The 56,257-nt window shown below is 70.2% G+C and carries 52 protein-coding genes, 1 tRNA gene and 1 pseudogene (2 of these 54 cut by a window edge); 35 read left to right on the top strand and 19 right to left on the bottom strand.

Going from position 1 to position 56,257, the window contains the following annotated elements; genetic code table 11:
* The 9 genes from EL266_RS13325 to EL266_RS13285 form a co-directional block, all read left to right on the top strand.
* Positions 1-6 (top strand) — tRNA-Trp (locus EL266_RS13325); it begins 67 nt to the left of the window's first position.
* 97 nt (positions 7-103) lie between these two features.
* On the top strand, positions 104-337 hold the full coding sequence (secE, locus tag EL266_RS13320) for a preprotein translocase subunit SecE (RefSeq protein ID WP_026427008.1): 234 nt from the start codon (positions 104-106) through the stop codon (positions 335-337).
* Positions 338-463: 126 nt separating this feature from the next.
* Positions 464-1,171: a transcription termination/antitermination protein NusG gene (nusG, locus tag EL266_RS13315; protein ID WP_408608502.1), complete on the top strand. Its 708-nt coding sequence runs from the start codon at positions 464-466 to the stop codon at positions 1,169-1,171.
* A gap of 186 nt (positions 1,172-1,357) precedes the next feature.
* A complete protein-coding gene (gene rplK / locus EL266_RS13310; RefSeq protein WP_026427006.1) occupies positions 1,358-1,789 on the top strand; it encodes a 50S ribosomal protein L11 in 432 nt (143 codons plus the stop codon).
* Positions 1,790-1,904: 115 nt separating this feature from the next.
* On the top strand, positions 1,905-2,594 hold the full coding sequence (gene rplA, locus EL266_RS13305; protein ID WP_026427005.1) for a 50S ribosomal protein L1: 690 nt from the start codon (positions 1,905-1,907) through the stop codon (positions 2,592-2,594).
* 239 nt (positions 2,595-2,833) lie between these two features.
* The gene (locus tag EL266_RS13300) at positions 2,834-3,499 is read left to right on the top strand and encodes a hypothetical protein (RefSeq protein ID WP_051281166.1); all 666 of its coding nucleotides are present in this window, start codon (positions 2,834-2,836) and stop codon (positions 3,497-3,499) included.
* On the top strand, positions 3,496-4,242 hold the full coding sequence (locus EL266_RS13940) for an OmpA family protein (RefSeq protein ID WP_197719251.1): 747 nt from the start codon (positions 3,496-3,498) through the stop codon (positions 4,240-4,242). The genes EL266_RS13300 and EL266_RS13940 overlap by 4 nt, the downstream gene beginning before the upstream one ends.
* A 109-nt stretch (positions 4,243-4,351) precedes the next feature.
* A complete protein-coding gene (locus tag EL266_RS13290; RefSeq protein WP_051281164.1) occupies positions 4,352-5,833 on the top strand; it encodes an OmpA family protein in 1,482 nt (493 codons plus the stop codon).
* Between the two features lie 77 nt (positions 5,834-5,910).
* Positions 5,911-6,612, top strand: coding sequence for a prepilin peptidase (locus EL266_RS13285; protein ID WP_026427001.1), 702 nt, complete (start codon positions 5,911-5,913; stop codon positions 6,610-6,612).
* A 135-nt stretch (positions 6,613-6,747) separates the two neighbouring features.
* Here the strand turns inward: EL266_RS13285 and glpK are convergent, their stop codons facing one another.
* From glpK to EL266_RS13270, 3 genes are all read right to left on the bottom strand, one after another.
* Positions 6,748-8,271, bottom strand: coding sequence for a glycerol kinase GlpK (gene glpK, locus EL266_RS13280; protein ID WP_026427000.1), 1,524 nt, complete (start codon positions 8,269-8,271; stop codon positions 6,748-6,750).
* A gap of 68 nt (positions 8,272-8,339) precedes the next feature.
* Positions 8,340-9,080 (bottom strand): MIP/aquaporin family protein, encoded by a 741-nt coding sequence (locus EL266_RS13275; protein WP_026426999.1) that lies wholly within the window; start codon positions 9,078-9,080, stop codon positions 8,340-8,342.
* Positions 9,081-9,226: 146 nt separating this feature from the next.
* Positions 9,227-10,981 carry a glycerol-3-phosphate dehydrogenase/oxidase gene (locus tag EL266_RS13270; RefSeq protein WP_026426998.1) on the bottom strand — a complete coding sequence of 585 codons (1,755 nt, stop codon included), beginning with the start codon at positions 10,979-10,981 and terminating at the stop codon, positions 9,227-9,229.
* Between the two features lie 111 nt (positions 10,982-11,092).
* Here EL266_RS13270 and EL266_RS13265 point away from each other — a divergent pair, with 111 nt between their 5' ends.
* Both EL266_RS13265 and EL266_RS13260 read left to right on the top strand, forming a co-directional pair.
* On the top strand, positions 11,093-12,151 hold the full coding sequence (locus EL266_RS13265; RefSeq protein ID WP_051281162.1) for a sugar-binding transcriptional regulator: 1,059 nt from the start codon (positions 11,093-11,095) through the stop codon (positions 12,149-12,151).
* A 168-nt stretch (positions 12,152-12,319) separates the two neighbouring features.
* On the top strand, positions 12,320-12,856 hold the full coding sequence (locus tag EL266_RS13260; protein WP_084500737.1) for an amino-acid N-acetyltransferase: 537 nt from the start codon (positions 12,320-12,322) through the stop codon (positions 12,854-12,856).
* Between the two features lie 18 nt (positions 12,857-12,874).
* Here the strand turns inward: EL266_RS13260 and EL266_RS13255 are convergent, their stop codons facing one another.
* Both EL266_RS13255 and EL266_RS13250 read right to left on the bottom strand, forming a co-directional pair.
* A complete protein-coding gene (locus EL266_RS13255) occupies positions 12,875-13,525 on the bottom strand; it encodes a response regulator (protein WP_026426995.1) in 651 nt (216 codons plus the stop codon).
* Positions 13,513-14,865, bottom strand: a complete 1,353-nt coding sequence (locus tag EL266_RS13250) for a sensor histidine kinase (RefSeq protein ID WP_084500736.1) — start codon at positions 14,863-14,865, stop codon at positions 13,513-13,515. Before EL266_RS13250 ends, EL266_RS13255 begins: the two co-directional genes overlap by 13 nt.
* 279 nt (positions 14,866-15,144) lie before the next feature.
* On the opposite strand from EL266_RS13250, the gene EL266_RS13245 reads away from it, so the two are divergent.
* Positions 15,145-16,044, top strand: coding sequence for an HhH-GPD family protein (locus tag EL266_RS13245; protein ID WP_026426993.1), 900 nt, complete (start codon positions 15,145-15,147; stop codon positions 16,042-16,044).
* A gap of 103 nt (positions 16,045-16,147) precedes the next feature.
* On the opposite strand, the gene EL266_RS13935 is transcribed toward EL266_RS13245, so the two are convergent.
* Positions 16,148-16,282: a hypothetical protein gene (locus tag EL266_RS13935; RefSeq protein WP_269471442.1), complete on the bottom strand. Its 135-nt coding sequence runs from the start codon at positions 16,280-16,282 to the stop codon at positions 16,148-16,150.
* 137 nt (positions 16,283-16,419) lie between these two features.
* Between EL266_RS13935 and EL266_RS13240 the strand changes: the two genes are divergently transcribed.
* From EL266_RS13240 to EL266_RS13230, 3 genes are all read left to right on the top strand, one after another.
* Positions 16,420-19,521: a glycoside hydrolase family 2 TIM barrel-domain containing protein gene (locus EL266_RS13240; RefSeq protein ID WP_084500732.1), complete on the top strand. Its 3,102-nt coding sequence runs from the start codon at positions 16,420-16,422 to the stop codon at positions 19,519-19,521.
* A 261-nt stretch (positions 19,522-19,782) separates the two neighbouring features.
* Positions 19,783-21,213: a citrate synthase gene (locus tag EL266_RS13235; RefSeq protein ID WP_084500729.1), complete on the top strand. Its 1,431-nt coding sequence runs from the start codon at positions 19,783-19,785 to the stop codon at positions 21,211-21,213.
* A 121-nt stretch (positions 21,214-21,334) separates the two neighbouring features.
* Positions 21,335-22,138 (top strand): class I SAM-dependent methyltransferase, encoded by an 804-nt coding sequence (locus EL266_RS13230; protein ID WP_026426991.1) that lies wholly within the window; start codon positions 21,335-21,337, stop codon positions 22,136-22,138.
* 113 nt (positions 22,139-22,251) lie between these two features.
* Here EL266_RS13230 and EL266_RS13225 read toward each other — a convergent pair whose 3' ends face one another.
* Positions 22,252-23,124 (bottom strand): LysR family transcriptional regulator, encoded by an 873-nt coding sequence (locus tag EL266_RS13225; protein WP_026426990.1) that lies wholly within the window; start codon positions 23,122-23,124, stop codon positions 22,252-22,254.
* Between the two features lie 78 nt (positions 23,125-23,202).
* Here EL266_RS13225 and EL266_RS13220 point away from each other — a divergent pair, with 78 nt between their 5' ends.
* Both EL266_RS13220 and EL266_RS13215 read left to right on the top strand, forming a co-directional pair.
* Positions 23,203-24,129, top strand: coding sequence for an EamA family transporter (locus EL266_RS13220; RefSeq protein WP_034514896.1), 927 nt, complete (start codon positions 23,203-23,205; stop codon positions 24,127-24,129).
* A complete protein-coding gene (locus EL266_RS13215) occupies positions 24,126-24,776 on the top strand; it encodes an NAD(P)-dependent oxidoreductase (protein ID WP_026426989.1) in 651 nt (216 codons plus the stop codon). The genes EL266_RS13220 and EL266_RS13215 overlap by 4 nt, the downstream gene beginning before the upstream one ends.
* Positions 24,777-24,824: 48 nt before the next feature.
* On the opposite strand, the gene EL266_RS13210 is transcribed toward EL266_RS13215, so the two are convergent.
* The 4 genes from EL266_RS13210 to dapD form a co-directional block, all read right to left on the bottom strand.
* Entirely contained in the window at positions 24,825-25,580 is a 756-nt protein-coding gene (locus EL266_RS13210) for a succinate dehydrogenase/fumarate reductase iron-sulfur subunit (protein WP_026426988.1), read from the bottom strand.
* A complete protein-coding gene (locus tag EL266_RS13205; RefSeq protein WP_084500727.1) occupies positions 25,577-27,583 on the bottom strand; it encodes a fumarate reductase/succinate dehydrogenase flavoprotein subunit in 2,007 nt (668 codons plus the stop codon). Before EL266_RS13205 ends, EL266_RS13210 begins: the two co-directional genes overlap by 4 nt.
* Positions 27,580-28,368, bottom strand: a complete 789-nt coding sequence (locus EL266_RS13200; protein ID WP_084500724.1) for a succinate dehydrogenase cytochrome b subunit — start codon at positions 28,366-28,368, stop codon at positions 27,580-27,582. The genes EL266_RS13205 and EL266_RS13200 overlap by 4 nt, the downstream gene beginning before the upstream one ends.
* A gap of 218 nt (positions 28,369-28,586) precedes the next feature.
* Positions 28,587-29,549, bottom strand: coding sequence for a 2,3,4,5-tetrahydropyridine-2,6-dicarboxylate N-succinyltransferase (dapD, locus tag EL266_RS13195; protein WP_026426985.1), 963 nt, complete (start codon positions 29,547-29,549; stop codon positions 28,587-28,589).
* A gap of 414 nt (positions 29,550-29,963) precedes the next feature.
* Between dapD and EL266_RS13190 the strand changes: the two are divergent.
* Positions 29,964-31,260, top strand: a pseudogene (locus tag EL266_RS13190) (integrase core domain-containing protein).
* A gap of 403 nt (positions 31,261-31,663) precedes the next feature.
* On the opposite strand, the gene EL266_RS13185 reads toward EL266_RS13190, so the two are convergent.
* Entirely contained in the window at positions 31,664-32,218 is a 555-nt protein-coding gene (locus tag EL266_RS13185) for a hypothetical protein (RefSeq protein WP_051280987.1), read from the bottom strand.
* Between the two features lie 114 nt (positions 32,219-32,332).
* Between EL266_RS13185 and EL266_RS13180 the strand changes: the two genes are divergently transcribed.
* Together EL266_RS13180 and EL266_RS13175 are read left to right on the top strand one after the other, a co-directional pair.
* Positions 32,333-33,082 carry a histidine phosphatase family protein gene (locus tag EL266_RS13180; RefSeq protein ID WP_026426447.1) on the top strand — a complete coding sequence of 250 codons (750 nt, stop codon included), beginning with the start codon at positions 32,333-32,335 and terminating at the stop codon, positions 33,080-33,082.
* The gene (locus EL266_RS13175; RefSeq protein ID WP_026426448.1) at positions 33,079-33,840 is read left to right on the top strand and encodes a hypothetical protein; all 762 of its coding nucleotides are present in this window, start codon (positions 33,079-33,081) and stop codon (positions 33,838-33,840) included. The genes EL266_RS13180 and EL266_RS13175 overlap by 4 nt, the downstream gene beginning before the upstream one ends.
* Before the next feature lie 75 nt (positions 33,841-33,915).
* On the opposite strand, the gene EL266_RS13170 is transcribed toward EL266_RS13175, so the two are convergent.
* A complete protein-coding gene (locus EL266_RS13170) occupies positions 33,916-34,350 on the bottom strand; it encodes a PLD nuclease N-terminal domain-containing protein (protein WP_026426449.1) in 435 nt (144 codons plus the stop codon).
* A gap of 190 nt (positions 34,351-34,540) precedes the next feature.
* Between EL266_RS13170 and EL266_RS13165 the strand changes: the two genes are divergently transcribed.
* Positions 34,541-35,860 (top strand): AMP-binding protein, encoded by a 1,320-nt coding sequence (locus EL266_RS13165; protein WP_026426450.1) that lies wholly within the window; start codon positions 34,541-34,543, stop codon positions 35,858-35,860.
* 100 nt (positions 35,861-35,960) lie between these two features.
* Entirely contained in the window at positions 35,961-36,911 is a 951-nt protein-coding gene (locus tag EL266_RS13160; protein WP_026426451.1) for a 1,4-dihydroxy-2-naphthoate polyprenyltransferase, read from the top strand.
* A 19-nt stretch (positions 36,912-36,930) separates the two neighbouring features.
* On the opposite strand, the gene EL266_RS13155 is transcribed toward EL266_RS13160, so the two are convergent.
* Together EL266_RS13155 and EL266_RS13150 are read right to left on the bottom strand one after the other, a co-directional pair.
* Positions 36,931-37,512 (bottom strand): YagU family protein, encoded by a 582-nt coding sequence (locus EL266_RS13155; protein WP_026426452.1) that lies wholly within the window; start codon positions 37,510-37,512, stop codon positions 36,931-36,933.
* A gap of 185 nt (positions 37,513-37,697) precedes the next feature.
* On the bottom strand, positions 37,698-38,738 hold the full coding sequence (locus EL266_RS13150) for a 1,4-dihydroxy-2-naphthoyl-CoA synthase (protein WP_034514696.1): 1,041 nt from the start codon (positions 38,736-38,738) through the stop codon (positions 37,698-37,700).
* 324 nt (positions 38,739-39,062) lie between these two features.
* On the opposite strand from EL266_RS13150, the gene EL266_RS13145 reads away from it, so the two are divergent.
* The 3 genes from EL266_RS13145 to EL266_RS13135 all read left to right on the top strand — a co-directional run bounded on the left by EL266_RS13145 (position 39,063) and on the right by EL266_RS13135 (position 44,011).
* Positions 39,063-40,151, top strand: coding sequence for an o-succinylbenzoate synthase (locus EL266_RS13145; RefSeq protein ID WP_026426454.1), 1,089 nt, complete (start codon positions 39,063-39,065; stop codon positions 40,149-40,151).
* 266 nt (positions 40,152-40,417) lie between these two features.
* The gene (gene menD / locus EL266_RS13140) at positions 40,418-42,289 is read left to right on the top strand and encodes a 2-succinyl-5-enolpyruvyl-6-hydroxy-3-cyclohexene-1-carboxylate synthase (RefSeq protein ID WP_232012047.1); all 1,872 of its coding nucleotides are present in this window, start codon (positions 40,418-40,420) and stop codon (positions 42,287-42,289) included.
* A 177-nt stretch (positions 42,290-42,466) separates the two neighbouring features.
* Entirely contained in the window at positions 42,467-44,011 is a 1,545-nt protein-coding gene (locus EL266_RS13135; RefSeq protein WP_084500521.1) for a S1C family serine protease, read from the top strand.
* A gap of 96 nt (positions 44,012-44,107) precedes the next feature.
* Here the strand turns inward: EL266_RS13135 and EL266_RS13130 are convergent, their stop codons facing one another.
* Positions 44,108-45,511: an isochorismate synthase gene (locus EL266_RS13130; protein WP_331852930.1), complete on the bottom strand. Its 1,404-nt coding sequence runs from the start codon at positions 45,509-45,511 to the stop codon at positions 44,108-44,110.
* The gene (locus EL266_RS13125; protein WP_026426455.1) at positions 45,508-46,212 is read right to left on the bottom strand and encodes a demethylmenaquinone methyltransferase; all 705 of its coding nucleotides are present in this window, start codon (positions 46,210-46,212) and stop codon (positions 45,508-45,510) included. The genes EL266_RS13130 and EL266_RS13125 overlap by 4 nt, the downstream gene beginning before the upstream one ends.
* Before the next feature lie 156 nt (positions 46,213-46,368).
* Here EL266_RS13125 and EL266_RS13120 point away from each other — a divergent pair, with 156 nt between their 5' ends.
* The 5 genes from EL266_RS13120 (at position 46,369) to EL266_RS13100 (ending at position 51,158) form a co-directional block, all read left to right on the top strand.
* The gene (locus EL266_RS13120) at positions 46,369-46,734 is read left to right on the top strand and encodes a hypothetical protein (protein ID WP_026426456.1); all 366 of its coding nucleotides are present in this window, start codon (positions 46,369-46,371) and stop codon (positions 46,732-46,734) included.
* Positions 46,735-46,744: 10 nt separating this feature from the next.
* Positions 46,745-48,907 carry a DUF6571 family protein gene (locus tag EL266_RS13115; protein WP_126412408.1) on the top strand — a complete coding sequence of 721 codons (2,163 nt, stop codon included), beginning with the start codon at positions 46,745-46,747 and terminating at the stop codon, positions 48,905-48,907.
* Positions 48,908-48,936: 29 nt separating this feature from the next.
* Complete coding sequence (locus EL266_RS13110; protein ID WP_126412406.1) at positions 48,937-49,635, top strand: hypothetical protein; 699 nt, start codon at positions 48,937-48,939, stop codon at positions 49,633-49,635.
* 199 nt (positions 49,636-49,834) lie between these two features.
* Positions 49,835-50,377 carry a hypothetical protein gene (locus EL266_RS13105; protein ID WP_126412404.1) on the top strand — a complete coding sequence of 181 codons (543 nt, stop codon included), beginning with the start codon at positions 49,835-49,837 and terminating at the stop codon, positions 50,375-50,377.
* 397 nt (positions 50,378-50,774) lie between these two features.
* Positions 50,775-51,158, top strand: coding sequence for a hypothetical protein (locus tag EL266_RS13100; RefSeq protein ID WP_126412402.1), 384 nt, complete (start codon positions 50,775-50,777; stop codon positions 51,156-51,158).
* A 372-nt stretch (positions 51,159-51,530) separates the two neighbouring features.
* On the opposite strand, the gene EL266_RS13095 is transcribed toward EL266_RS13100, so the two are convergent.
* Together EL266_RS13095 and EL266_RS13090 are read right to left on the bottom strand one after the other, a co-directional pair.
* Positions 51,531-51,854 (bottom strand): type II toxin-antitoxin system PemK/MazF family toxin, encoded by a 324-nt coding sequence (locus tag EL266_RS13095; RefSeq protein ID WP_026426458.1) that lies wholly within the window; start codon positions 51,852-51,854, stop codon positions 51,531-51,533.
* A complete protein-coding gene (locus tag EL266_RS13090) occupies positions 51,841-52,089 on the bottom strand; it encodes a type II toxin-antitoxin system RelB/DinJ family antitoxin (protein WP_026426459.1) in 249 nt (82 codons plus the stop codon). The genes EL266_RS13095 and EL266_RS13090 overlap by 14 nt, the downstream gene beginning before the upstream one ends.
* A 719-nt stretch (positions 52,090-52,808) precedes the next feature.
* Here EL266_RS13090 and EL266_RS13085 point away from each other — a divergent pair.
* The 5 genes in view from EL266_RS13085 to EL266_RS13065 are tightly spaced (at most 43 nt apart) and all read left to right on the top strand, a layout consistent with a single transcriptional unit that may run on beyond the window.
* The gene (locus EL266_RS13085) at positions 52,809-54,062 is read left to right on the top strand and encodes a geranylgeranyl reductase family protein (RefSeq protein ID WP_034514711.1); all 1,254 of its coding nucleotides are present in this window, start codon (positions 52,809-52,811) and stop codon (positions 54,060-54,062) included.
* Complete coding sequence (ndhC, locus tag EL266_RS13080) at positions 54,059-54,418, top strand: NADH-quinone oxidoreductase subunit A (RefSeq protein WP_026426460.1); 360 nt, start codon at positions 54,059-54,061, stop codon at positions 54,416-54,418. The genes EL266_RS13085 and ndhC overlap by 4 nt, the downstream gene beginning before the upstream one ends.
* Positions 54,419-54,461: 43 nt before the next feature.
* Entirely contained in the window at positions 54,462-55,076 is a 615-nt protein-coding gene (locus EL266_RS13075) for an NADH-quinone oxidoreductase subunit B (protein ID WP_408608471.1), read from the top strand.
* Positions 55,073-55,837: an NADH-quinone oxidoreductase subunit C gene (locus EL266_RS13070; protein WP_026426462.1), complete on the top strand. Its 765-nt coding sequence runs from the start codon at positions 55,073-55,075 to the stop codon at positions 55,835-55,837. Before EL266_RS13075 ends, EL266_RS13070 begins: the two co-directional genes overlap by 4 nt.
* Positions 55,837-56,257 carry the 5' end (the start) of an NADH-quinone oxidoreductase subunit D gene (locus EL266_RS13065; RefSeq protein WP_026426463.1) on the top strand. The gene runs 965 nt beyond the window's last position, so only the first 421 of its 1,386 coding nucleotides appear in the window; the start codon lies at positions 55,837-55,839; the stop codon falls past the right edge of the window. The genes EL266_RS13070 and EL266_RS13065 overlap by 1 nt, the downstream gene beginning before the upstream one ends.

Genomic DNA, 56,257 nt, shown 5'->3' with positions numbered 1-56,257 from the left:
GCCCTGCTGAGAACGGCGGATCTGTCGGGGGATCCCGTCGGTTCCGTCTTCTCGCCCCAGACGCGGGCACTGACCGAGCCGTATGACCCGAGGATCATCATTCATGAGCGAGAGCGCGAGCGCCGCGAGCCCTGCTGACAAGAAGCGCGGCTTCTTCGGGCGCATTGCCCTGTTCATCCGCCAGGTCATCGACGAGCTGCGCAAGGTCGTGTGGCCCACCGGCAACGAGCTGTGGACCTACTTCCTCGTGGTGGTCTTCTTCATCCTGGCCATCATGGTGTTCACCGGTGTGCTGGACTACGCCTTCAACCGCGCCGTCATGTGGATCTTCACCTGACCCCCGCCCAGCATCGCCCGCAGCAAGCCAACGGAAAGCAGGTACATCGTGTCCGAGGACATCTCCGCGCAGCCCCTCCCCGAGGATGACGGCTCCGTCGTCGAGCCGCCGGCGGGCGCCGCTGAGATCGAGGAGATCGAGGAGCCCGCGCCGGGCGAGCAGGCCGGCGCGCCCGAGCCCGCGGTGGACCCCCTGGAGGAGTTCCGCCAGCACATGTCCTCCCTGCCCGGCGAGTGGTACGTGCTGCACACCTACTCCGGCTACGAGCGCCGGGTGGCCACGGACATCATGACCCGCGCCGAGAACTTCGAGGTCGAGGACTACGTCTTCGATGCGGCCGTCCCCATGGAGACGGTGATCGAGATCAAGAACGGCAACAAGAAGAAAGAGGTCTCCCGGGTGCGCATCCCCGGCTATGTGTTCGTGCGCATGGACCTCGATGACCCGGAGACCTCCGACCGCGTGTGGCGCACCATCAAGGACACCCCCGCCGTCACCGGCTTCGTGGGCGACCGCTACAACCCGGTGCCCCTGACCTTCGAGGAGGCCGTCTCCCAGCTCGGCCCCACCCCCGAGGAGATCGCCGTCAAGCAGGCCGAGGCCGAGGCCGTCCCCGAGTCGGGCTCGGGCACCCAGATCACGGCCGGGGGTCAGGTCTTCGAGGTCGCCTTCGAGGTGGGGGAGTCCGTCATCGTCACCGACGGCCCCTTCGAGTCCCTGCCCGCCACCATCTCGGAGATCCACCCCGAGACCCAGAAGCTGCAGGTGCTCATCTCCCTGTTCGGCCGAGACACCCCGGCCGAGCTCTCCTTCACCCAGGTCGCCAAGATCTGAGGCCGGCCCCGCCCGATCCGCAGGGATGCGGGCGGGAGCCGAGTATCACAGGCCAGCCCTTGTGATACCGCGCACCGGGCGCCCTGAGGAGTCCCGTCGGGGGCTACGATGGGCGCTTGTGCGTGCGCATGCACCCACGCGCTGCACGGCAGGCGTGCAGCATCTCCGGACAAGAAGGACCCACCTATGGCCCCCAAGAAGAAGGTCGCCGGGCTGATCAAGCTCCAGATCCAGGCCGGCCAGGCCAACCCCGCTCCGCCGATCGGCCCCGCGCTCGGTGCGCAGGGCGTCAACATCATGGAGTTCTGCAAGGCGTACAACGCTGCCACCGAGTCGCAGCGCGGCAACGTCATCCCCGTGGAGATCACGGTCTACGAGGACCGCTCCTTCACCTTCATCACCAAGACCCCGCCGGCCGCCGAGCTGATCAAGAAGGCCGCGGGCATCTCCAAGGGCTCCCCCACCCCGCACAGCTCCAAGGTCGGCTCCCTGAGCCAGGCCCAGGTGCGCGAGATCGCCGAGACCAAGATGCCCGACCTCAACGCCAACGACATCGAGTCCGCCACCAAGATCATCGCCGGCACCGCCCACTCCATGGGCATCACCGTCGAGGCTTGATCGGCGCGACCCCGGCCCCATGGCCGCGCCGGTGCCCCGCACCGGCCCAGACAAGACGAACACCACGTGGCAGGGCCTCGCGCGGCCCGCACACCACGACTGCAAGGAGAAGCAGATGACCAAGCGCTCAAAGGCCTACCGCGCCGCCGCTGAGAAGATCCAGTCCGGAATCCTCTACACCCCGGCCGAGGCCGTCCGTCTGGCCAAGACCACCACCGTCACCTCATTCGACTCCACCGTGGACGTCGCCTTCCGCCTGGGAGTCGACCCCCGCAAGGCCGACCAGATGGTGCGTGGCACCGTGTCCCTGCCGCACGGTACCGGCAAGACCGCCCGAGTCCTCGTCTTCGCCCAGGGGGAGCGCGCCGAGCAGGCGCTGGCCGCCGGGGCCGACGAGGTCGGCGGCGACGAGCTCATCGCGAAGGTCGCCGGCGGCTACACGGACTTCGACGCCGCCGTGGCCACCCCCGACCTCATGGGCAAGGTCGGGCGCCTGGGCCGCGTCCTGGGCCCCCGCGGCCTCATGCCCAACCCCAAGACGGGCACCGTGACCATGGATGTGGCCAAGGCCGTGACCGACATCAAGGGCGGCCGCATCGAGTTCCGCGTGGACCGCGCTGCCAACCTGCACTTCATCATCGGCAAGGCCGGCTTCACCGAGGAGCAGCTGCTGGAGAACTTCCAGGCCGCCCTCGATGAGGTCCTGCGCCTCAAGCCCTCGGCCTCCAAGGGCCGCTACATCCTCAAGGCCGCCATGTCCACCACCATGGGCCCCAGCATCCCGCTGGACGTGGCCAAGGCCTGAGGCCCGCACCGCCTGACCGACGGCGCCGCCCACCGCGGGCGGCGCCGTCGTCGTGCCGGGGCGCTCGGGTCCCCGGGGCCTGCCCGGGGACCCGGGAAGGACCCCCGGGCCCCGGGAGAAAACCGTGTCCCACACGCTCGATCCCCGTATATGCCTGCCCATTACGCGGTGGCCGAGGCGTTTCTAAGGTGAATCCATGAGCCAGGCCGCAAGGGCCTGCACAACGATGGAGGATCATCATGTCTCGCACCGCCCGGCAAGCACTCGCCTCAACGGCTGTCGCGGTCCTTGCCCTGGGGACACTGACAGCCTGCCTTCCCGGAGGCTCGGACAAGGCCGAGGATGCGGCCACCGAGCAGGCCTCCCTGCCCGAGTCCGTGGCCACCGTCCTGGGGGACACCCATGCCGCGGCCGGCACCGGAGAGCCGACCCCTGTGGAGGTCACCTCCGAGCTGCCGGTGATCGCCACCCGCACCGCCTCCACCGGGGACACGCCCGTGACCATCGCCCTGAACTCGGTGAGCGTCTCCGGCGGCATCACCACCGTCATGTTCTCCGTGACCAATGACGGCCCCGACTCGGGCCTGGGCCTCCAGGTCTCGGACATCTTCTCCGACGGCGAGTCGACCATCCCCCTGAACTCCGACGGGGCGCAGGGCGACGGCGGCACGCTCCAGAACACCGATGGCGTCACCCTGCTGGACGCCGCCAACAAGAAGATCTACCGGGTCGCCTACGACAACGCCGGGGGCTGCCTGTGCTCCTCGACCAGCGGCATCTTCATCGACGCCGGCCACACGACGGTGTTCCAGGCCTCCTTCGCGGCGCTGCCCAAGGAGACCTCCGCCGTCACGGTGACCATCCCGGTGGCAGGGGCCTTCGAGAATGTGCCGGTGACCCGATGAGCGCCCCGACCATGCCTGCGGGCCCGGCATCATCGCCCCGCCGCGCAGGCCTGCCCCTGCCCATGCGGGCCGGCTCCCGGCGCCGGTGGCGCGCCCCCCTCACGGCCGTGCGCCTGAGCCTGGTGGCGGGCCTTGGTGCAGGCCTCGCGGCGGGCCTCGCCCTCGGAGGGCCGACGGCGCGGGCCGAGGAGTCCTCAGCGCCCCCGAGCCCCTCGAGCCCCAGCGCCTCGGTCCGGACCCCGGGCCGGGACACCGCGGCGATCCCGCCGGAGGCCACTCGCCCCGACGCCACCCCTGTCGCGGACATGGTGGCGCCCGTCCTCGGCCTGGTCCTGCGCACCTCCGAGGCCGACGGCGCCGCGACCACGGACACCGACGGGAACAAGACCCGCACCACCCTGTCCGGGGATGTCACCTTCGAGACCGACTCGGCCACCCTGACACCGCGGGCCAAGGAGGTCCTGGACAGCATCGCCAAGGGCTGGGGATCCACGCCGCCCAAGGAGGTCACCGTCGTCGGGCACACCGACTCAGTGGCCGACGACGCCTACAACCAGACCCTCTCCGAGCAGCGGGCCCAGGCCGTGGTCGACTACCTGACCACCAAGGCCTCCTCGGTGACCATGACGGCCAGCGGCAAGGGCGAGACCGAGCCGGCCCAGCCCGAGACCCGCGAGGACGGCAGCGTCGACGAGCAGGCCCAGGCCGCCAACCGGCGCGTGGTCATCACCTGGGAGCAGTAGGGGCGGGCGCGGCGGGCTGTGGCTCAACCGACCCGGTGACACGCGCCCCGCGCGCAGGGCGGCGGCGCTAAGGTGGGGCCCTGCCGCTGTTCCCTCAAGGAGGTCCCTTGTGCTGGTGTCCCGTCGTCATGCCCTTCTCGCCTCAGCCCTAACCGGGCTGGGGGGCCTGTCCGCCTGCTCCTTGGCGGAGGGGGGCTCGGGGGAGGCCACCGCCTCGGCCACGCCGGGCGCGGTGAGCCTGGCCACCGGCTACCTGGGCGTGCCGGTGACGGTGGAGGCCGGGCCTGCCATCATCTCGGGGAGCTACATGGTGGTGCGCCTGGCCTTCTCCACGCAGTCCACCACGCCGGTGAGCCTGGCCGGCGCCTTCGACACCAAGGACGCCACCGGCACGATGCGGGCCATCCGCGCCCTCAGCCTGGCCCAGGGGCTGGCCTTCCCCCAGCTGGAGACCGGGAACAAGCACTTCGCCACCGAGCTGAGCAAGGACGCGCCGCTGGAGGTCTTCCCCATCTTCGCGGCCGCCACGGGGGCCACGAGCGTGGAGCTGGAGCTGCCGAGCATGGGGGTGATCACGGGGATCCCGGTGGTCGGGGCCTCACAGGCCCCCTTCGAGGCGGGGGCCCTGGTCTCGCGCTCCTCCCTGGATGTCGACGAGCCGGGGCCCTTCGGGATCGGGGCGCTGTCCATCGCCCACGACGACGCCTCCGACACCAGCACCGGGATGGAGTCGACCACGGTGACACTGACCGGGGGAGTGGCCTTCCCGGGGGAGTCGGTCAGCCTGGATCCGCGGGCCGATGCCGCGATCGCACGCGTGGTGGCCCTGCTCAAGCGCTATCCCGCGGGCGGTGAGCTGACCATCACCGGGCATGTGGACTCCTCGGCCCACGAGGCCCTGGCGGAGCAGCGCGCCCAGGCGGTGGAGGCGCGACTGAAGGAGTCTGCCGACCTGTCGGGCTGGAAGGTCTCAGCCACCGGCAAGGGCGCCACGGCGCTGCGCGTGCCCAATGAGGCCGAGCAGGGCAGTGCCATCAACCGCAGGGTGGAGATCGCCGTGACCCCCGCCGATCCCGGCAGCGCCGCGCCCACCCCGGTGGAGTCCGGGCCAGATATGCCCGATGCCGTGGGGCCCAGTGGCAAGGGGCCGGCGGGGGTGGAGGTCACGGTCGGGGATCTGAGCGTGCGCCTGTCCATGGAGCGCGTGCTGCGGGTGGGGAGCTTCCTCGTGGGGGTCCTGGAACTGTCCTGCCCCCAGAGGGTCGACTGGCAGGTGGGTGCCTTCATGCTGCCCCCGGTGTGGCAGACCCTGCGCTGGCGCACCCTGTCCCAGGGCGTCTACAACCTGACCCTGATCGACGGCGAGCAGCGCCACCTCACCGCCGACTACGCGGCCCCCACCAGCGGGCGGTGGGTGCTGTCCAACAGCGCCAAGCCCCCGCTGGAGCCGGGCGAGGAGCCCTGGCGAGTGCCCGTGATCTGGCGGGACACGGGCCAGGACACCGTGATCCTGGACCTGCCCGGCGGGGACAATGCCCACGGCCGGGCCCTGTCCGCGCGCCTGACCGATATCCCCGTGGTGGATGCCTGAGCCCGGGCCGCAGCGCCGGGGCCTGCCGGCACGGGCCCTGAGACAGCCGCACCCGGCCATGCGACACGACCACTGCCATGACTGACGCCGCCCTTCTGCTCGCCATCGCCACAGCCTGCGTGCTTGGAGCCGCCGGGCCGCTATCGGGCTTCGCCCGGGCCTACCTGGGCGAGCTGGTCTCGCGCCAGGGCGGCATGCGGATCCGCCGCCTCGGGCTGCTCAGCCCCCTGACCCAGGGCCTGCTGGCAGGCGCGTGCTGCGCCATCACGGCCTGGTGGGGCTGGCGCCTCGATGCGATCGCCTCAACCGCCGTCGCGCTGCCGACCGTGACGATCCTGGCCGTGGCCTGCAGCGTCGATGCCCTCAGCCACCGGCTGCCCAACCGCCTGCTGGGCTGGGCGGCCCTGTGGCTGGCGGGCACGATCCTCATCCGATGCGCCTGGGCCCTGGCCACGGGCGAGTCGTGGAGCCAGGCGCTGAGGCCCGCCGGGACCGCCCTGGGAACAGCATGCGCCGGGATGGCGGTCATGGTGGTCCTGTGCCTCCTGCCCACGGGGATGGGCCTGGGCGATGCCAAGCTCATCGGCGTCCTGGGACTGTGGCTGGGCCACGCCTCCGCCTGGTCCCTGGTCACGGCCCTCATGCTGGGCTTCGTCCTGGGCGGGCTCGCGGCGCTGGGGCTCCTGGCCCTGGGACGGGCAGGCCGGAAGGACTCCATCGCCTTCGGCCCCTACCTGGCCATCGGCGGCCTGCTCAGCTGGGCGCTGTCCCTGTCCTGAGGCGGGCGCCGGCCGCGCCGGCTGCGCTGGCCGCGCTGGCCGCAGTGAGACGCACGGATAGCAGACTCCCCGGAGGGCACCATGGCGCCGGGTGCCCTCCGGGGAGGCCGAGATGGGGGCGGATCAGAGCCGGGCTCACTCCACGACGTCGTCGTCCACCCAGTCCAGGGTGCGGGCCACGGCCTTGTTCCAGTTGCGGAAGAGGCGATCGCGCTCGGCCTCATCCATGGCCGGCTGCCAGCGCTTGCCCTCGGCCCAGTTGTCGATGACGTCCTGGGTCCCCGACCAGAAGCCCACCGCGATGCCCGCCGCGTAGGCGGCGCCCAGGGCCGTGGTCTCGGTGACCTGGGGGCGCACCACCGGCACGCCGACCTGGTCGGCCTGGAACTGCATGAGCAGCTCATCGCGCGTCATGCCGCCGTCGACCTTGAGCTCGGTCAGGGCCTGACCGGAGTCGGCGTTCATGGCCTCCAGGACCTCGCGGGTCTGGAAGGCGGTGGACTCCTCGACCGCCCGGGCGATGTGGCCCTTGTTGACGTAGCGGGTCAGCCCCACCAGGGCGCCGCGGGCATCGGGCCGCCAGTGCGGGGCGAACAGGCCGGAGAAGGCGGGCACGAAGTAGGCCCCGCCGTTGTCATCCACCGAGGCGGCCAGCGCCTCGATGTCCTTGGAATCGGTGATGATCCCCAGGTTGTCGCGCAGCCACTGCACCAGGGAGCCGGCAACCGCGATGGAGCCCTCCAGGGCGTAGACGGCGGGCTCATCCCCGATCTGGTAGCACACGGTGGTCAGCAGGCCGTTGTCACTGCGCACCGGCGTAGTGCCGGTGTTCATGAGCATGAAGCAGCCGGTGCCGTAGGTGTTCTTGGCCTGTCCCACCTCGAAGCAGGCCTGCCCGAAGGTCGCCGCCTGCTGGTCGCCCAGGATGCCGGAGATCGGGGTGTCCACGAGCAGGCCGTTCTTGCGGCCCCTGCCGAACTCCCCGGCCGAGGGCTTGATCTCGGGGAGCATGGACATGGGGATGCCCATATCCGCGCAGATCTCCTCGTTCCAGTCCAGGGTGTCGATGTTCATGAGCATCGTGCGCGAGGCATTGGTGACATCGGTGGCGTGAACGCCTCCGGACACCCCGCCGGTCAGGTTCCACAGCACCCAGGTGTCCATGGTCCCCATGAGCAGGTCGCCCGCCTCGGCGCGCTCGCGGGCGCCCTCGACGTTCTCCAGGATCCAGGTCACCTTGGGGCCGGAGAAGTAGGTGGCCAGGCCCAGGCCCACACGGTCCTTGTACTTGTCGGGGCCCTCGTCCCCCGCCAGGCGGTCGCAGATGGCCTGGGTGCGGGTGTCCTGCCAGACGATGACGTTGTACACGGGCTCGCCGGTGGTCTTGTCCCACACCACCGCGCTCTCGCGCTGATTGGTGATGCCCACCGCGGCGATCTCGTGGCGGTTGATCTCCGCCTTGGACAGCACCCCGGCCACCACGGCACGGGTGTTGTCCCAGATCTCCTTCGGGTCGTGCTCCACCCAGCCGGCGCGCGGGAAGATCTGCTCATGCTCCTTCTGATCGACCGCGATGATCGTCCCGGAGTGGTCGAAGAGGATGGCTCGCGATGAGGTGGTTCCCTGGTCGATGGACAGGACGTACTTCTTGTCGGTCATGGTTGTGTCCTTTCACGGCGTCGTGAGGGCGGTCGTAGGGGGCGGGCAGGGCCCGGGCGCGGATGCGCTCAGAACAGGCCCGCCAGGTTGGGGACGATGAGTCCGGCGGCGACGGCGCCCAGGAGCGGCCCGGCCACAGGAACCCAGGAGTAGCCCCAGTCGGAGCCGCCCTTGCCGGGAATCGGCAGGACGGCGTGGGCGATGCGCGGCCCCAGGTCGCGGGCCGGGTTGATGGCGTAGCCGGTGGGGCCTCCCAGGCTCAGGCCGATGGCCACCACCACCAGGGCCACGGCCAGCGGGCCGAGCTGGGAGGGGGTCTTGCCCGAGAAGAGGACCCAGCCGACCAGCACGAAGGTGGCGAAGGCCTCGGTGACGAGGTTCCAGCCGTAGGAGCGCACGGTGGGACCGGTGGAGAACACGCCGAGCTTGGCGGCCGGCTCCGCCTCCTGGTCGAACTGCTTCTTGTAGGTCAGCCACACCGCGGTCGCACCCAGGAAGGCGCCGAGCATCTGCGCCGCCAGGTAGGTGGCAATGGCCCCGCCCGAGGCGGGCACGCCCTCCGCCAGATCGCGGCCGGCCACCGCCAGGCCCACGGTCACGGCGGGGTTGAGGTGGGCCCCCGTGGCATAGGCGGCGTAGACGCCCACGAACACGGCCAGGCCCCAGCCCAGGGTGATGACGATCCACCCGCTGTCCTTGGACTTCGAGGCGGGCAGGACGACGCCTGCCACGACTCCGCAGCCCAGCAGGATGAGCAGGAAGGTCCCGAAGACCTCCGAGACGAGGATCTGAGCCAGTGATGGAGCCATGGACAACTCGCTTTCTGCACGTCGTCGTGCGTGTGGGGGGCCTGGGGCCCGGGCGTGAGGTGTTGAGGCTGAGCCTCGGGCAAGGGGGCGATGAGCGCCCGGTGCGCCCGGCGGGCCGGCGCAGAGCCTATCCCACCGGGCGGGTCTTAGATGGGCCGCTCCACGTGAGCGACGGCGGCGGCGTCGGTGGCCTCGGCCTCGGCGGCGGCCATATCCGCCACGCGCTTGGCGTAGGCCGTTCTCTGGGCCGCGATCTCCGCATCGTCCCAGCCCAGCAGGGGGGCCATGATCGCGCAGATCTCCTCGGCCGCCCCCAGGCCGCGGTCGCGCCGCGACAGGTCCAGGCGCACGCGCCGGGTCAGGACGTCCTCCAGGGACTCGGCGCCCTCATGGGTCACCGCCCAGGCGACCTCGACGCGCAGGTACTCGGGGGCCTCTCCCAGCGCCTCGCCCAGGGAGGGGTCGGCGTCGATGGCGGCCAGCAGCTCGGGCGTCTCCGAGCCGTAGCGGTCCAGGAGGTGGGTGACCCGGGCCAGGGTCCAGTCGCGCGCCCGGGCGATGTCACCGGCCCGCGCGGCCAGCTCGTGGTAGCCCTCGGCCCCCACCAGGGGCAGGTCGGCGGTGGCCGAGGGGTGGGAGCGGGCCAGGCTCTCGCCCAGGGCGTGGTCGACGGCGTCGACCGCCATGACCCGGTAGGTGGTCAGCTTGCCCCCGGCGATCGCGGTCAGGCCCGGGGCCAGGCGGGTGACGGTGTGCTCCCGGGAGACCTTGGTGGAGGCGGCCTTGGCGCCGGGCTTGAGGCGCGGCTGGAGCAGGGGGCGCAGGCCCGCGTAGACCCCGATGATGTCCTCGCGCCCGATGGGGCGGGTCAGCACGGAGTTGGCGTGGTCCAGGACGTAGTCGACGTCGGCGCTGGTGGCCACGGGCTTGGCCACGTCCTGGTCCCAGGGGGTGTCCGTGGTGCCGATGACCCAGTAGTCGGGCCAGGGGATGATGAACAGGACGGACTTCTCGGTGCGCAGGAAGATGCCGGTCTCGGCGTCGATGGCCTGGCGGGGCACGACGATGTGGATGCCCTTGGAGGCCAGGACCTTCAGGCCCCCGGCCTCGGTGGCCAGGTCCTGGGTCTCCTCGGTCCACACGCCGGTGGCGTTGATGGTGCGCGTGGCGCGGATCTCCAGCTGACGGCCGGTGGCCAGGTCGGTGACCGAGGCGCCGGTGACGTGGCCGCGCTCGTTCTTCAGGAAGCCGGTCACCCTGGTGCGGTTGGCGGCATGGGCGCCCAGGCCCACTGCGGTGCGCACCAGGTCGATGACCAGGCGCGAGTCGTCCACGCGGGCGTCGTAGAAGCGGATCGCCCCGGCCAGGTCGGTGACGTCCAGGGCGGGGGCCAGGGCGGAGGTGCCCTTCTTGCCCAGGTGCTGCTGGATGGGGACGGTCTTGTGCCCGCGGGCGCCGGCCAGGGCCAGGGCGTCGTACATGCCCACTCCCACGGCGGAGTAGCTGCGCTCGTAGTGGTGCTTGAGCGGCCATAGGAAGGGCTGGGCCTTGACCAGGTGGGGGGCGGTGGTGGTCAGCAGGCGGCCGCGCTCGGTCAGGGCCTCGTGCACCAGGGCGAAGTTGAGCTGGTAGAGGTAGCGCAGCCCGCCGTGGACGAGCTTGGAGGAGTAGGAGGAGGTGCCCGCCGCCCAGTCGCCCATCTCGACGATACCGGTGCGCAGGCCGCGGGATGCGGCGTCCAGGGCGATGCCGGCGCCGGTCACGCCTCCGCCGACGACGAGGACGTCCAGGCCCTCATCGCTTGCCATGGCCTCCAGTGCTGAGGTGCGCTGGGGGGCGTTGAGCGCGGTTCCGCGGGTGCCGGGGGATAGAGTGCTGGTGGAGGTCTGCGGGCTTGGCATGGTCGCTCCTGTGCGGCTGGCTGGCGCTGATATGCGCAACTGTTCTCCTGTGTGGAAGAATGATCAAGCCGTCTGCACGAACGTGCAGAACTGATGTGTGAGGGGAGGAACATGGTCATCGAGCCCACCGCGGCCCTGGACCGCGGGAGTGAGGACTCGGGGGTCGCGCAACGGGCCTATGAGGCCGCCTCCCTGTACTACCTCCAGGGCGAGACCATGGAGGTCATCGCCCATCACCTGGGAGTCTCGCGCTCCACGGTCTCGCGCCTGCTGGACCGCGCCCGGCGCACCGGGATCGTGCGCATCGAGGTCACCCCTCCGGGCGCGGGCAGCATGGAGGCCCGATTCGGCGCGATGTTCGGGGTGCGCGCCCAGATCGTGCCGGTGCGGGAGGGGTCCACGGAGATCCACCGACTCCGGCAGGTCGCCGGGGTGGCCGCGGCGCGGATGGTCGAGCTCATCGAGGCCCTGGAGCCGCAGGGCCAGGAGCGGGGCGACAGGGGCGACAGGGGTGATAAGGGCGGCCGCCTGGTCGGGGTGGCCTGGGGGACCACCATGTCCCAGGTCGCCGATGCCCTGTCCGCCCGCCCCATCCCCGAGCTGACCGTCGTCCAGCTCAACGGGGCCACCGATCCGGTCCTGGGGCCGGGCGCCGGCGAGGTGCTCTCGCGCATCGGCGAGTCGCTGGGGGCGCGGGTCGTCGCCTTCCCGGTTCCGGCCTTCTTCGATCATGTCGAGACCCGGGAGGCCATGTGGTCCGAGCGCTCCGTGCGACGGGTCCTGGAGCTGGTGAGCGGCGTGCGCCTGGCGGTCTTCGGCGTGGGCTCCCTGGAGGGCTCGCTGCCCTCCCAGGTCTACGAGGGCGGGCATCTCAGTAGCGCCGACCGGGCGATGCTGCGGCGCGAGGGCGTGGTGGGGGATGTGTGCACGGTGCTGCTGAGGGCCGATGGCTCGTGGCGGGACATCGCCCTCAACGCCCGGGCCACCGGCCCGACTCCCGCCCAGCTGGCGCGCATCCCGCGGCGCCTGTGCGTGGCGGGCCCCGCCAAGGCCAGTGCCCTGCTGGCGGCCCTGCGGGCGCGCGTGGTCACCGACCTGGTGGTCGACGACGCCACCGCCCGCGCGGTCCTCGACCTTGTCGGCCCCGGCGCCCGTCATGAGCGCCTGTAGGCCCCGGGGGCGCCCCCGGGGCGCCCCCGGGGGCGCCCCGAGCCGATGCCGCGATGCCGCGATGCTGACCCGCATGCTCCCTGAGCACCGCCCGGGGGTGGGAGGCGATGTTCGTCCCTGACGGCGTCGGCGTGGCAGGATGCGCGGGTGCCAACCGGAAGGACCGAGATGAGCCAGCCCGACGTCGCCACGGTGCTGCGCAGTGCGCGCCCGGCCGATGCCAGGGCGATCGCCGACCTCGTGCGCCCCTACTCCGACCAGCGGATCCTCATCGCCAAGGACCTCATCTCCTACTTCGAGGACATCCAGGAGTTCATCGTGGCCGAGGATGCGGCCACAGCCGGGCCGCGCTCCATGCACTCCATCGTGGGATGCGGGGCGCTGCACGTCATGTGGGACGACATCGCCGAGGTGCGCACCCTGGCGGTGCACCCCGATCACCTGGGCAGGGGAGTGGGCTCGGCGATCCTGGGCGAGCTGATCGGCCGGGCCCGGGCGCTGGGCCTGCAGCGACTGTTCTGCCTGACCTTCGAGGTGGACTTCTTCAGCCGCCACGGCTTCAAGCCCATCTCGGGGACCCCGGTGGGAACCGACGTGTTCTCCGAGATGGTCCGCTCCCATGACGACGGCGTGGCCGAGTTCCTCAACCTGGCCCGGGTCAAGCCCAACACCCTGGGCAACACCCGCATGCTGCTGCAGCTGTGAGGTCAGGCGCCCGGGCCCTCAGCCGGTCCGGGGCGCCCCGAGCAGCGCCAGGACCGCGGCGACGCGGCGGTGGACCTCGGCGTCGGCGTGAAGCCCGAGCTTGAGGAAGATGCGCTGGATGTGCTTCTCCACCGCCCCCTCGGTGACCACGAGCGCCTCGGCGATGCCGGCGTTGGTGCGGCCCTGGGCCATGTGCTCGAGGACCTCGCGCTCGCGCGGGGTCAGTGAGGCCACCGGGTCCTGCGCCCTGCCCATCATCTGGGCCACCACCTCCGGGTCCAGGACCATGCCGCCCGAGGCCACGCGCTCAACCGCCTCGAGGAAGGAGTCGAGATCGGTCACCCGATCCTTGAGCAGGTAGCCGATGAAGCCGGATCCGCTGGAGAGCAGCTCGGTGGCATAGGACAGCACGACGTACTGGCTCAGCAGCAGGATGGGGGCCTGGGGCCACTGGTCGCGGATGCGCATGGCGGCGCGCAGGCCCTCATCGCTATGGGAGGGAGGCATGCGGATGTCGCTGATGGTCAGGTCGGGGCGCAACTCCAGGCAGCGGGTCACCAGCTCCTCGCCGGTGCCCACCCCTGCGACCACCTCGTGGCCCTCGTCGGCCAGGATCATGGTCAGGCCCTCGCGCAGCAGCACGGAATCATCGGCGATCAGGACTCGCACGGGATCACCGCCTCAATGGTCGTGGGCCCCCCGACGGGGGAGTCGATGCTCAGCGTTCCCTCCACGCCCGCCAGGCGCTGGATGAGTCCGTCCAGGCCATGGCCCTTGGCCGCGCAGGCCCCGCCGGCGCCATTATCGGTGATCGCCACGCGCAGTGCGCCCTCCTGGGCGCTGACCGTCACGCCGGCCTGCGTGGCCCCGGAGTGCTTGTTGACATTGACCAGGGCCTCGGAGACCACGAAGTAGGCGGCCGAGGCCGCGTGCATGGGAGGGGGAGGCGAGGAGGGCAGACTGGCGCTGACCGTCACCGGCACGATCGAGCGCGCGCAGGCCTCCATGATGGCGGCCTCCAGGCCCCGGTCCACGAGCACGGGAGGGGCGATCCCCCGGGAGAGCCGGCGCAGCTCCAGAAGGGTCTCCTGGGTCTGGGCGATGGTCGCATCCAGGATCTCCTGGGTCTTGGCGGGGTCGGTGGCGGCGTGCCGCTTGGCGCGGGCCAGGTCCATGCCCAGGCGCACCAGGCCCTGCTGAGGGCCGTCATGCAGGTCGCGCTCCAGACGGCGCAGAGAGTCGGCCTCCGCCGAGCGGGCGGCGTGACGCGAGGCCCGCAGGCCCAGGATCTGCTCGCGGTCGCGCGCCTGGCGCGAGAGCAGCAGCTCGGCGTAGCCCATCTGCATGCGGGCCAGCCCCTGCAGGACGACGGGTGCGCTGAGGATGCAGAACGCCCCCAGTGCCATGGTGACGACCACATCGGCCAGATGCGGGTGGGATGGGGCCAGCAGCTCGCCCAGACCTCCGTATCCGATCACGGAGACTGTCCCGGAGTTGGGGGCTGCCTCCTGCGTCCGGTACTCGAGGTACTCCAGGAACGGCGCCACCATCGCGGACATGCCGGCCGAGACCCATATGACGGTCACGGACCAGGTCAGCAGGGACACGGGGAAGCCCGTGACAGCCCACAGCGCATCGCGCCAGGACTGCGGGTCGCGCAAGGGGGCCAGGATGCGCCTGAGCGCGGAGTCCTGCGGATCGGAGGGAAGATAGGCGACGCCCGGGGCCGGGCGGCCGGTGAGCGTCGCATTGACCCACCGCTGCGCCGCCGCCGCCAGCCGCGCCAGCATGATGCTGACGATGAGGACCACCAGCCCCACCCCGCCGAGCAGCGCGGTGGAGGCGCCCAGGGCGGTGAGAGTGACGACGGCGATGAACAGCCCCAGGTGGAGCGGCCAGGCGGCCAGCAGGTAGAGGGCGCTGACGGCGGTGCGCCGAGCCGTGCCCCTCAGGCGGGAGGCGCGGGAGCCAGTGGCGGTGGTCGTGGCAGTGCTCGTGGCGGTGGTCATGGCAGCATTGTGGTGGCCCCCGGGACGCGTCCCCCATCCTGCTGGCAGGCCGGTGCGATGTCCGGCCAGCCCGACATCCCCGCCCGGCCCCCGGGGCCCGGGGGAGGGGCTGGGCGGCGGCCAGCCAGGGGAGGGGCTGGGCGGCGTCCAGGGATGTCCCGGGCCGGGGCGGTGTCCCCGCCCTGGCTCGGCGCCCGATCCGGCGAGCCCGATCTGGCGCCGGCGGGATGTAGCCTGACGCGGCCCCGCCCTGAGACGACCCGCCAGGAGGATAACGCCATGACCCAGGCGCCGTCGGCCCAGTCGGTGATCGACTGGTACCGCGATCACGCCAGGCCCCTGCCCTGGCGCCGGCCCGGCACCACGCCCTGGGCCGTCCTGGTCAGCGAGGTCATGAGCCAGCAGACGCCGGTGGCTCGGGTGGAGCCGGCATGGCGCGAGTGGATGCGCCGCTGGCCCGGTCCCGGCGAGCTCGCCGCCGCTCCCACCGCCGAGGTGCTGCGGGCCTGGGGGCGCCTGGGCTATCCCCGGCGCGCCCTGCGCCTTCAGGAGTGCGCCGGCGTCGTCGTCGCCGAGCACGACGGCGAGCTGCCCTGCGACCGCGAGGCCCTCATGGCCCTGCCCGGGGTGGGGGAGTACACCGCCGGGGCGGTGATGGCCTTCGCCCATGGGCGCCGCGCCCTGGCGCTGGACACGAATGTGCGCCGGGTCCTGGCCCGGGCGGTCGGCGGCCAGGCCCTGCCCGCACCGAGCCTGAGCCGGGCCGAGCGCGAGCGCGCCGCGGCCCTCCTGCCCCCGGACGACGGCACGGCCGCCCGGTGGTCGGTGGCCGTCATGGAGCTGGGAGCCCTGGTGTGCACGGCTCGTCAGCCGCACTGCGCGGCCTGCCCCTGGCGCGAGCGCTGCGCCTGGCTGGCGGCCGGGCAGCCGCCCGATGCCCATGCGGGCAGGCGCCGCACCCAGGCCTGGGCGGGCACCGACCGCCAGGCCCGCGGCCTCATCATGGCGGTCCTGCGCAGCGCGCCGCTGGGGCGGGCCGTGGAGGCCGGGGCCCTCCTGGCCGCGGCCGGCGGGGCCAGTCAGGGGCGCGATCCCGATCAGCCCGATCGGGCCCTGGCCGGACTCCTGGCCGATGGCCTCATCGCCACCGACGACGGCCTGTCCTACCGGCTGCCCTGAGCCGCCGGCGAGGGCGCTCCCAAGGCTCCGGCCCGGGTTGTCTCACGATCCGGCTCGCATTGCCGTGCGGGAGGCTCCTCGACCGGTGCGCGCCGGCCGGCACTCACCGGCTCAGCCGGTCGGCGGTCTCATCCCCGGCGAGTGGCGGCTCCGGCCCATGCGCGTCGGCCCGCGCGCGCCGCCCGTGCACGTCGCCGATGGCTGGCGCACCGATCTCATCCTCCTGCTCGCGGGACACGAGGAGATCCTCTTGTGATAACGTTGCCATGCCGCTGCGCGATGGTCTCAATCGGAGAGGGTCATCGCCATCCCGGATCGGCCACGGTGGCCGCCGGGACCCGCGGCCCGCCGTCCCCGCATCTTGGGAGCCGAGACATGACCGACACCGCTAACACCGCTGACACCGCTAGCACTGCTGACACTGCCAGCACCGCCCGCGCCGACTTCGACCCCGCACGCCTGGCAGACCCGGAGTTCTTCGCCGAGAACCGCCTGCCCGCCCACTCCGATCACCTCTGGTACGCAGACGAGGCCGAGGCGGCCCTGGGCCGCTCCAGCTTCGAGGTCAGCCTGGACGGGGCGTGGAAGATCGCCGTCGCCAAGAACCCTTCCCAGGTCCCCACCGGCTTCCAGGCCGAGGACTTCGATGCCAGGGACTGGGACGACATCCGCGTCCCCGCCCACATCCAGCTCCACGGCTACGATCGTCCCCAGTACGCCAATGTGCAGTACCCCTGGGACGGCCATGAGGCCCTGGAGCCGGGGCAGGCGCCCCAGCGCCACAATCCGGTGGCCACCTATATCAAGGACGTCGCCCTGGCCCCCCTGCCCGAGGGTGAGCGGCTCATCCTGCGCCTGGAGGGCGCCGAGTCCAGTGTGGCCGTCTGGCTCAACGGCCACTACATCGGCTTCTCCACCGACTCCTTCACCCCCGCCGAGTTCGACCTGACCCCCGCCGTGCGCCCCGGCACCAACCGCCTGGCCCTGCGCGTGGACAAGTGGAGCGCCGCCTCCTGGCTCGAGGACCAGGACTTCTACCGCTTCTCCGGCCTGTTCCGCTCCGTGCTGCTGCGCCGGGTTCCCGCCGTCCACCTGGAGGACCTGCGGGTGACCACCGAGGTCAGCCCTGATCTGGCCACCGCCACCGTGCGTCTGGAGACCCGGCTGTGGGGCCAGGGCACCGTGCGCGCCGTGCTCGACGGCGTCGGCGAGCTGCGCCCCCAGGGCGAGGGCGCCCTGGTCGCCACCGTCCTGGCCCCCCGCCTGTGGAGCAGCGAGGACCCCCACCTCTACGACCTGCGCATCGAGGTGCGCGACGCCGCGGGCAGCCGCACCGAGTACGTGCCCCAGGCCGTGGGCCTGAGGCGCTTCGGCATCGAGGACGGAGTGCTGCGCATCAACGGGGAGCGGGTCGTCTTCAAGGGCGTCAACCGCCACGAGTTCGGCGAGCAGGGGCGCGTCATGGACCGCGAGCGCACCGAGGCCGACCTCATCGCCCTCAAGCGCGCCAATGTCAACGCCGTGCGCACCTCCCACTACCCCAACAACTCCTTCCTCTACGAGCTGTGCGACCGCTACGGCCTCTACGTCATCGACGAGGCCAACCTGGAGACCCATGGCAGCTGGGAGCCGATCCTGTGGGGCAGGGCCGAGCCTGCCGACGCCGTGCCCGGGGACCGGCCCCAGTGGCGAGCCGCCGTGCTGGACCGGGCCCGCTCCATGTGCGAGCGGGACAAGAACCACCCCTCGATCATCATGTGGTCCTGCGGCAACGAGTCCTACGGCGGCACCGTGATCCGGGACATGGCGGATCTGCTGCGCGAGCTGGACCCCACCCGCCCCGTCCACTACGAGGGCGTCTTCCACGACCGGCGCCAGCCCACGACCTCCGATGTGGAGAGCCAGATGTACACCCGGGCCGCCGACGTCGAGGCCTTCCTGGCCGACCACCGCGACAAGCCCTTCATCCTGTGCGAGTACGCCCATGCCATGGGCAACTCCTTCGGGGCGGTGGACCGCTACTTGGAGCTGGCCGAGCGCGACCCCCTGTTCCAGGGCGCCTTCATCTGGGACTTCGCCGACCAGGCGATCTCGATGCGGAGCCGGTCGGGGGCGCCCTTCTACGGCTATGGGGGCGACTGCGGGGAGGCCCCCCATGACGGGGACTTCTGCGGCAACGGCATCTTCTTCGCCGATCACTCGCCCTCGCCCAAGGTCCAGGAGGTCGCCCACCTCTATCAGGGCCTGAGCGCCCAGGTGGGCCGGGACACCTTCACGGTGACCAATCGGATGCTGTTCACCGGTTCGGGGGCCTTCGAGTGCGTGGTGACCCTGGCCCAGGAGGGTCGGGTCCTAGAGCGGGCGGTGGTGGACACCGACGTCGCCCCGGGGGAGTCCGTGAGCTATCCGCTGCCGGTGAGCATCCCCGGGCGCCCCGGGGAGTACGCGGTGACGGTCTCCTTCCATCTGCGCTGGGCCGAGTCCTGGGCGCCGGCGGGCCATGAGACGGCCTGGGATCAGGCGGTGGTCGAGGTGGCGGGCCCGCAGGCCGAGCCCTTCGCCGTCAGCGGGCCGGCGCTGGAGGCGCGCAGCGCCCCCGAACTCATCATGGGGGCGCACAACATCGGGGTGCGCGGCCAGCGCTTCGAGGCGATCTTCTCCCGGCTGAGCGGGGACCTGAGCTCCTACCGCTACGGGGTGAGCCGCCTGGGCGGTAATGAGCTGCTGCGCGCCGGGGTGCGCCCCTGCTTCTGGCATGCGCCCACGGCCAATGAGCGCGGATACGGCGGGCCCTTCGAGGAGGGGGCCTGGCAGCTGGCCAGCCGCTACTCCCGGCCGGTGAACGGGAGCCAGCCGCGGGTCGAGCAGGGCGAGGACTGGGTGGAGGTCGGCTTCGACTACGAGCTGGCGGGGCTGGCGGGCTCGACCTGCTCGATGTCCTACCGGGTCTTCGGTGATGGCAGGATCGAGGTCCACCAGGTCCTTGAGCCCGCGGGGCAGGTGCCCGACCTGCCCGAGTTCTCCACCCTGCTTCAGGTCCCCGGCTCCCTGGATCGCCTCACCTGGTACGGGGAGGGCCCCCAGGAGTGCTACGTGGACCGGCGCGGTGGCGCCCGGCTGGGCGTCTACTCCGGGCGGGTCGATGAGCAGCTGACCGCCTATCTCAACCCCCAGGAGGCGGGCAGCCGCACGGGGGTGCGCTGGGCCGAGGTTCGCGATGAGCGGGGGCTGGGCCTGCGCGTGGAGTGCGAGCCGGGCGCGCCCATGGAGTTCTCCGCCCTGCCCTGGACGCCCTGGGAGGTGGAGGCCGCGCCGCACGCCCATGAGCTGGGGGCCTCGGACCGCACGGTCCTGCGCCCGGCCCTCATGCGCCGCGGCGTGGGCGGGGATGACTCCTGGGGCTCGCGCACCCATCCCGAGCACTGCCTGCCCGCCGGGCGCCTCGAGCTGCGCTACACCCTGCGCGGCGTCCTCTAACCCCTCACTCCGCCAATTTGCGTGAGTTCGTACTTTTCCGGGCCCGGAAAAGTACGAACTCACGCAAATTGGCGGAGTGAGGCGGAGTCAGGGGAGTGAGGGGGACTCAGGGGTGGGATGAGACGGTGCGCGAGCACCAGGGGCGAGCCCGTAGAGTAGGGCCGATGCCCCGGATGCAGGACCCCGGGGACGACGTCGGCCGCCTGCCCACTCGGCGCAGGCCCCAGCGGCCGGCCCCGAGCCGGCGAGCAAGGAGAGACCATGACGAGCACCCCCAGCACCGTGCCCGCCGAGCAGCCCGGTCAGGGGCCTGATGACGCCGTCGGCTCCGCGGATGGCCCGGGCCTGCTGTCCGTTGACGGCACCAGCCTGGAGCTGCCCCGCACCCTCGCCACCGACGGCTCTGACGGCCTGGGGGTGAGCAAGCTCCTGGGGGCCACTGGTCTGGTCACCCTCGACCCGGGCTTCACCAACACCGCCTCGTGCACCTCCGAGATCACCTACATCGACGGCGCCGCCGGCATCCTGCGCTACCGCGGCTACCCCATCGAGGAGCTGGCCAAGTCCTCGACCTTCGCCGAGGTCGCCTACCTTCTCATCTACGGCGAGCTGCCCGACCAGGAGTCCTTCGAGCGCATGGAGCGGCGCATCTCCCGTCACCGCCTCCTGCACGAGGACTTCCGCTCCTTCTTCACCTCCTTCCCCTCCTCGGGGCACCCCATGGCCATCCTCCAGGCCGGGATCGCGGGCCTGGCCACCTACTACGAGGACACCCTCAACCCGCACGACCCCTACGAGCGCGAGCTGGCCACCATCCTGCTGCTGGCCAAGATGCCCACGATGATCAGCTACATCGCCCGGCGCGCCATCGGACTGCCCCTGCTCTACCCCGACCCCAAGAGCGGCTATGTCGAGGACTTCCTGCGCATGACCTTCGGCATGCCCTACCAGTCCTACGACATCGACCCGGCCGTCGTGCGCGCCCTGGACATGCTGCTCATCCTCCACGCCGACCACGAGCAGAACTGCTCGACCTCCACCGTGCGCCTCGTGGGCTCCTCGGACGCCAACATGTACGCCTCCGTGGCCGCGGGCGTGGGCGCCCTATCCGGGCCGCTGCACGGCGGGGCGAATGAGGCGGTGCTGCGCATGCTGGACATGATCCAGACCTCGGGGATGTCTACCGCGGAGTTCGTCCGCAAGGTCAAGGACAAGGAGGACGGGGTGCGCCTCATGGGCTTCGGCCACCGCGTCTACAAGAACTACGACCCGCGCGCCGCCATCGTCAAGGAGACCGCCCACGATGTCCTGAGTCGCCTGGGCGGCGGCGAGGGGGACCGCAAGCTGGACATCGCCATGGAGCTGGAGGAGGTTGCCCTGTCCGACGACTACTTCGTCTCACGCAAGCTCTACCCCAACGTGGACTTCTACACCGGGCTGATCTACCAGGCCATGGGCTTCCCCACCAAGATGTTCACCCCGCTGTTCGCCCTGGGGCGCCTGCCCGGATGGATCGCCCAGTACCGCGAGATGATCGCCGACCCCGCCAAGCGCATCGGCCGGCCTCGCCAGGTCTACAACGGCTCCACCGAGCGCCACTACGTGGCCATGCACCGCCGTCAGCACGACGACGAGTACTACCCGGCCACCCGCGTCGGCGTGCCCAGCCTGGACCAGGTCGCCCGGGTCTGACCGGCTGGGCCGATCCCGCCGCCCCACTCGCCGCCGTCGCCTTCGCTTGTCGCCGAGGTAGACACCGACGACGTCTACCTCGGCGTGGATGAAATGAGTTAGGTGAGGCTAAACTGCATGCATGGATGATGCGCATGACCTGCCCCTGCCCGAGGCCGACCGGCCCATCTCCAAGGCGCCGGGCCACTGGGTCCTGGCCCGCGCCGGCAAACGCGTCCTTCGCCCCGGAGGGGCCGCTCTGTCCGCAGACATGCTCCGGCATGCCGGGCTGCCCGGCTCCGACGTCGTCGAGCTGGCCCCCGGCCTGGGGCGCACCGCCGCTGAGATCATCAAGGCCGGCCCCGCCTCCTACACCGGCATCGACCGCGACCTCGATGCCGCCACGAGAGTGGCCGCCATCGTTGGCCGCCACGGTCGCGTGCGCCAGGGCGAGGCGGCCGAGACCGGCCTGCCCGATGCCAGCGCCGACGTCGTCATCGGCGAGGCCATGCTCACCATGCAGGGCGACAAGGGCAAGGCCGCCATCGTGGCCGAGGTCGCCCGCATCCTGCGCCCCGGCGGGCGCTATGCCATCCATGAGCTCGCCGTGACTCCCGACGACATCGCCGAGGACCGCTACACCGAGCTGCGCAGGGACCTGGCCCGTGCCATCCACGTCAACGCCCGCCCCATGACCGTCGCCTCCTGGAAGGGTCTGCTGGAGGAGGCGGGGCTCGAGGTCGAGTGGTCCGCCACCGCCCCCATGGCGCTGCTCAAGGCGAGTCGTAATATCCGCGACGAGGGCCTGGGCGGGGCCCTGCGCATCGTGCGCAACGTTGCCCGGGACAAGGAGCTGCGCTCGCGCGTGCTGAGCATGCGGCGCACCTTCCAGCGCTGGGAGGACAGCATGGCCGGCGTCGCGCTGGTGGCCCGCAAGCCCGGCTGAGGCGGGGCCAACCCCCTGCTTGCTCTCGCCGAAGTAGACGTTTCCCGCCGAGGTAGACACAGACGACGTCTACCTCGGCGGAAAATGTCTACCTCGGCGTGAGGATGTGTGAGTCATCTCGGCGCCAGGTCGTTGAGGAATGCCGTCGCCGCTGGAGTGGGGTTGAAATCGCTCCAGGCGAGGTATTCGGCACGGATGGGGCCCGCGGAGACCGGGATCGTTCGCAGGTCGTTGCTGCCGCTGGGGATCACGGCCGGGGAGAGCAGGGTGACGACGAGCCCCTGTCTCACCAGATCGAGGATGAGGTCGGTGCTCATGGCCTCGAACGCGACATCACGATGGACCCCAGCGGCATGGAACGCCAGGTCGGAGGGGATCCGGCCCGGAGTGCCCTCGGGGAAGTCCACGAAGGTCTCGTCAGCCAGTTCCGCCAGCCGCAACCTGCGGCGACCGGCAAGCGGATGGTCGGCGGCGACGATGGCGACGAGTCGCTCTCTGGCCAGCACGCGCGTGCTCACGCCCTTGGGAGGCGCGCCGTCGGGCAGGCCGAGAATGGCGGCATCCATATCGCCCGCGTTGATCGCGGCGATGAACTCGTGACTGCCCCCGCTTCGGAGCCTGATCCTCACGGCCGGGTGTGCGCGATGGAATCGTCCGAGAGCCGCGGGGATATCGATCGCGGTGACGGTGGGTATCACGCCGACGGTCAACGTGCCCCGGATCTGCCCGCTCGCCGCAGCGGCTTCGGCGATCGCGCGCTCGGCGGCATCGAGGCTCGCACGCGCCTGGGCGAGGAATGTTTCGCCGGCGGAGGTGAGTTCGACGCGCCTGCTGTTGCGAGCGAACAGCGCCACCCCGAGCTCGTGCTCGAGCGCCTTGATCTGGTGACTCAGTGAGGACTGCACGACGAAGCATCGTTGCGCAGCGCGGGTGAAGCTCTTCTCCTCGGCAATGGCGACGACGTAGCGCATCTGCTGCAGTTCCATACAGTCATGATTTCAGTTCATTCTTGACATGACAAGCATGTATTGGACACATAGATGTGGGCGACCGATGCTCGTTTCATGACCGCCACGCCGAACCCGCCCTCGCCTTCGTGCCCGCCGGCGATCACCGTCAGCCGTGCGGGCTGGACGGGACTGACCGCGATCGCGCCGATGGTGTGGGGCACGACGTACATCGTCACCACGCGCATGCTGCCCGAGGGCCATCCCCTCTTCGCAGCCATGATGCGGTCGCTCCCCGCAGGACTCATCGCGCTCATGATCGTCCGGCAACTGCCCAGAGGGTCGTGGTGGTGGAGGAGCCTCGTGCTCGGGACCTTGAACATGGGAGCGTTCTTCCCTCTGCTGTTCGTTGCCGCGCAACAACTTCCCGGAGGCGTCGCAGCGACCCTTGGAGCTGTTCAACCGATCATCGTCGCGTTCCTGTCCGTGGCCATCCTTCACGAGAGCCTGTCCGTGTGGAGAGTGTGCTGGGGCGCGCTGGGCATGATCGGCATCGCGCTCGTCGTCCTCGGCCCGAGCGCGGCCATGTCATCTGTCGGTGTTCTCGCAGGACTCGCGGCGGCCGCGTCGATGGGGACTGGTGTCGTGCTCACGAAGAAATGGGGCCGCCCCGAAGGGGTCCTCGCCATGAGCCTCGCGGGGTGGCAATTGACCGCCGCAGGCCTTGTTCTGCTGCTTCCCGCATTGCTCATCGACGGCGTTCCGCCTGGACTCGATGGCATGGCTGTGACCGGCTACGCCTGGCTGGGCCTGATCGGAGCGTTGCTGTCCTACACGATCTGGCTGTCCGGCATCCGTCGCCTACCTGTGACGGCCACTGCGCTGCTGGGCCTGCTCTCCCCGCTGGTGGCCGCGGCCCTCGGGGCGGCCATGGCCGGTGAAGCCCTCACCCCGATCCAACTGCTCGGCTTCGCCCTCGCACTGACCGCGATGGTCGCCGGTCAGCTCCCATCCCCGAAACAGAAAGGACAAGCATCATCGTGAAGATCGCCGTATTCGGCGCCACCGGTATGGCCGGCAGCGCCATCGTCTCCGAAGCCATGGCCCGAGGGCATCAGGCCCTCGCGGCCTCCCGGCGCCCTTCCGCGGCTGCCTCTGACGATGAGCGCCTCATGGTGCGGGCCGTCGACGTCGCAGATGCCGACGCGGTAGGCGCGGTGCTGGCCCAGGTCGACGCCGCCGTTCTGACCATCCGACTCGCTCCAGGTGAGGAGCGCCGACTCGCACCGTTGACACGCGGCTTCCTCGACACTGCGGCCCGTCATCGCACACGGGTGCTCGTCGTCGGTGGCAGTGCGCCATTGCGCTCCCCGCGCCACCCAGACCGGCTGCTGATCGACGACTCCACCTACGTTCCCGAGGCCTGGAAGACGATCGCGCAGGCCAGCCTCGATCAGTACCACGTCTGTCAGCAGCACCCTTATACCGGATGGGTGTACCTCAGCCCGCCGGCGGTGTTCGAGCCGGGCGGGCGCAGCGGCGCCTATGTGCGCGGCGCGACGACGCTGGTCACCGATGCGAATGGCGTCTCGCGCATCACCGCGCCCGACCTCGCCGTCGCCGTCCTGGACGAACTCGAGAATCCCGGCAGCGAACAGCACTTCACGGTCGCGCAGGCCTGCGGGTCCTGATGTCCCCACCTGGAACGCGCCTGCACCGGAGCGACTGCGTTGGACTGGTCAGTCCTCACGGGCCGGGCCGCGCCAGGCGGCTCGCAGGATCTCGCGGTTCGCGGCCGCGATCGCCTCCAGGGGGATGCCCGCCGGGCAGGTGGGCACGCACTCCCCGTAGACCGAGCAGGGCCCGAAGCCCTCATCCAGCGCCTGGGACATGCCCCGGGCCCGGCGCGAGCGCTCATGGGCGCCCTGGGGCATGAGCGACAGGTGCGCCAACCGCGCCCCGGCGAACAGCATGGCCGCCCCATTGGGGCAGGCCGCCACGCAGGCCCCGCACCCGATGCACACCGCGAAGTCCAGGGCCGCCTCCGCCTGGCCCCGCGGCTGGGAGACGGCATCGGCATCCGGCGCCGTCCCCGCCATGACATCCACCGTCCCCCCGGCCCGCACCAGCTCATCAAGCGCGCTGCGATCCACCGCCAGGTCCCGGATCACCGGGAAGGCACCGGCCCGCAGGGGCTCCAGGCGCAGCACCTGGGCCCCGGGGAAGGACCGCAGGTGCTGGCGGCAGGCCGGGGTGTTGTCCACCGGGCCGTGGGGGCGGCCATTGACCAGGAAGCCACAGGCCCCGCACACGCCCTCGCGGCAATCGGACTCGAAGACCACCGGCTCCCCGCCGGCCTCGACGATCTGGTCGTTGAGGCGGTCCAGCAACTCCAGCAGGCTCATCTGCTCGGTGGCGTCCTCCACCACATGACGCTCGAAGCGCCCTGGCGCATTAGGCCCATCCTGCCGCCAGACCTCCAGGGTGATCCTCATCGGTAGTCCCTCTCCTGAAGCGCCACAAGGCTGAAGCCCAGGGGCACGCTGCGGCGGATACGCGTGCCATCATCCAGGGTGTGCCAGGCCGAGACCGTGCGCCAGGCGACGTCGTCGCGCCGGGCCTCGCCCCCGGCGGAGAACTCCTCGCGGAAATGAGCGCCGGCCGACTCGCGCCGATCCAGGGCGTCGAGCACCATGAGCTCGGCCAGCTCCAGGAAGTCCGCCACGCGCCCGGCCCGCTCCAACTCCTGATTGAGCCGGTGCTCCCCGCCGACCACGCGCACATCCGCCCAGAACTCCGCGCGCAGCGCCCGCACCTGCTCCAGCGCCCGGCGCAGGCCCTCCTCAGTGCGGCTGACCCCCACGCCCGCGTAGAGGATCTCGCCCAGGCGCCGGTGGAACCACACCGGGCGCCGCGTCCCGCCCACCGCCAGGAGCCGATCCACCCGGGCCCGCGCGCGCTCCACCGCCAGGCCCGCCTCCGGACCCGACTCCTCCAGGCAGGAGCTGCCCACCAGGGGCGCCAGGTAGTCGGGCACGGCCAGGGGCAGGGTGAACCACCCGTCCACGCAGGCGCTCAGCAGCGAGTTGGCGCCCAGGCGGTTGGCGCCGTGATAGTTGTTCGACGCCTCCCCGCCCACGAACAGGCCCGGGATCGTGGTCATCTGGTTGAAGTCCACCCACAGGCCGCCCATGGTGAAATGCGCGCCCGGGGCGATGCGCATGGGCACCTCATAGGGGTCCTCCCCGGTGGCATCCCGGTACATGGAGAACAGGTTGCCGTAGCGGGCCGCGATGGTCGGCCGCCCCAGGCGCTCCAGGGAGTCGCGGAAGTCCAGGTAGACCGAGTTGCGCAGCGGGCCCACGCCATGGCCGGCCTCGATGCGCTCGCGGGCGTTGCGCGAGGCCACGTCCCGCGGGGTGAGGTTGCCGAATGCCGGGTAGCGCCGCTCCAGGTAGTAGTCGCGCTCGGTCTCGGGGATGTCCCCGGGGGCGCGCTCGTCCCCGGGCCTGGCGGGCACCCAGATGCGCCCGTCATTGCGCAGGGACTCGCTCATGAGCGTGGTCTTGGACTGCCAGTGCGAGGAGACCGGCAGCGCGGTGGGGTGGAACTGGACGTAGCTGGGGGAGGCGAAGGCCGCCCCGGCGAGGTGGGCGCGCCAGGTGGCCGTCGCATTGGAGGCCATGGCCAGGGTCGAGTAGTGGTAGACCGAGCCGTAGCCGCCGGTGGCCAGGACGACGGCGTGGCCCGTCCAGGCGCGGATCCGCCCGGAGAGCAGGTCGCGGGTGACGATGCCCTGGGCGCGGCCGTCGGCGACGATGAGGTCGAGCATCTCGGTGCGCGTGTGCAGGCGGACGCTGCCGGCGGCCACCTGCTCCTGGAGGGCGGCGGCGCAGGCCACCTCCAGCTGCTGGCCGGTCTCCCCGCGCGTGTAATAGGTCCGTGAGACCTGGACGCCGCCGAAGGATCGCGTGGCCAGCTGTCCGCCGTACTCGCGGGCGAAGGGCGCCCCGATGGCCTGCATGTGGTCGATGACCCGGCCCGACTCCGCGGCCAGGCGCACCACGTCCGCCTCACGGGCCCGGAAGTCCCCGCCCTTGATGGTGTCGGTGATGAAGCGCCGCAGGGTGTCGCCGTCGACCTTGCGGGCCCGGGCCGCGTTGATGCCTCCCTGGGCGGCCACCGAGTGGGCGCGGCGGGCGGCGTCGTGCAGGGTGAAGCACTCCACCCGGTAACCCAGGCGCCCCAGGGTGGCGGCCGCCCCGGAGCCGGCCAGTCCCGTGCCCACGACGATGACGGTGAGCCGACGGCGATTGGCGGGGCTGACCAGCCGGTAGGAGTCCTTGCGGGCCGACCACGCCGCCAGCGGGTCGCCGCGCACGCCGGCATCCAGGTCCGGGCCCACGCCGTAGGAGGGGTCGACGGCGTCGGGTCGCACCGTTGGGGTGAGCGGGTCGACGGCGCCCGCGGCGCCGGCCCCGGAGCGTGGGCGGCTCATGCGATCACCCCCGCCAGGATCAGCAGGGGCAGGGCCCCGTTGCCCAGGGCGATGGCCAGTGCCACGGCCAGTGCCAGGGCCAGCCAGATGCGGCGCAGGCGCGGCGCCGTCCCGCCCAGGTCATGCAGGGCGCTCCACAGGCCCTGGGCCAGGTGGGCGCCCACCACCGCCATGACCGAGGTGTAGAACAGGGCCATCCAGGGGCGCGACAGGCTCGCCACCACGTTGGCGTAGGCGTGGGCCTGCGCCTGAGCGCCGTGCCCGGTGGGGTGGAGGAAGCCCTCGGGCGCCACGAGGGCGCCGATGGTCAGGTCCAGCAGGTGCACCACGATGAAGGCACCGATGATCGCCCCGGAGAGCACCATGGTGCGGGCGGCGAAGGACAGGGGGCGCAGTCCACGGCGCCTGTGGGCCCCGCGGGCGCGCCGCGCCCGGCGCCACAGGGCCAGCCCGGCCGCGGTGTGGGCCAGCAGGCAGGCGGACAGGATGGCCCGCAGCGCCCACAGCAGGCCCTCGTGGGGCAGAATCGGGTAGCCGAAGTCGCGCAGCATTGCGGCGTAGGCGTTGTAGGCCTCCTCGCCCTGGAAGATCTTGAGGTTGCCGATCATGTGGACCAGGACGAACAGCCCCATGACGGTACCCGAGACGGCCATGATGGTCTTCAGCGCGACGTGGGGGAGGCGGGGCAGCGCGCGCGACGGCGCATCCCCTCCCCGGTTGGGGCGGCGCGCGGGGAGACTGTCCCCCATGGGAAGTGCCTGTGAGTGTCCGCTGGTCCTGCTCATGAGCCGCTCCGTTACTGCCGCGGATCACGAGTGTAGCAGGCGTCACACTCGCGAGGGGAGTGCGCGAGGGGAATGGACGAAAGGAACGGCTGGGCCCAGAGCGCCTAAGGCGGCAGGTGCGAGGCGGGCTGGGCGGGTCACTGGGCGGGTCAGGGCCCGCTGCGCGCCGGGCGGGCCGGCCGGCAGGCGCCGTCAGCCCGGGAAGTCGGCCCGGGAAGTCAGCCCAGCTCGATGCTCTTGCCGCCCCTGGCCAGGGCCTCCACGGCCCCGGACTGGGAGTTGCGGCGGAAGAGCACATTGGAGACCCCCGCCAGCTCGCGGGCCGAGACCACGCGCGGCTCCTTGAACAGCCCGTGGGCGCCGGGCACCACGCCGCCCTGGGGCATGAGGGAGACCTTGGTGCCCGCCGTCAGGTACAGGCCGGCCTCGACCACGCAGTCGTCGCCCAGGGGGATGCCCAGGCCCGAGTTGGCGCCCAGCAGGCAGCGCTCGCCCAGGGCCACGCGCTGGCGCCCGCCGCCGGAGAGCATGCCCATGGTCGAGGCGCCGCCGCCCACGTCCGAGCCGTCCCCGATGATCACGCCCTGGGAGATGCGCCCCTCCACCATGGAGCGGCCCAGCGTGCCCGAGTTGTAGTTGACGAAGCCGGCGTGCATGACCGTGGTGCCCTCCGCCAGGTAGGCGCCCAGGCGCACATTGGCGGCGTTGCCGATGCGCACGCCCGAGGGCAGCACGTAGTCGGTCATCCGCGGGAACTTGTCCACCGAGTTCACCTGCACCGGGCGGCCCAGGGCGGCGCGCAGGCGGGTGCGAGTGGTCTCGAAGTCCTCCGCCGGGCAGGGGCCCGCCGAGGTCCACACCACATTGGGCAGGCGGGAGAAGATCCCGTCCAGGTTCACCGTGTTGGGCTTGGCCAGGCGGTGGGACAGGACGTGGAGGCGCAGGTAGGCGCCGGAGACCGTCTGGGGGGCGTCGTCGAGGTCGGCCCAGGTGCGCACCACGGTGGTGCGCACGCCGCGGGCCTCGTCGCGGCGCTCCATGGCGGTCAGGGTGGCCAGGAGCTCGGCATGGCCGTCCTCGGGCTCATCCCCCAGGATCGGGTTCGGGTACCACACGTCGAGGGTGTTGCCGTCGTCGGTCACGGTCGCCAGACCAAGACCCCATGCACTGCGAGTCGTCATGGCCGCAACCATACGGGACCCGCGGGGCGGGCGCCCGATCCGACCGCCATCCGGGCCGATCGGGCGCCCGCCGCCGGCTGGGTCCGACTGGGGCTGGTTGTGTGGGCTGGCCGCGGCCGGTTGAGGCCGGCTTGGGGCCGGTTGTGGGGGCTGGCCGCGGCCGGTTGAGGGCGGCTTGGGGCCGGTTGTGGGGGCTGGCCGCGGCCGGTTGAGGCCGGCTCGGGGCCGGCGGATGCAAGCCGACGACGAGGGTCTGCGTACCGGACGAGGGTCTGCGTCATCCGACTGGGGTTAGCACAGGGGTGATTGACGCAAAGTCACGTTCACTATGTTATGTCTCAGGACATCGGTGACAGTTCTGCCTCAGGACATCGGTGACGGTTTGAGGGGGTCTGGTGGTGACACTTCGATGGGCTGGTGAGCAAACCTGTTGATCCTCGTATCCGCCTGGCGATCGCCAACTGGCCCGCCGACGCCCCGCGTGGGGCGGTGGCCTCGTTGGGCGCCGAGCATGCCATCTCCCGCAATACCTTCTACAAGCTGCGCCGCCGGGCCGAGCAGATGGGCCAGGCCGCTGTCCTGGAGCCCCTGTCGCGCAGGCCCCAGACGAGCCCGACCGCCCTGGGCCAGGAGGTCAAGGATCAGGCCGTGTCGGTGCGCGCGGCACTGGCGGCCTCGGGCCTGGACCATGGCCCGGTCAGCGTTCATGACAAGATGAGGCAGATGGGCCTGGACAACCGCGTCCCCGGCAGCGCTGGCCCGCCTGTTCCGGGCTCGGGGCCTGGCCCGGGCCGAGCCGTCCAAAAGGCCCCGAGCGGCCTGGAGGCGGCTCTACCCCGCGCCCAACGCCTGCTGGCAGATCGGGCGCCACCACCTACGTGCCAGGCGGCGGCCGCAAGTGCGTGGATCCGCCCGGCTCATCGATGACCACTCCCGCCTGGCCCTGGCCTGGCTGGCGGCCCGGGGCGAGACCAGCACCGCGGCGATCACCGTCCTGTCACGGCCGTGGCGCGCCACGGGGTGCCCCAAAGACTGCTGACCGACAACGGCAGCGCTTTGAACCCCACCAGGCGGGGCAGGCAGGGCGCGCTCGTGGAGCACGTGCGGGCCCTGGGGGTCGAGCCCATCACCGGCAAGCCCTACAAGCCCACCACCCAGGGCAAGACCGAGCGCTTCGGCCACACCTTGCTGCGCTACCTCGATGCCCAGCCCCTGGCCAAGGACCTGGACGAGCTGCAAGCCCAGATCGACGCCTTCGACCAGATCTACAACACCCAGCGCCCCCACCAGGGCCTGCCCGGACACATCACCCCGGCCCAGGCCCGACCACGCCACCCCCATCGCCGAGCCCCCACGCCCCCACACAGCCAACGACGAGCCCATCATCCCCGGCGGGGCGCCCACCAGCCACAAGCCACGGACCCGCTCCAGGACCCCGCAGCGCGGTCAGCGACGAAGCCGGATCCAGGCCAACGGCACCGTCAGCCTGGGGGCCATCGTCTTCCTGGCCTCCAAGGCGCACGCCCGATGCGATGTCGAGATCACCTGGGACCCCGCGACCATCGTCTTTGCCACCCCCGACGGCCAGATCCTGGCCCAGCACACCTGGCCCGCCCCTGGCGTGACCTACGTCTCCACCCACGCCCCTGACCCCACCAACTCCCGAGGCGGACGAGGCCGCAAGAAGACACAACCGTCACCGATGTCCTGACACACCAACTGTCACCGATGTCCTGAGACAGAACTGTCACCGATGTCCTGAGACATCACAAAGTCACGTTCACTACGCAAAGTCACGTTCACTACGCAAAGTCACGTTCACTACGCAAAGTCACGTCCTCGACGCAAACGCACGTCCGCGGCGCCCCGGCGCACTCCGGCGCCCCGGCGCCCCGGCGCCCCGGCGCCCCGGCGCCCCGGCGCCCCGGCGCCCCGGCGCACTCCGGCGCCCCTGTGCGCCCACGGCCGCCCCGGCGCGGCCGCGGGCCGGGCCTCAGCCCGTCCTGCGTGCGCGATGCCTCAGTGCCAGGGCGCCGCCTGCGACAGCCAGGATCGCCAGAACCAGCGGGCGCAGGCCGCCTGCGCCGGTCCGTGCGATGCCGGTCGAGGTTCCGCTAGAAGAATCCGAGCGATATGCGAACGGTATTGTAGTGTTGATCGGAAGGGGAATCGGCGGGGGAAATGCTGATGGTAAGTGACATGTCGGTGTCGGTGGACGGTGAGCTGCGACGCCCGATCCAAATTGAGGGGACAGCGGAGTCGCTATCTTCTGCCCATTCCCATCCTTGTTTTTTGGCGTGGGTGATCAGTCGGCTTTGGAGGTCGTGGGGGGTGGAGTTGTCGTCGCGGAACCAGCGGTTCAGGCGCATGCGCGGGGCCTGCACGGCGAACCACCCTGCTGGGGTGGAGTCTTGGACCTCGATGGCGCGCAGGCCCAGGAGGGTCGTGTTGGACATGGGGTCGGCTCTGAGGGCGCGCAGGTCGATGGCGTCCCGGGTGAAGTAGCCGCCCGGCCTGTAGGCCCACAGCAGGCCGCCTCCGATGGCGATGGCGCTGCCGCCAGCCAGCCAGGCCAGCAGATGGCGCCGCGGCGGCTGGGTGACGTTCGCGGAGGGGGCGGGCTCAGGCGCTTCAGTCGCACCCTCAGCCTCATCGCTTGGCGCAGACATGCAAGAAGCCTAGAAATTCGACCCCCGTGTGTCAAGAGACACATAACTATGAGTCGTCGGAGCCATTGCCCGTGCCAGGCGACGCCCGCCTCCGGACGTGCGAGAATCACGGGCATGGCGCGCACGACGATCCACCTCATGCGGCACGGCGAGGTCCACAACCCCGAGGGCATCCTCTACGGGCGACTGCCCGACTACCACCTCTCGGCCCTCGGGGCCCAGATGGCCCAGCAGGTCGCCGATGTCCTGTCCGCCTCCGGGCACGACCTCACCCACGTCATCACCTCGCCCCTGGAGCGGGCGCGCGAGACCGGCGCCCCCACGGCGGCCGCCTTCGGTCTGAGGCCGACGACGGATGAGCGCCTCATCGAGGCCGGCAACCGCTTCGAGGGCGTGGCCGTCAACCGCAACCGGTGGGTCCTGGCCCACCCCGGCTACTGGCCCCTCTACCTCAACCCGGTGCGGCCCTCCTGGGGGGAGCCCTACCGCGACATCGTGGTGCGCATGCGCCGGGCCGTCGCCTCCGCCCTGAGCCTCGCGCAGGGGCACGAGGCTCTTCTGGTCTCCCACCAGCTGCCCGTCTGGTCCCTGCGGCTCTTCCTGGAGGGCCGCCCCCTGGCGCATGACCCGCGCCGACGCCAGTGCTCCTTGGCCTCCCTGACCTCCCTGACCTTCGAGGACCGCACCCTGGTGGGAATGGCCTACTGGGAGCCGGCCGGCGACCTGCTTCGCCAGGCCCGCGACATGGTGCCCGGAACCTCCGCCGCCCAGGAGCAGGGCACCAGCCCGAGGGCGCTGGGCTTCGACGACGGCGCCGGCCCAGCAGGCGCAGGCGAGGAGCAGCCGCCGCAGGGGCGGGCGTGACCCAGCTTCCCCCCTCGCGCCGCAGCGGTCAGGAGGTGGTCTCCGCCGGCGCCCGCGACCCGCTCGAATCCCCGCGGCGAACCCCCGCACGGCCCTGGACGGGCCAGGACTTCGTGTGGTGGAACACCGCAGCCGTCCTGACCGCCGCGCGCAGAGGCCAGCGCCCCAGCCCCGTCTCACCGATGATCGACCCGGTGCGCCCCGTGATGGCCCCCGATGAGGTCATGCTGGCCACCTGCGACGCCGAGCTGCTCATGTGGCGCCGTGGGGACGCGACCTACAACCCCTCTCGGGGCTTCTTCCTGGCCGGAGGCCCGGTCGGCCTGGCCCTGACCGCCGCCTTCCTCGGCGGCCAGGCCTACCTCAACAGTCGACGCAAGAAGGCCGCCCAGGCCGACGCCGTCGAGAAGTGGCGCCACCTGGCCCGTGCCCGCCTGACCGTCTCAACGCACGGCATCTACCTGGGCACCGGGGAGGGGATCATGCCCATCCCCTTCTCCCAGGTCCAGGAGGTCCACCTCACCGGGACCGGCGAGGCGGTGATGGCGGCGGCCAACTCGGCGGGAACCGCCCGCTGGAAGCTGCGCGCCCAATGGGCCGAGCTCGTCCTCATCCTGTGGTCGGTGCGCCACATGCCCAACCACCCCCAGGTGGTGCGCCGCAGCTGGCTGCCGCAGGACTGGCTGGTCCACGCCGCCGCCCACGGCTACGGCGTGGACACCGGGCCCTGGCCCACCGGCGGCGCCGGCCTGCCCTGAGGCGCCGGGCCGCAGCGCCCTGCCTCCGCAGCGCTCAGGCCTCACCGCGCTCCGAACTCCAGGCGGCGCCGTCCCTCAGGGCTGCGGCGCCTGGGTGTCGCCCTCCGCCTCCGGATCGGAGTCGGTCCTCGGGTCGGCCTCGCCGCTGGGATCGGCCTTCGGCTCATCCTGGGGGTGGTGCTTGCGACGGCGGATGTCCTGCTCCAGGTTGCGCAGGAAGTCGGGGTCGTCGTCGGGCCCGCTGGGGCGGGGGCGCTCGGGGCGGCGGAAGCTCGTCCCCTCCCGGGAGGACCAGACGGTGGGCTCCACATAGCCCCCGCGCTCCTCGGCGGCCTTGACCCGCGAGACGATGATCCAGGCGATCGCCCCCACCATCGGGGCGATGATGATCATGCAGACCCACACGAGCTTGGGCATGCGCGCCGGCATGTTGTCCTCCGGGGTGCGGGCGCAGTCCAGCAGGGCGTACAGCACCAGGGCGACCGCCAGGACAATGAGAACAACGCGCATGACTCCACCCTACAGGTCCGCCCCTGCGCGTCTCGCCGGCCGATCAGAGGCCCGACCAATCGGTGCCGGACAGTAATATGCCGCCCCACAGGCCCGCCCCGGTGCGACGTCGCCCCGCCCCGGCGCAGGGGCAGGGGCAGACGCAGGGACGTCGTCGGCCGCCGATCCCCGGCCGTGGCACCATGGTGGCGTGCCTGCCCCAGCCCCCCTGCCCGTCGTGGGTGGAACGCATCCCCGGGACGTCGCCGTCCTGCGCGGCCGGCTCGCCGAGATCCTCCAGGCCCCGGGCAGGCAGGCCGGCCCGCTGCTGCCCGTCGCCCCGGGACAGGAGACCACCAGCGCATGCGCCCACCCGGGCGCCCTGCCCCAGGGCACCGACATCCTGCTGCGCACCTCGGGCTCAACCACCGGCACCGGGCGACTGGTGGCCATGAGCGCAGCCGCTCTGCTCGCCTCAGCCCGCTCCACCCATGCGCGCCTGGGCGGACCGGGCACCTGGGCGCTGGCCCTGCCCAGTCACCACGTGGCCGGGCTGCAGATCCTCGTGCGCGGCCTGGTGGCCGGGACTGATCCGGTGGTCGTGGACACCTCGGCGGGCTTCCGCCCCCCGGACCTGGCCCGGGAGCTGGAGCGGGCCAGGGCGACAGCGCAGCGGCTCTACACCTCCTTGGTGCCCACCCAGCTGCTGCGGGCCCTGGAGCACCCCGGCGCCGTGGCCGCCCTGGCCAGGGCCGACGCCGTCCTGCTGGGGGGCGCGGCCCCGCCCCCCGGCCTGGTGGACCGCGCCCGGCAGGCCGGCATCGCGGTGGTCACCACCTACGGCATGAGCGAGACCGGCGGGGGCTGCCTCTACGACGGCGTGCCCCTGGACGGGGTGGAGGTCGCCCTGGACGCCGAGGGGCGGGTCCTCATCACGGGGCCGGTTCTGGCCCAGGGGTACGCACATCCCGGTGGCAGTCACCATGAGGCCGGAGCCGCTGATCCTGCGCCGGGCAGTGAGATGGGCCGCGAGCCGCTCTGGCGTGCCGGGGAGAGGCTGGGCCACCGCGTCGCCGAGGGCTTCCACACCTGGAGGCGCCCGGCCGGCAGAGGGACCGGCAGCGGGGCCACCAGCGGGAGCCTGCGGGTCCTGGCCACCTCCGACCGGGGCCGCCTGGCCTGTGGCCGCCTCCAGGTCCTGGGCCGCATGGACGGGGTCATCATCACCGGGGGGATCAAGGTCGAGCCCAGCGCCGTGGAGGCCGCCCTGCTGAGCATCGAGGGCGTGGCCCAGGCGGCGGTCGTGGGCCTGCCCGACGCCCAGTGGGGCAGCGCCGTCGTCGCAGCCGTGGTCCCCGCCCCCGGGGCGCGACTCGATGAGCGGGCCCTGCGCCTGGCCGCCCGGGCCCGGCTCGACGGCGCCCACGCCCCCAAGGCCATCGCCGTCCTGGACGAGCTCCCCCTGCGCGGCCCGGGCAAGGTGGATGCTCCCGCCCTGCGCCGCATCCTGGCCGACCGCCTCGATCCCTGAGCGCCCCTGTGGGGCGGGCAACGAGTTGATGTCAGGGACTGAGCCGGGCCCCGGACGCTGTTAGTGTGCCAGCGCAGAGCAACGGATCGGAGAGGACGACGTGAGCAGCACCGGAGACCAGGAGGCGGCGGGGCCGCGGGCCACCAGCTGGGCGGAGGTCGTGCGCCTGCGCACGCTGCCGGCCGCGGTCGCGCCCGTGATCCTGGGAGCGGGCGCGGCAGCCGGCCTGGGCGCCTTCTCCCCGGTGCGCACCCTTCTGGCCGCAGGCGTGGCCCTGGCCCTCCAGATCGGGTGCAACCTGGCCAACGACTACTCCGACGGCATCCGCGGCACCGACCATGACCGCGTGGGCCCGCCCCGCCTGACCGCCTCGGGAGTCCCCCCGCGCGCCGTCAAGCAGGCCGCCTTCGGGTGCTTCGGCATCGCGGCCCTGCTGGGGCTGGCGCTCATCGTGCTCAGCGGCCAGTGGTGGATGCTGGCCCTGGGGGCCGCGGCCATCGCGGCGGCCTGGTACTACACCGGGGGCGCGCGCCCCTACGGCTACGCCGGCCTGGGGGAGGTCGCCGTCTTCATCTTCTTCGGCCTGGTGGCCACGGCCGGGACCACCTACATCCAGGCGGGCACGGTCCCGGGGTGGCTGTGGCCGGCGGCCTGCGGCATCGGGCTCATCGCCTGCTCCCTGCTCATGGTCAACAACCTGCGCGACATCGACACCGACCCCGCCGCCGGCAAGCGGACCCTGGCGGTGCGCCTGGGGGAGCAGCGGGCCCGCGACGCCTTCATCTGCCTGCTGGTGCTCCCCCTGATCCTGGGCCTGGTGACCCTGCCCTGGGCCAGGACCGCCGACGGCGCCCTGGCCGCCAGGTGGGAGGTGGCCCTCATGGGCCTGCTGGTCCTGGTCCCCAGCGCCGCCATGGCCTCACGGGCCGCCCGCCCCGTCCTGCGCGGCGCGCGGGGCCGCGACCTCATCCCCGTGCTGCGCGACGCCGGACTGCTCGAGCTCATCTACGGCATCGCCCTGGCGGTGGCCATCGCCGTGGTCGCCCGGTAGGCGGGGTCGACGGCGTCCCTCAGCGGGCGGGCTCGGCCCCCAGGGGGACCTCGGCGTCGGGCTCATGGGTGATGCGGTTGCGCAGATCGCGGCGCACGATCTCAATGGCCCACAGCCAGATCACATGCCCCAGCGCCTCGGAGAAGTGCTCGGCCCAGGTCTGACCGCCGGCCACCCAGGGGAAGGGCGAGGGGACCAGGCCCGTCAGCGGCATGAGGGTCAGATGGGTGCCGACCCACACCAGCAGGCCGAAGGCGGCCCCCTGCCACATCTTGATCCGGGGGTAGTACTCGGCGACCACGCAGTAGAACAGGGCGAAGACGATCGCGAAGGCGAAGTGGACGATGAAGGAGTAGATCGGCAGCCCCTCATTGCCGTTGAAGGTGATGCCCGTGTGGGACTGCTCCGGGCTCATCCCGAACCACAGCTCCAGCATCGTCTGGGGCGGGTTGGTGGCGTTGCGCTCGGGCGTGCGCGGCGGGAAGGGAACCTCCCAGCCGAACTTCACGATCGCGGAGAAGAGCCCGCCGATCAGCCCCACGATGATCGCGGTGCTGATCCGACGGCGTGCGGGATCGGTCTTCTCAAGGAGAGTGGACATGGGGACCTCCTGGTTCGGCAGCGCCTGCCGCCCTGAGAGAGGACGCCTCCAGGCGCCCTCCGATGACAGCGATGAGCGTGACATGCCCAGGGGGGAGGGGACAAGAGGACGCCTGGCGATGGACGGAGGCCGGCGCCCCAGGGCATCGCCGGCGGGCCGACGGCGGCCGGGGCCGCACAGAAGTGTCAGAAGTAGTAGGGGAAGGCCGACCAGTCCGGCTCGCGGCGCTGGAGGAAGGCGTCGCGGCCCTCGATCGCCTCATCGGTCATGTAGGCCAGGCGCGTGGCCTCCCCGGCGAAGACCTGCTGGCCAGCCAAGCCGTCGTCGGCCAGGTTGAAGGCCAGTTTGAGCATGCGGATCGCCTGGGGGGACTTGCCCACCACCGTGCGCGCCCACTGGATCGCCGTCGGCTCCAGTTCGGCATGGGGGACGGCCTCATTGACCACGCCCCAGCGCTCGGCGTCACGGGCGTCATAGGTGCGGGCCAGGAAGAAGATCTCCCGGGCGCGCTTGTCGCCCACCTGGCGCGCCAGCAGGGCCGATCCGTACCCGGCGTCGAAGGAGCCCACATCGGCATCGGTCTGCTTGAAGCGGGCGTGCTCGATCGAGGCCAGGGACAGGTCGCACACCACGTTCAGGGAGTGGCCGCCGCCCGCCGCCCAGCCGGGCACGGCGGCGATCACCGCCTTGGGCATGGTGCGGATGAGGCGCTGGACCTCCAGGATGTGCAGGCGCCCGGCCCGGGCGGAGTCCACGCGCTCGCGGGCCGCGGCCACATCTGCCCCGTGATCGTGGTCGCCCGCGCCCGCCCGGGCGGGGGGCTCCTGCCCCTCGTGCTTCTCGTAGCGGTAGCCGTCGCGGCCCCGGATGCGCTGATCGCCGCCCGAGGAGAAGGCCCAGCCGCCGTCGCGCGGGGAGGGGCCGTTGCCGGTGAGGATGACCGCGCCGACGTCCCCGCTCATCCGAGCGTGGTCCAGCACCCGGTAGAGCTCGTCGACGGTGCGGGGGCGGAAGGCGTTGCGCACCTCGGGGCGGTGGATGGCCACGCGCACCCACGGCAGGTCGCCGAGCCAGGCCCCCGAGGCATCGCGCCGGCAGCCGCGGTGGTAGGTGACGTCGGTCAGGTCAGTGCCGTGAACCAGGCCGGGGACCTCGCGCCAGGATGCGGGGTCGAAGATCTCGGAGACCTGCGCGGGCAGCGGGAAGGCGTCGTCAGCGTGGGGCATGCCCCCAGCCTACGTCCGCGGCCTGCCGCCGCGCCCCGCGCCCGGTCCATCGCCCGGCGCTGCCAGGGCGCCTCCGGTGCCGGGGCCGACGGGTCACCCCTGGCGAGCCGAGTGGCATGTCGTCCCTCCTGCGCCGGGCCCGACGTCGATCGCTCCGGTCCCGGCGCCGTATCCCGGCCCGGGCGCGGTGGGCGCGGTGGGCGCTGTGGGCGCTGTGGGCGCTGTGGGCGCTGTGGGCGCTGAAGGGGCGCACTGGGCTCGGTTGGCTCGGTGGCCTCGGTTGGCTCGGTGGGCGGCCGCCGGGGGTTTCCGTATCCTGGCGCGGTGACTTCCGAACCGACCGCCCCGGGGGGCGAGCTGGACCTCGCCGCGCTGCGCGCACAGGACCCGACCGGGTTGCTGGAGGGCATCGACCGCGCCATCGCCTGGGATATCCCGCTGTCCACGCGCTTTCGGGGGCTGACGCGTCGTGACGGCGTCCTCCTCCACGGCCCCGGCGGATGGGGGGAGGTCGCCCCCTTCTGGGACTACGGCTCTGAGGCCGCCGCCCCCTGGCTCGCGGCCGGCCTGGCCCAGGCCCGCGGCGTGGTGGCCCCACCGCGCTACCGCGACTCCATCCCCGTCAATGTGACGGTCCCGCAGATGCCCAGCTCCCAGGCCCACAAGCTCGTGGTCATCTCCGGGGCGAGCACGGCCAAGGTCAAGGTGGCCGGGGACCGGGACCTGGCCGGGGATCTGGAGCGCCTGGAGGCCGTGCGCGACGCCCTGGGCCCTGACGGAAAGATCCGCATCGACGCCAACGGGGGCTGGGACCTGGACACGGCGCGAGATGTCCTGCCGCAGCTGGACACGGCCGCCGGAGGACTGGAGTACGTCGAGCAGCCATGCGTGAGCGTGGAGGACCTGGCCGCACTGCGCCGCGACGTCGAGGTCCCGATCGCTGCCGATGAGTCCATCCGCCTGTCCGCCGACCCCCTCCAGGTGGCCCGGCAGGAGGCGGCCGACGTCGTCATCCTCAAGGCCGCGCCCCTGGGCGGGATGCACCGCGCCCTGGACCTGGCCGACCGCCTGGGCATTCCCGCTGTGGTCTCCTCGGCCCTGGACACCTCGGTGGGGCTGGCCGCCGGTGCGGCACTGGCCGCCTCCCTGCCGCGCCTGAGGCACGCCTGCGGCCTGGGCACGGCCCGTCTGCTGCGCAGCGATGTCGCCGACCCCGCCCTCACGCCGCGGGAGGGCGCCTTGGAGGTGCGCCAGGCGGTGGTTTCCTCAGACCATCTGCAGGCCGTCGAGGCCCGCGCCGACCTGGCCGCGCGCTGGCAGGCCCGGCTGGGCCACCTCATGGGCGCGCTGCGCGCCCGCAGGGAGCGCGAGGCCCGGGACCCCTCCCGCGCAGTGGCCGGCCTGCCCCTGTGAGCCGGGCTCAGCCGGGTCCGGCCGGGCCTGGCCGGGTAGTCCCGAGTACTCCCGGGCGTCGTCGGGCGCATGCGGGCGGTGTCTGACGTTCTCGGGCGCGCCGGGGCGGCGTCGAACGTGCCTTTGCGTACCGGACGAGGGTTCGCGTCATCCGACTGGGGCTGGCACAGGGGTGATTGACGCATTCCCTCGTCGTCGACGCAAACCCTCGTTCGACGCGAACCGCCGCTCCCCGGGATCGCGGCCGCCCCTCGTATCCTCTGGGTGTGACCGAGCCCATGCCAGCCTCACCCGTGACCCCGCCCTCCCTCATCGCCGCGCGCTGCATCGTCGAGACGATGGTGGCCGAGGGCCTGGACGAGGCGGTGCTGTGCCCCGGGTCGCGCAGCGCACCCCTGGCCTACGCCCTGGCCGAGGCCCAGGAGGCGGGGCGCCTGGCACTGCGGGTGGTCCTTGATGAGCGCAGCGCCGGATTCATCGCCCTGGGCATGGCCCGCGCCCATGCCCTGGAGGGCCGGCCGCGTCCCGCCGCCGTGGTCACGACCTCGGGGACGGCTGTGGCCAACCTCCACCCGGCCATCGCCGAGGCCGACGCCGCCGGTATCCCCCTCATCGCCCTGACCGCCGACCGCCCCCACGAGCTGGTGGGCACCGGCGCCAACCAGACAACGGAGCAGACCGCCATCTTCGGGCGGGCGCCGCGACTGGTGGTCGACCTGCCCGCGGATCTGGCCGCTGATGGCCTGGGCGCGGGACCGGCGAGCATCGCCGGCCAGGTGCGCAGGGCCATGGCCGCGGCCATGGGGAGCCTGGGAGGCGACCCCGGACCGGCCCAGGTCAACGCCCGCTTCCGCCCGCCCCTGGCGCCCCCGTCGTCGGCCGACGCCGCCGCCTGCCCAGGCCCTGCGGCCGCCGGATCGCGGCAGGATGCCGCTGGCGGCCAGGCCCCCGGTGGCAGCAGTGGACACAGCGGCGGAGCCCCTGTCCCTGCCGCTGCGGTAGCGGGCCGCCCCCTGGCCGCGGCGCTCCCGGTGCGGGTGCCGGCTTCGGTCCCGGCGCCCGCCGCCGCCCCGATGCCCCGGGTGCCCGGCGGTGATCCGGGGGGTGAGGGCGCCGGGGAGGGCCGGGGGATCGTCGTCGCCGGGGACACTCCTCACCCCCAGGTGGGCCAGCTCGCCCGGGCCCTGGCCGAGCAGCTGGACTGGCCCCTGCTGGCCGAGCCCACATCGCAGGCCCGCGCCGGGGAGCGTGCCCTGACCCGCTACGCCGAGCTGCTGGGCACACCGGCCGGCCAGGACCTGGTCGAGCGCGCCACGGATGTGCTCGTCACCGGGCACCCTTCCCTGACCCGTCCCATCACCGCCCTGCTGGGCCGAGCCGACAAGCGCATCCGTGTCCTGAGCGAGCGCCCCACCTGGACCGATACCGCGGGCGCCGCCTGCGCCGTCGTGCCGATCGATGCCCGCCAGGGGGCCGGGCAGGCACCGGGGATCATCGAGGCGCTTGGCCTTGAGGGGGCCCCTGCCTCGTGGGCCCGCTCCTGGCACCGGGCGGCCAGCGACCTGCCCGGGGCCGGTGTGGAGCAGGGCTCAGCCGATGCGGCGGTCGACGCCGTCTGGGAGGCCGCCCTGGAGGGCGACCACCTCCTGGTCCTGGGCTCCTCCATGACCATCCGGCGCCTGGACCGACTGGCCCGCCCGGCCGGCCGCCCCCCGATGGCACTGGCCAACCGGGGCCTGGCGGGGATCGACGGCACTATCGCCACCGCCCTGGGGGCGGGGCTGGCCTCGGGCAGGCCGGTGCGCGCCGTCGTCGGCGACCTGACCTTCCTCCATGACGCCATGTCCCTTCTCCGGGGAGCCGCTGAGGCGCAGGCCGACCTGCAGGTCGTCGTGATCGACGACGCCGGCGGCGCGATCTTCTCCGGCCTGGAGTACGCCGCGGTGCCGGGTGCCGGGCGGTTTGAGCGGCTCTTCTCCACCCCGCAGAGCGCCGATATTCCCGCTCTGGCGGCGGCGCTGGGGGCCAGAGCCCTTGTCCCCTCCGATCTCCAGGAGCTGCGGAGTCTCCTCCGCGAGTCCGTGACGGGGACGAGCGTCATCGTCTGGAAGGCGGATGACGCTGTTGACACGGCCTGAATATCATGCCGGGAAGAGTCGGGTGATGGGGACCTCTCGCCTTGGCTCCACGATGCACAACGGTTACACAATCCACAGGCAAGACTCAGAAGAGGGTCGGGAAGGCACCAGGGGCTCCGTGTTGGCTATCAGTCGTTTAACAACAGGCACCGCCTGGGGTGCAGGAGGAAGGGAAAGATGAGCGCACACGATCCCAGCGCCCAGAGCGGCGGAGGCAATGATCCCCAGGGGCAGGCGCCTTCCCATGGCCAGGCCTACGAGCAGGGCCACCAGTCCGATCCAACCCAGGTCCATCACGGTGCTGAGGCCTCCACGACCTCGACCACCTCGACCCTGCCCCCGTCCTATCCTCCCGGCGCTCCGACGACCTCGGGGCACACCTACACCGAGGTGCCCCCCACGCCGGCGGGATACGACTTCTCCCGCGCCTCCTCCCGGCCCGCCCCGGTCTCAGCCGCGGCCCCGTCCTCGGCCTCAGCTTCGGGACAGGAGGCCGCCTACTCGGCTTTCAGCGCCAGCGCGCCGGGGGCCGGGCAGCCCTATCCGGGCGCGCCCCAGTCCTACGCCCAGGCCGCCGGCTACGGCGGCGAGGCGAAGCGGGACAAGCGCCGCGGCCCAGGATGGCTGGCGCTGATACTGTCCACCGTGCTGGCGGCCCTCCTGGGAACGGGAGGCGCCGTGGCGGCGATCAAGGCCACCGATGGCCAGCCGTCGGCCGGTCAGGAACCGACGGCGCAGTCCACCGCTCTGGCCACGGGTGACACCACCAGGACGGTCAACAGCCAGGGGCAGACCCCCAATTGGGAGGAGGTCACCAATGCGGTGGGCAACTCGGTGGTGGCGATCACCGTGTCCAATGGGGAGAAGCAGGGCGTGGGCTCCGGGGTCATCTATGACAACAAGGGCCATATCCTCACCAATGACCATGTGGTCGGCGGGGCCAGCGAGATGTACGTCTCCTTGGCTGACGGGCGCCTCTTCGAGGCCAAGCTCACCGGAACCGATCCGGCCACGGACCTGGCGGTGATCCAGTTGGTCGATGCTCCCGACAACCTCACGGTCGCCCAGATGGGCGATTCGAGCTCCCTGGTCACCGGCCAGGATGTCATGGCGATCGGCAACCCCCTGGGGCTGTCCTCAACGGTGACCACGGGAATCATCTCCTCGCTGGACCGGCCCGTGGTCAACAAGAAGGACCAGGAGTCGGGGACAGACGCGGTCTACACCAATGCCATCCAGATCGACGCCGCGGTCAACCCGGGGAACTCCGGCGGGCCGCTGTTCGACGAGAAGGGCCACGTCATTGGGATCACCTCCTCGATCGCCTCGACCAGCGAGGATGCCGGGAGCATCGGTATCGGCTTTGCCATCCCGGTCAACCTCGCGACCAAGATCGCCAAGCAGCTCATCGACAAGGGGTCGGCCACTCACGCCTACCTGGGCGTGGGACTGGACAACGGCCTGGGTGAGGCCGACGGGGAGACCCGCAGCGGCGCCAAGGTCACCTCTGTGGAATCGGGGAGCCCCGCGGATAAGGCCGGCCTGAAGAAGGACGACATCATCGTGGCCATTGATGGCAAGACCACGGCTCAGGCCGCGGCGCTGACGGGCTTCGTGCGCCAGTACTCGGCGGGGGACACAGTGACCCTGACGGTCTTCCGCGGCAAGGAGAAGCTGGAGGTCGAGACGACGCTGGTCGAGCGCCCTGACCCCAACTCCTGATTTCTTGCCGCTGCCTCTTGCCGCTGCCCCTTGCCGCCGAGGTAGACATTGTCCGCCGAGGTAGACACAGTCGGTGTCTACCTCGGCGGACAATGTCTACCTCGGTGCAGGGTGCGTGGCGTGCGCGGAGGGGGTGGCGTGCGCGGCGTGCGCAGAGTGCGTGGGTGCGGCCAGTGCCTCCAGGATGGGGCGCATCTTGGCCTGGGTCTCGGCCAGCTCGTCGACGGGGTCGGAGTCGGGCATGATGCCGCAGCCGCCGAAGACGCGGATGCCGGTCTCGCCGCTGGCCGTACTGCCGCCTTGGGGGAGTTGGGCACTGCGCAGGGCGATGCACCACTGGCCCTCGCCGTGCCAGTCCACCCAGCCCACGGGGCCGGCGTAGCGCCCCCGGTCCATGCCCTCGACCTGCTCGATGATGGCGGTGGCGGCCGCGGTGGGGGTTCCGCCGACGGCGGCCGTGGGGTGCAGTGCTCCCAGGAGTGAGAGCGCCCCGGTGTCCCCGGCGACGACGCCGGTGATGTCCGTGGCCAGGTGGAGCACATTGGGCAGCTCCAGCACGAAGGGCTCGCCGCCCTCAACCACGGAGCACAGGGGCTCCAGCGCCTCCAGGGCCGAGGCGCGGGCCAGGGCGTGCTCCCGGGTGTTCTTGGCCGAGCCGGCCAGCCAGTGGGCCAGGTCCTGAGTGGGTGTTCCCTGGTTGCGCCGGGCGGTTCCGGCAAGGACGCGGCTGAACAGGCGCCGCCCCTCCAGGTTCAGCAGCATCTCGGGGCTGGCTCCCACCATGCCGTCCACGGCGAAGGTCCAGCAGGTGGGGTAGGAGTGGGCCAGGCGGGCGAGCAGGTCGCCGGTGGCTGGATGGGGCCCGGGCAGGACGACGTCGCGGGCCAGGACCACCTTGTCCGCCTGGCCTGCGCGCATGCGCTCCTGGACAGTGAGGACTGCCCGGCACCAGTCCTGCTCGCTGAGGGAGCCGGGCTGGGGGCCGGGGGAGTCTGCGCGGGGCTGGGGGCCGGGCTGCTGGGGGTGCAGGGCTGCCATAATCGCCTCGGGGGAGGGGTGGGGCTGGCCTGCGGGGACGACGGTGGTCAGCCACGCGCCGTGGGTGTCGTGGCCGATGAGCACGGAGGGCACGATGAGGGCGGAGCGCTCGCGCGAGGCGGGGGAGAAGGTGATGGTGCCCATGGCCACGGGGCCGGTGCCGGGGCGCACCAGGGGGTCGCGCCACCAGGCGGCGCCGATGGTGGCTCGCCAGGCGCTGCGCAGCTCCTCGATGCGCTCGGGGCCGCGGGCCTCGATGGTCAGGGCGTGGCCCATCCCGATCAGTCCGCGGCCCTGATGGAGCCAGGAGACGACGTCGTCGCGCCCGGCCAGCAGGGCGGGCAGGCTCAGGCCCTGCTCCCTGATAGGGGTGGTGGTGAAGGACAGGGCCGGCGGGGCGGCCTGGCAGTGGGCGGCGGTCAGTGTCGGCCCCGGGTGGGCCGCGATGGGGTGGCCGGTCATCGGGTGGCGCCCGGCTTGGTGGCCCGGTGGATGGCGACGATCCCGCCGGAGAGGTTCTTGTAGCCCACACCGCGCCAGCCGGCGCTGTGCATGAGTCGCGCCAGGGCGTGCTGGTCGGGCCAGGCGAGGATGGACTCGCCCAGGTAGTCGTAGGCCTCGGTGTTGGAGGAGACGAGGCGGGCGGCTGCGGGCAGGGCGGTGCCCAGGTAGTAGCGGTAGGCGGCGCGGAAGGCCGGGGCGATGGGGGTGGAGAACTCGGCGATGACGAGTCGGCCTCCTGGGACGGTGACGCGGGCCATCTCGCGCAGGGCCTTGGTGGTGTCCTGGATGTTGCGCAGGCCGTAGGAGATGGTGACCGTGTCGAAGGAGTTGTCGGGGAAGGGCAGGTCGGTGGCGTCGCCGACGACGAAGTCGATGTCGGGGTGGCGGCGCCGGCCCTCGGCGACCATGCCGGGGGAGAGGTCGCAGGCGATGACCTGGGCGCCGTCGGCGGCGTACTCGGCGGCGGAGGTCCCGGTGCCGGCGGCGAGGTCGAGGATGCGCATGCCGGGAGTGGCGGCGACGGCGGCGCGGGTAACGGCGCGCCACATGTGGACCTGAAAGAGGCTCATGACGTCGTTGGTGAGGTCGTAGCGCCTGGCGACGGCGTCGAACATCCTGGCGACCTCTCGCGGGTCCTTGGCAAGCGTGGCTCGGCTCATGGGCTCATCATGGCAGGTCGACCACGGGCACGGCTGGGGGCTGACCCGGGAAAGCGGCGTGATTCTGGGAAAAGTGAGGATTCAGGCGCGCTGTTGCCAAACCGTAATACTCCGGTTAGGGTGGTCGAAAGTACGGATCGCGACGAAAGACTGGTCATGGCTGAGACGACCGCTTCGGACGGGGAATCCGCGCCGGAGGGCTATGTGGTCAACCCCAAGTGGCAGGCGCTGGTGGACCTCAAGCAGTATGTGGACAACAAGAATGCCAACCCCTTGGGCTTCACCGCGAGGGCCGGCGGCGAGCCGACGAGCATCGGCTCGAGTCTGGCTGATGGCATCGACGACGATGGGACGTGGACCGGGCCCCTGGCCACTGAGGAGTCCGCGGGAGCCAAGACGGGTGTGGAGTCGTTGGCCTCGACCTTCACAGGTCTGAGCGCTGCGCTGAGCAATGCGTCGAGCTCCGCGGTGATCGATAAGTTCGTACCCAAGGACTCGCCTGAGGCGAGTTGGCCCAACTGAGGGGAGAGGCATGATGGCGACGATCAAGCTCAATGCGAAGGAACTGGACAAGAAGATCAAGGGTCTGCGGAACCTTGCCAACAAGTGCGAGACGGAGCGCACGCATATTGATGCCCAGTCGGAGCAGGAGAATGATCCTTATGATATCACCCAGTGGCTCTTAGACTCGGATACTGCGATCTCCACACTGAAGGATCGCGCGGACGGCATTCAAACGGCCAAGGACAATCTCATTGCGCTCAACAACAACGGCGTCGCTAAGATGGAGGGCGAGGTGATCACCTACACCTTGCCTGATGATGCACCGGTTGATGATCTCGAGGACCTGACCCGTTGGACAACGGGGGCGATCGATGCGCACGATCTGCAGGAGACGGCGCAGGGCAAGACGCCGAAGAGTGGGCGCACCTACGAGCAGGTGATCGCCTCAATGGAAAAATATGTTGAGCTCAGTAATACTTATGCGGCATCCGTCATTGAGTCGATCGGGCCGGAGAATCTCGCAGACCTTCCGTTCGATGCTAGTCGATTGGGTGAGGGGTATCATTATGGAGAGACAACGAAGGATCCACAGGCGGAGGAGCGCGCCGAGAAATTAGCCGAACTTCTTGGCTCTGTTCTCGCTGCTGCATCGGGAACATGGGATTCATCGAAGTCACAGAAGGTCGCGGAGCAAATAAGATCATCGGCTGACGAACGAGGCGAGTATGGGCGTATTACCGTCATCAACGCCATGATGGGTGGACATGACGAGGATGGGAATTACGTCAACGACCTTGGGTTCGGGTCTCATTTTCTAGCCTCGATGGGCCGGGAGATGGAGAAGATTGATTACGATGACGTGCGTAATTGTCTCGAGGTGCTCTCATTGAATGGCGATAAGACAACTAATGACGCAAATAGAAGCAAGTTCCTCGGACCTTCGCTGGATGGGTATTCTTATGACCCTCTGGCGGGCACGTTGGACGCGATGGGAAACAACCCTGAAGCCGCGCTTGCCTACTTGGTTCCCAACCAAAGTGAGTCTGGCGATTCCTCGATCGATGCTTCTCGCATCGAGAGACTGTCTGAGCGCGACTGGGATGCGCAAGGATTGGCGGGATTCACGGCCGCGTTGGCTGCAGGCTCGTCCAGGCGGTACTCAGATAATGCGAGAGAGGCCAGCCGAGCAGAGGCTGTTGCCGGACACGGAGTTCATTGGCTCGCCAAAAACACGAACGAGAATCAGTACAATGAGGCCGCTGAGGCTCGTATCGGCGTGTTACTCGCGAATTGCGCACCTGAACTGACTAACGTATGGGGTGGCGATGGAGATGACGGATTCGATTCGACAACTGGAGGTCGAATTCCATTGGCCGGCGAGAATGACTTTAATGCTCTGGCATACCGTGTAGCGGAGAACCAGAACGCAACCGCAACAATTAGCGCAAATTTGACCGAGTTTGCCCGTCGACAATCGGCGCAGGGTATCGCCGAGAATGAGGGGAACCCTCAGGATCAGATTGCCGCGATCAATGCCGCTTACAATCCCGCCGGTAAGGCGGTCGCGTTTCTTGCGGGACTTGCGGACGTAAGGGTGGGGATTGTCAACGCTGAAATGGCAGACGCTGATGAAAAAAGATCCCAGAGTGCAGAGACTGCAGTGAGCGTATTGACTACAGTGGCAACTACAGGTTTAGGTGCGGCAACTGGTCCCGTTGGGGCGGTGGCGGGCTCCGCGGTGGGGCAGGCAGCGATTGGCGCAGGGACGACTCTTCTCAGCCCTGTGCTCGAGGATGCTATCGATGGCGATTCGGCGGTTCCCGCCAAAATGCCGATTTCGGAGCAGGTCGATGATTCGATCCGTGCCGCGGCAATTCAAGATGCGGCAAACGCTGGACTCTTTAATCCTCAGGATTTTGAGGTGCCAGTGGAATCGGAGGCGGCTGATAACAAGTTTTATCCCGCTTCGACCGTTTATGATTGGATTAAGCAGCGTGAAGATGGGAGCTACTACATCGATCTTTCGAAGACCCCTCCGGAAAAGATTGACGAGGCCGAGGACTGGTCTAATTTTGCTAAGACTAACGGGAATGCGGCATTCGAAGAGCTTGAAGATGGATATGATGGCGGAGCCGCTCGCGCGCAAGATCGGGGCGTCTCCGTGGCAAAACGTATTGAAGGAATCGAATGAGATTGCGGGGCCCTATTGTTCGGATCTTTATGGCGCTGTTGTTTGCGTTTCTGTCACCGATCTATGCTGTAGGGTGCTCAGCCGTACGCGATATTGAGAATGACCGTGCAAAGGCAAGTGCTTCGGCTTCTCTTCATCACACAGTCCCGAAAGGGGTGCCGGTGTGTGAGCTCATGGTTTCGGAAGATCTTGAGGTTCTTGCCGGCTATGAGATCGAAAAGTTCTTTTACGATCATTCCCCTGCTATCGACGGATCAGATACATTCCCAACATTTTATTGCACAGTCAATTTTCGTGCCGAGGCGGTTTCACGAGTTGCATCCGTCAACTACCGAGGGGGCAGTGTCAGAATGGTTAATGGGGTAGAGAATCTTGATGATGCGAGAAAAGCTGAGGGTGCGAAAGATGTTAACATCGAGGGGGTGGAAGGGGAGGGGGTGATATATTCTTATTCCGAAGGAAAAGAGGTGATTCTTGTCTGGAAATATCCCGATGGGCATTACTTGTGGATAGTCACTACCGATTATGTCATAGATGGTGCCGAGGAGCCTGAGCCTAAGGATCGAGTCGACTTCACCGAGAAACTGCTGACTCGGATCGTCTCCGAGGTACCCAAGGTTGCTGCGGGGCCGGAACAGGAAATTGTGTACTATCCGCCCCAACCCCTCGAAACAGCGACGCCACTCACGCCGTGGCCGTCGGAGCCCTCGTCCAGCCAAACCCGGTGAAGGGTGGAGAGTGTGTAGGGGGAAGTTGCCGGTGGGGCTGGATAGCATCGGATGCCGTAGGGGATCTAAGGCAATCGCGTTGGTGCTGGCATTAGTCGCCCTGGGCGCATGCAGTGCTCCTCCTGGTAGGGGTGATGTCACGTCTGCAGCTGGGAGTTCTTTGCAGACTCCTATTGCTGGAGATGTGAGCGTGTGCGACATGATGCCTGCGTCGGAGTATAGGCAATATTTCGGTCTTCCGGTTACGATGTTCCAGTTTTATCATCACCAGGGATCGGGTGATGGTGGCCTCGTTAAGTCTTCGTTCTCTTGCACTCTGCTGATGAAAGGTGATCGAAGTTTTCTCGTTTCCATAGATTACCGCGAGTCAGGCTCAGTCCAATTCGTCGTTTCCACTATCGGAGAGAGTTCTACCTTCGAAGAAGTTTCGACTCTGGATGGCGCTTCTCCGTTCGACTTAGAGGACCATGAAGGCGATGGCATCATCTTCAAGGACAGAGGGGGGCGCTTCGCTTCTATCTGGCGCTACCCTGGCGGTGAGGTAGTGTCAATCGGGTTTCGTCCTCTCGATGAGGATGATGCTGATGCCTCCGCTTATATAGAAAAAGCGAAGAACTTCACCCGGCGGATTGTACCTCTGGTTCCAGAGCTGGCCACCCAGCCAGATCAGGATTTTACCTCCTATCCAGGGGATGCTGCTCCTTCAGGCATGGAGGAGCCTTCGGAGGCACCTAGCAAGTGAGCATGCTGACCCCGGTAGATTGTATGGAAATTTATTCAGATCTCGCCTTAAGAAGGATACTTCTTGTCTGCATGACTGCGCCGATGTTCTTGGGTGGCTGCGCTTCGTTGAAGAGCGCAGATGCTGAGGCGTCGAGTGCTAATGCTAGTGCTACGCAGGCTGTTCCCGAAGGTGTGTCGGTGTGCGATCTCATGCCCTCTGAAGAGTATGAGGAGTTTGTGGGCGGGCAGTTGGAGAGATTCTTTTATGAGCATACTCCGGCGAGCGATTATCCTACGGCGCCGGGCGCTTCGATGTTCCCTACCCTTAGTTGCTACACGGTGTTCATGGAGGGTGCCCCGGTGCTGGGGTAAATTTCTTTTATAGGCGGGATCAGGTTGATAATGTTAGAGGAGTTATGACGCTGGAGGATGCGCGGAAGAATGCGATCAATGGAGTGGATGAGGTTCGTGTTGACGGCCTGGAGGGTGAAGGTGTCGTTTTCTCGGGAGACGAGCAGACCATGCTTATCTGGCAGTACGCTGACGGTTCATATCTCACGTTGAACGTTGAGGGGGACCTCAATGATCCGAATGATTTTGGTGAGGCTCATACGGCACTCAGGACGGAGTTGGCGAAGAAATTGCTTCAACGACTGGGATCTACGATTCACCGCGTAGCTGCGGGACCTCGGCAGGACTTCATCTACTACCCGAAGGAGCTGGCCCCGAATCCGAACCACACCACCGCTACTCCACTCACGCCGTGGCCGTCGGGGCCGTCATCACGCAGAACCCGATGAAGTGAAGAAGAGGATGAACGAGGCGCATCCTTTGATGAAGGGGTAGCGGTGATCTGGTGGATCGAAGGAGCAGTTGAAGAAAATTGTCCACTCCATCGCCGATAGAGTGGCCGAGGTGGCGAAGCAGCCAGACCAAGAACTCACCTACAATCCGACAGCACCCGTCCCCCAGGGCTGAGGGAGCCGACATCCACCGCCAGCACGAAGTAGGGATGGCGCTGAGGCTCATCTCGATCCCAGGTGATTGAGCATGTGGAGCGCGGGTTGACGCTTGGCGTCTTGCGATTCTGGTGCCTGTCCTCCTGCTCCCGTTTCTCGTGACTGGATGCTCCGTCTTGCGTGACGTGGAAAAGCCTTGAGGTGTGATCTTGTCTATGTGATCCCAAGCAAGCGCGCGAGTTGAGTGGAGATGGCATTCATCTGCGTCGTCTCAATCGTGCCGACGCGCTCTCCTAGCATTTTCTTGTCCACAGTCACGATCTTATCGGTCATGGCGTAGCTAGTTTTCATGAGTCCATTGTTCTCATCTGGATCGATACGGACCCGTGTAGGGGCGTCCTTCATATCGAATGTTGTCAGCAGGCACAGGATGATCGAGTCAAATGACGCCACAGTCTCATCTTGAACGACGATGACGGGCCTGGCTTTGGCTGCGTATGCCTTGTCCCTAAGAGTCCACACCTCACCCCGCAGCATCCGCTACTCCCAGTGCAAGTTCTGTTGCGAAGCGGGTGGCATCCTCTTCCGTCTCGAATGCCTCCAAGGTGGGCTTAGATGTGCGCACGTCGTAAGGAAATCCTCGATGCTCATTGAATGCATAAATGAACATGCGCAACGCGTCCGCAGGCGTGGTGCCTAATGCCCGCGTCGTCGCACGGAACAACTCATACTCATCGTCCTCAATTCGCGTCGTGGCTTGCTTGAGCGCCATGATGCTCCTCCTTGATCAGAGACCTCTCTACTTCTAGCAGTTTACATCGCCTTCAACGCTCCTCGCCACTTTCCGGTGGCAGTTTGCCAGCCGCGCATTGCCTCCGACGTGCGGAGGAGTGTCCGGTCTGGTGGGCGGCCTGCCCGTCGCCGATCCGCCTTCTCCCTGCCGGGTGTCCACGGTGAACAACTTTAGCCGCCTCCACGCGTGGGTCCGCCGCTGGAAAACGCTCTGACCTGCGCGTTTGCCATCGGGGCAGGCGGTGGAGAGCTTGAAAGTTGTTCACCATGGACAGAACTGGACCGCCCGGACGCTCGCAGCCTCCGCCCGCAGTCCCGCCCGCAGCCACCTGCCCCCTGGGACCCTCGTCCCATGATCCGCGCCATATTTTCGTCATTCTGGTGCGACGTAATTCGAGTGCTGCTCGGACTCGGAGCCGCCCGCCCTCGCCGCCCGCCTTCGCCGCCATGACGCCGAAAACCCGCCGCCCACCCGCGGAATCAACGGGGTGGTCAGTGGTGGCCGGTGCCCTGGGTAGAGTCGTGCCCGGCTCATGCTGAACGCGGGGCTGACGCCGTCGAGCCGAGCAGGGAAGGGGGACCCCAGTGAGCAACCGGGCCGTACAGCCTGACGCCGTTCCCACCCCGCCGAACCCGCCTTCACCAGCTCCCGCGTCCACCTCCGATCGACCCGCCCGCTCCGCCACGACGGCTGACGTCATCGTCGTCGGCGCCGGCCCGGCCGGATCCTCAGCCGCCCGTCACCTGGCCACCCTGGGCATGGACGTCATCCTCATGGAGAAGCAGGAGCTCGGCCGGGACAAGGTCTGCGGAGACGGCCTGACCCCATCGGCCGTGCGCGAGCTCGTGCGCCTGGGCATCGACACCACCGGCTGGCAGCGCAACACCGGGCTGCGCGTCATCGGCGGCGGCCACCGCCTCCACTTCCCCTGGCCCGAGCAGGCCTCCTTCCCCTCCTACGGCATGGCCCGCCCCCGCGCCCTGCTGGACCGCGACCTGGCCGAGCACGCCGCCGCCGCGGGCGCCCGCCTCATCACCGGCATCACCGTCACCGCCCCGCTGACCACCCCGGGCGGCCGCGTCATCGGCGTCAGCGCCAAGCCCAGCGCCCGCGTGACCTACCCCGGCATCGACCGGCCCACTGACTTCACCGCCCCCCTGATCATCGACGCCGGAGGGGTCTCCGCCCGCCTGGCCACCGCCATGGGGCGCACCAAGGACGAGCGCCGCCCCATGGGCGTGGCCGTGCGCGCCTACTACCGCTCGCCCCGCGCCGACGACGCCTGGATGGAGTCCCAGCTCGAGCTGTGGGACGGGCCCGCCGGCTCCTCCACGCTCCTTCCCGGCTACGGCTGGATCTGGCCGGTGGGGGAGGGCCTGGTCAATGTGGGCCTGGGCTCGGTCTCCTCGCGCGCCGCCACCACCCGCATCGACTACCGCGCCGTCTTCGCCGCCTGGATGCGCAACGTCCCCGCCTCCTGGCAGCTCACCGAGGACAACCGCGTGGGCCGCCTGGCCAGCGCCGCCCTGCCCATGGCCTTCAACCGCAAGCCCCACTACGCCGACGGCCTCATGCTGCTCGGCGACGCCGGGGGCATGGTCTCCCCCTTCAACGGCGAGGGCATCGCCCAGGCCCTCATGTCCGGCCGCCTGGCCGCCGAGACCGCCGCCCAGGCGGCCTCCCGCACCAGCCGCGCAGGGCGCGAGCGGGCCCTGGCCCAGTACCCGGCCGCCCTGAAGGCTGAGATGGGCGGCTACTACACGCTGGGGCGCGTCTTCGTCTCCCTCATCGAGCACCCCGAGGTCATGCGCCTGTGCACCCGCCACGGGCTGCCGCGCAAGCACCTCATGAAACTCGTCACCAAGCTCCTGTCCGACGGATGGGAGCGCCGCGGCGGCGACTCCATCGACCACTTCATCCAGCTCCTGACAAGGATGGTGCCGGCAGCATGAACCCCTACGTCTCCCTGCTCATCATGGCGGCCGTCGCCCTCCTGGTGGCCCTCGGCGGCCTGGGCATGAGCGCCATCATCAGCCCGGGGCGCCGCAACCGGGTCAAGGTCGCCAACTACGAGTGCGGCATCGACCCCACCCCCGGCAACACCGAGCACGGGCGCTTCCCCGTCTCCTTCTACCTGGTGGGCATGACCTTCATCATCTTCGACGTCGAGATCGTCTTCCTCTACCCCTGGGCCACGGCCTTCGGCCGCCTGGGCTTCTTCGGGCTGTCCGCGGCGCTGATCTTCATCGCCCTCATCACGGTGCCCTACATCCTGGAGTGGCGCCGCGGCGGACTGGACTGGGACTGAGCGGCGCGGGACTCACGGACAGAGAGGCATCACAGGCATGAACATGAAAGAGCACAACGCCTTCATGGCGTCCATCCCCTCCAAGCGGGACGACCTGCACGCCCAGGCCGCCGCCGAGGTCGACTCGCCCGGCTTCCTGCTGACCACGGTCGAGAAGCTCGCCGGCCTGGCCCAGGCCCGCTCCATGTGGCCGGTGACCATGGGGCTGGCCTGCTGCGCCATCGAGATGATGGCCGCCGGCACCCCCCGCTTCGACATGTCCCGATTCGGCTGGGAGGTCTTCCGCGCCTCCCCCCGCCACGCCGACGTCATGATCGTCTCGGGCCGGGTCTCCCACAAGATGGCCCCCATCGTGCGCAATGTCTACGACTCCATGCCCGAGCCCAAGTGGGTCATCTCCATGGGCGCCTGCGCCTCCTCGGGCGGCATCTTCAACAACTACGCGATCGTCCAGGGCTGCGACCACATCGTGCCGGTGGACATCTACCTTCCCGGCTGCCCGCCCCGCCCCGAGATGCTCCTCAACGCCATGCTGGAGCTGACCCGGCAGGTCGAGCGCAAGCCCCTGTTCAAGCACCGCGAGGAGATCGCGCGCGCCGTCGAGGCCGCCGCCCTGGCCGCCACCCCCACCCATGAGATGAAGGGCCTGCTGGCATGAGCGAGACCACCCCCACCGCCGAGGGCGCCCAGCTCCAGGCCCCCGCAGAGCCGGCAGTCCCCGAGATCGCCGGGACCCCCGTGCGCCCCGAGCTGCGGGTCGAGGTCATCTCCTCCCACACCGGGCAGTTCGGCGCCTCCGACGCCGGTGACACCACCGGCTACGGCGGGCACTCCCAGGTCGTCACCCTGGCCCCTGCCGCCTCCCGACCCTACGGGGAGTGGTTCGACGACGTCGTCGACCACCTCATCGAGGACCTGACCGAGGCCGGGGTGGACCCCGCCCGGGCCATCGAGAAGGTGGTCATCGAGCACGGCGAGCTCACCCTGTTCATCGCCCGCGAGCACCTGCTCGACGTCGCCCTGCCCCTGCGCGACGACCAGGACCTGCGCTTCGAGCTGTGCCTGGGCGTCTCCGGCGTCCACTACCCCCAGCTGGCCGGCCGCGAGCTGCACGCCTGCATCCAGCTGATGAGCCTGACCCACGGCGGGCGCCAGCTGCGCCTGCAGGTCACCTGCCCCGAGTCCGACCCCCACGTCCCCTCCATCGTCTCGGTCTACCCCGGCAACGACTGGCACGAGCGGGAGACCTGGGACCTCATGGGCATCGTCTTCGACGGCCACCCCGCCCTGACCCGCACCGCCATGCCCGATGACTGGGTGGGCCACCCCCAGCGCAAGGACTACCCGCTGGGCGGGATCCCCGTCGAGTACAAGGGCGCCACCACCCCGCCCGCCGACACCCGGAGGTCGTACCGCTGATGAGCACCACCGCCTTCCACGCCACAGGGCCGGCCACCGACTCGGTGTCCGCCGGCGCCGAGCAGTTCACCATCAACGGCGGTGACTGGGACGAGGTCGCCGCCCGCATCGCCGAGCGCGACGAGGCCGACCGCCTGCGCCACGACCGCATCGTGGTCAACATGGGCCCCGTCCACCCCTCCACCCACGGCGTGCTGCGCCTGGTCCTGGAGGTCGACGGCGAGCTCGTCACCGAGGTCCGCGTGGGCACCGGCTACCTGCACACGGGCATCGAGAAGAACATGGAGTACCGCACCTGGACCCAGGGCGAGACCTTCGTGACCCGCATGGACTACGTGGCCCCCTTCTTCCAGGAGGTCGCCTACGCCCTGGCCGTCGAGAAGCTCCTGGGCATCACCGATGACATCCCGGAGAAGGCCA

Origin of the sequence: Actinomyces slackii (assembly GCF_900637295.1) — a bacterium.
GTDB lineage: Bacteria > Actinomycetota > Actinomycetes > Actinomycetales > Actinomycetaceae > Actinomyces > Actinomyces slackii.
The sequence above is the reverse complement of the archived record's forward strand: the minus strand, read 5'-3'. Positions and strand labels throughout refer to the sequence as shown.

Bases quoted from the DNA above. Each gene is read 5' to 3' on its own strand.
- secE (WP_026427008.1), top strand. From the start codon at position 104: ATGAGCGAGAGCGCGAGCGCCGCGAGCCCTGCTGACAAGAAGCGCGGC.
- rplK (WP_026427006.1), top strand. From the start codon at position 1,358: ATGGCCCCCAAGAAGAAGGTCGCCGGGCTGATCAAGCTCCAGATCCAG.
- rplA (WP_026427005.1), top strand. From the start codon at position 1,905: ATGACCAAGCGCTCAAAGGCCTACCGCGCCGCCGCTGAGAAGATCCAG.
- EL266_RS13300 (WP_051281166.1), top strand. From the start codon at position 2,834: ATGTCTCGCACCGCCCGGCAAGCACTCGCCTCAACGGCTGTCGCGGTC.
- EL266_RS13940 (WP_197719251.1), top strand. From the start codon at position 3,496: ATGAGCGCCCCGACCATGCCTGCGGGCCCGGCATCATCGCCCCGCCGC.
- EL266_RS13285 (WP_026427001.1), top strand. From the start codon at position 5,911: ATGACTGACGCCGCCCTTCTGCTCGCCATCGCCACAGCCTGCGTGCTT.
- glpK (WP_026427000.1), bottom strand. From the start codon at position 8,271: ATGACCGACAAGAAGTACGTCCTGTCCATCGACCAGGGAACCACCTCA.
- EL266_RS13275 (WP_026426999.1), bottom strand. From the start codon at position 9,080: ATGGCTCCATCACTGGCTCAGATCCTCGTCTCGGAGGTCTTCGGGACC.
- EL266_RS13270 (WP_026426998.1), bottom strand. From the start codon at position 10,981: ATGCCAAGCCCGCAGACCTCCACCAGCACTCTATCCCCCGGCACCCGC.
- EL266_RS13265 (WP_051281162.1), top strand. From the start codon at position 11,093: ATGGTCATCGAGCCCACCGCGGCCCTGGACCGCGGGAGTGAGGACTCG.
- EL266_RS13260 (WP_084500737.1), top strand. From the start codon at position 12,320: ATGAGCCAGCCCGACGTCGCCACGGTGCTGCGCAGTGCGCGCCCGGCC.
- EL266_RS13250 (WP_084500736.1), bottom strand. From the start codon at position 14,865: ATGACCACCGCCACGAGCACTGCCACGACCACCGCCACTGGCTCCCGC.
- EL266_RS13245 (WP_026426993.1), top strand. From the start codon at position 15,145: ATGACCCAGGCGCCGTCGGCCCAGTCGGTGATCGACTGGTACCGCGAT.
- EL266_RS13240 (WP_084500732.1), top strand. From the start codon at position 16,420: ATGACCGACACCGCTAACACCGCTGACACCGCTAGCACTGCTGACACT.
- EL266_RS13235 (WP_084500729.1), top strand. From the start codon at position 19,783: ATGACGAGCACCCCCAGCACCGTGCCCGCCGAGCAGCCCGGTCAGGGG.
- EL266_RS13230 (WP_026426991.1), top strand. From the start codon at position 21,335: ATGGATGATGCGCATGACCTGCCCCTGCCCGAGGCCGACCGGCCCATC.
- EL266_RS13225 (WP_026426990.1), bottom strand. From the start codon at position 23,124: ATGGAACTGCAGCAGATGCGCTACGTCGTCGCCATTGCCGAGGAGAAG.
- EL266_RS13220 (WP_034514896.1), top strand. From the start codon at position 23,203: ATGACCGCCACGCCGAACCCGCCCTCGCCTTCGTGCCCGCCGGCGATC.
- EL266_RS13210 (WP_026426988.1), bottom strand. From the start codon at position 25,580: ATGAGGATCACCCTGGAGGTCTGGCGGCAGGATGGGCCTAATGCGCCA.
- EL266_RS13205 (WP_084500727.1), bottom strand. From the start codon at position 27,583: ATGAGCCGCCCACGCTCCGGGGCCGGCGCCGCGGGCGCCGTCGACCCG.
- EL266_RS13200 (WP_084500724.1), bottom strand. From the start codon at position 28,368: ATGAGCAGGACCAGCGGACACTCACAGGCACTTCCCATGGGGGACAGT.
- dapD (WP_026426985.1), bottom strand. From the start codon at position 29,549: ATGACGACTCGCAGTGCATGGGGTCTTGGTCTGGCGACCGTGACCGAC.
- EL266_RS13185 (WP_051280987.1), bottom strand. From the start codon at position 32,218: ATGTCTGCGCCAAGCGATGAGGCTGAGGGTGCGACTGAAGCGCCTGAG.
- EL266_RS13180 (WP_026426447.1), top strand. From the start codon at position 32,333: ATGGCGCGCACGACGATCCACCTCATGCGGCACGGCGAGGTCCACAAC.
- EL266_RS13170 (WP_026426449.1), bottom strand. From the start codon at position 34,350: ATGCGCGTTGTTCTCATTGTCCTGGCGGTCGCCCTGGTGCTGTACGCC.
- EL266_RS13155 (WP_026426452.1), bottom strand. From the start codon at position 37,512: ATGTCCACTCTCCTTGAGAAGACCGATCCCGCACGCCGTCGGATCAGC.
- EL266_RS13150 (WP_034514696.1), bottom strand. From the start codon at position 38,738: ATGCCCCACGCTGACGACGCCTTCCCGCTGCCCGCGCAGGTCTCCGAG.
- EL266_RS13135 (WP_084500521.1), top strand. From the start codon at position 42,467: ATGAGCGCACACGATCCCAGCGCCCAGAGCGGCGGAGGCAATGATCCC.
- EL266_RS13130 (WP_331852930.1), bottom strand. From the start codon at position 45,511: ATGACCGGCCACCCCATCGCGGCCCACCCGGGGCCGACACTGACCGCC.
- EL266_RS13125 (WP_026426455.1), bottom strand. From the start codon at position 46,212: ATGAGCCGAGCCACGCTTGCCAAGGACCCGCGAGAGGTCGCCAGGATG.
- EL266_RS13120 (WP_026426456.1), top strand. From the start codon at position 46,369: ATGGCTGAGACGACCGCTTCGGACGGGGAATCCGCGCCGGAGGGCTAT.
- EL266_RS13115 (WP_126412408.1), top strand. From the start codon at position 46,745: ATGATGGCGACGATCAAGCTCAATGCGAAGGAACTGGACAAGAAGATC.
- EL266_RS13110 (WP_126412406.1), top strand. From the start codon at position 48,937: ATGGCGCTGTTGTTTGCGTTTCTGTCACCGATCTATGCTGTAGGGTGC.
- EL266_RS13105 (WP_126412404.1), top strand. From the start codon at position 49,835: ATGATGCCTGCGTCGGAGTATAGGCAATATTTCGGTCTTCCGGTTACG.
- EL266_RS13100 (WP_126412402.1), top strand. From the start codon at position 50,775: ATGACGCTGGAGGATGCGCGGAAGAATGCGATCAATGGAGTGGATGAG.
- EL266_RS13095 (WP_026426458.1), bottom strand. From the start codon at position 51,854: ATGCTGCGGGGTGAGGTGTGGACTCTTAGGGACAAGGCATACGCAGCC.
- EL266_RS13090 (WP_026426459.1), bottom strand. From the start codon at position 52,089: ATGGCGCTCAAGCAAGCCACGACGCGAATTGAGGACGATGAGTATGAG.
- ndhC (WP_026426460.1), top strand. From the start codon at position 54,059: ATGAACCCCTACGTCTCCCTGCTCATCATGGCGGCCGTCGCCCTCCTG.
- EL266_RS13075 (WP_408608471.1), top strand. From the start codon at position 54,462: ATGAAAGAGCACAACGCCTTCATGGCGTCCATCCCCTCCAAGCGGGAC.
- EL266_RS13070 (WP_026426462.1), top strand. From the start codon at position 55,073: ATGAGCGAGACCACCCCCACCGCCGAGGGCGCCCAGCTCCAGGCCCCC.